Source organism: Zobellella denitrificans (genome assembly GCF_002407485.1).
GTDB classification, from domain to species: domain Bacteria; phylum Pseudomonadota; class Gammaproteobacteria; order Enterobacterales; family Aeromonadaceae; genus Oceanimonas; species Oceanimonas denitrificans.
The window spans coordinates 2328028-2384986 of sequence record NZ_CP012621.1 but is presented as its reverse complement, the minus strand read 5'-3'; the positions used below and the strand labels follow the sequence as shown (position 1 = coordinate 2384986).

49 protein-coding genes and 1 tRNA gene (2 of these 50 running past the window's edge) are annotated in these 56959 nt (G+C 65.8%); 34 read left to right on the top strand and 16 right to left on the bottom strand.

Translation table 11 applies throughout. From position 1 onward, the window contains the following. The 11 genes from AN401_RS11200 to AN401_RS11150 all read left to right on the top strand — a co-directional run. Nucleotides 1–217: the 3' portion of a phage tail tube protein gene (locus AN401_RS11200; protein WP_096779404.1), read on the top strand. It extends 131 nt beyond the left edge of the window; only the last 217 of its 348 coding nucleotides appear in the window; its start codon lies beyond the left edge, outside the window; the stop codon is at nt 215–217. Then, nucleotides 218–583 (top strand): phage tail assembly protein, encoded by a 366-nt coding sequence (locus AN401_RS11195; protein WP_096779403.1) that lies wholly within the window; start codon nt 218–220, stop codon nt 581–583. A gap of 102 nt (nt 584–685) precedes the next feature. Then, nucleotides 686–2419, top strand: coding sequence for a tape measure protein (locus tag AN401_RS11190; protein ID WP_096779402.1), 1734 nt, complete (start codon nt 686–688; stop codon nt 2417–2419). After that, nucleotides 2416–3657, top strand: coding sequence for a DNA circularization protein (locus AN401_RS20295; protein ID WP_096779401.1), 1242 nt, complete (start codon nt 2416–2418; stop codon nt 3655–3657). Before AN401_RS11190 ends, AN401_RS20295 begins: the two co-directional genes overlap by 4 nt. Beyond that, nucleotides 3644–4717, top strand: a complete 1074-nt coding sequence (locus AN401_RS11180) for a phage baseplate assembly protein (protein WP_198401720.1) — start codon at nt 3644–3646, stop codon at nt 4715–4717. Before AN401_RS20295 ends, AN401_RS11180 begins: the two co-directional genes overlap by 14 nt. Beyond that, complete coding sequence (locus AN401_RS11175; protein ID WP_096779400.1) at nt 4714–5268, top strand: phage baseplate assembly protein V; 555 nt, start codon at nt 4714–4716, stop codon at nt 5266–5268. The genes AN401_RS11180 and AN401_RS11175 overlap by 4 nt, the downstream gene beginning before the upstream one ends. Next, on the top strand, nt 5265–5699 hold the full coding sequence (locus AN401_RS11170) for a phage GP46 family protein (protein ID WP_096779399.1): 435 nt from the start codon (nt 5265–5267) through the stop codon (nt 5697–5699). The genes AN401_RS11175 and AN401_RS11170 overlap by 4 nt, the downstream gene beginning before the upstream one ends. Further along, nucleotides 5700–6782 (top strand): baseplate J/gp47 family protein, encoded by a 1083-nt coding sequence (locus AN401_RS11165; protein ID WP_096779398.1) that lies wholly within the window; start codon nt 5700–5702, stop codon nt 6780–6782. Next, nucleotides 6773–7354: a YmfQ family protein gene (locus AN401_RS11160; protein ID WP_096779397.1), complete on the top strand. Its 582-nt coding sequence runs from the start codon at nt 6773–6775 to the stop codon at nt 7352–7354. Before AN401_RS11165 ends, AN401_RS11160 begins: the two co-directional genes overlap by 10 nt. A 2-nt stretch (nt 7355–7356) precedes the next feature. Further along, nucleotides 7357–8232, top strand: coding sequence for a hypothetical protein (locus AN401_RS11155; protein WP_096779396.1), 876 nt, complete (start codon nt 7357–7359; stop codon nt 8230–8232). Nucleotides 8233–8242: 10 nt separating this feature from the next. After that, nucleotides 8243–8914, top strand: coding sequence for a DUF4376 domain-containing protein (locus AN401_RS11150; protein ID WP_096779395.1), 672 nt, complete (start codon nt 8243–8245; stop codon nt 8912–8914). A gap of 558 nt (nt 8915–9472) precedes the next feature. On the opposite strand, the gene AN401_RS11145 is transcribed toward AN401_RS11150, so the two are convergent. Further along, a tRNA-Asn gene (locus tag AN401_RS11145) sits at nt 9473–9548 on the bottom strand. A 154-nt stretch (nt 9549–9702) separates the two neighbouring features. Here AN401_RS11145 and uvrB point away from each other — a divergent pair. Beyond that, on the top strand, nt 9703–11703 hold the full coding sequence (gene uvrB / locus AN401_RS11140; protein WP_096779394.1) for an excinuclease ABC subunit UvrB: 2001 nt from the start codon (nt 9703–9705) through the stop codon (nt 11701–11703). Between the two features lie 29 nt (nt 11704–11732). Here uvrB and AN401_RS11135 read toward each other — a convergent pair whose 3' ends face one another. After that, nucleotides 11733–12194 (bottom strand): CreA family protein, encoded by a 462-nt coding sequence (locus AN401_RS11135; protein ID WP_094040251.1) that lies wholly within the window; start codon nt 12192–12194, stop codon nt 11733–11735. Nucleotides 12195–12415: 221 nt separating this feature from the next. On the opposite strand from AN401_RS11135, the gene nrdG reads away from it, so the two are divergent. After that, a complete protein-coding gene (gene nrdG / locus AN401_RS11130) occupies nt 12416–12871 on the top strand; it encodes an anaerobic ribonucleoside-triphosphate reductase activating protein (RefSeq protein ID WP_094040252.1) in 456 nt (151 codons plus the stop codon). Continuing rightward, a complete protein-coding gene (nrdD, locus tag AN401_RS11125) occupies nt 12868–14643 on the top strand; it encodes an anaerobic ribonucleoside-triphosphate reductase (RefSeq protein WP_096779393.1) in 1776 nt (591 codons plus the stop codon). Before nrdG ends, nrdD begins: the two co-directional genes overlap by 4 nt. 282 nt (nt 14644–14925) lie before the next feature. Here the strand turns inward: nrdD and corA are convergent, their stop codons facing one another. Continuing rightward, on the bottom strand, nt 14926–15873 hold the full coding sequence (gene corA / locus AN401_RS11120; protein WP_094040254.1) for a magnesium/cobalt transporter CorA: 948 nt from the start codon (nt 15871–15873) through the stop codon (nt 14926–14928). A 194-nt stretch (nt 15874–16067) separates the two neighbouring features. Between corA and AN401_RS11115 the strand changes: the two genes are divergently transcribed. Next, complete coding sequence (locus AN401_RS11115; protein WP_232513288.1) at nt 16068–16562, top strand: DUF922 domain-containing protein; 495 nt, start codon at nt 16068–16070, stop codon at nt 16560–16562. A gap of 1 nt (nt 16563) precedes the next feature. Here the strand turns inward: AN401_RS11115 and mnmC are convergent, their stop codons facing one another. Continuing rightward, nucleotides 16564–18555, bottom strand: coding sequence for a bifunctional tRNA (5-methylaminomethyl-2-thiouridine)(34)-methyltransferase MnmD/FAD-dependent 5-carboxymethylaminomethyl-2-thiouridine(34) oxidoreductase MnmC (mnmC, locus tag AN401_RS11110; RefSeq protein WP_096779392.1), 1992 nt, complete (start codon nt 18553–18555; stop codon nt 16564–16566). 105 nt (nt 18556–18660) lie between these two features. Here mnmC and fabB point away from each other — a divergent pair, with 105 nt between their 5' ends. After that, nucleotides 18661–19875 (top strand): beta-ketoacyl-ACP synthase I, encoded by a 1215-nt coding sequence (fabB, locus tag AN401_RS11105; RefSeq protein ID WP_096779391.1) that lies wholly within the window; start codon nt 18661–18663, stop codon nt 19873–19875. A 124-nt stretch (nt 19876–19999) separates the two neighbouring features. Here the strand turns inward: fabB and AN401_RS11100 are convergent, their stop codons facing one another. Further along, complete coding sequence (locus tag AN401_RS11100; RefSeq protein WP_094041401.1) at nt 20000–20734, bottom strand: phosphatase PAP2 family protein; 735 nt, start codon at nt 20732–20734, stop codon at nt 20000–20002. 114 nt (nt 20735–20848) lie between these two features. Between AN401_RS11100 and AN401_RS11095 the strand changes: the two genes are divergently transcribed. The 7 genes from AN401_RS11095 (at nt 20849) to solA (ending at nt 29160) form a co-directional block, all read left to right on the top strand. Continuing rightward, nucleotides 20849–21952 carry a 4-phosphoerythronate dehydrogenase gene (locus AN401_RS11095; protein WP_094041400.1) on the top strand — a complete coding sequence of 368 codons (1104 nt, stop codon included), beginning with the start codon at nt 20849–20851 and terminating at the stop codon, nt 21950–21952. A gap of 144 nt (nt 21953–22096) precedes the next feature. Beyond that, complete coding sequence (locus tag AN401_RS11090) at nt 22097–23950, top strand: FimV/HubP family polar landmark protein (protein WP_096779390.1); 1854 nt, start codon at nt 22097–22099, stop codon at nt 23948–23950. Nucleotides 23951–24043: 93 nt separating this feature from the next. Next, complete coding sequence (truA, locus tag AN401_RS11085; RefSeq protein WP_094041406.1) at nt 24044–24841, top strand: tRNA pseudouridine(38-40) synthase TruA; 798 nt, start codon at nt 24044–24046, stop codon at nt 24839–24841. A 218-nt stretch (nt 24842–25059) separates the two neighbouring features. Continuing rightward, on the top strand, nt 25060–25923 hold the full coding sequence (accD, locus tag AN401_RS11080) for an acetyl-CoA carboxylase, carboxyltransferase subunit beta (RefSeq protein WP_094041407.1): 864 nt from the start codon (nt 25060–25062) through the stop codon (nt 25921–25923). Next, the gene (folC, locus tag AN401_RS11075; protein WP_096779389.1) at nt 25923–27182 is read left to right on the top strand and encodes a bifunctional tetrahydrofolate synthase/dihydrofolate synthase; all 1260 of its coding nucleotides are present in this window, start codon (nt 25923–25925) and stop codon (nt 27180–27182) included. The genes accD and folC overlap by 1 nt, the downstream gene beginning before the upstream one ends. Before the next feature lie 9 nt (nt 27183–27191). Beyond that, the gene (gene dedD / locus AN401_RS11070; RefSeq protein ID WP_096779388.1) at nt 27192–27947 is read left to right on the top strand and encodes a cell division protein DedD; all 756 of its coding nucleotides are present in this window, start codon (nt 27192–27194) and stop codon (nt 27945–27947) included. A gap of 82 nt (nt 27948–28029) precedes the next feature. Beyond that, nucleotides 28030–29160, top strand: coding sequence for an N-methyl-L-tryptophan oxidase (gene solA, locus AN401_RS11065; RefSeq protein WP_096779387.1), 1131 nt, complete (start codon nt 28030–28032; stop codon nt 29158–29160). A 255-nt stretch (nt 29161–29415) separates the two neighbouring features. Here the strand turns inward: solA and aguA are convergent, their stop codons facing one another. Both aguA and aguB read right to left on the bottom strand, forming a co-directional pair. Beyond that, the gene (gene aguA, locus AN401_RS11060; protein WP_096779386.1) at nt 29416–30486 is read right to left on the bottom strand and encodes an agmatine deiminase; all 1071 of its coding nucleotides are present in this window, start codon (nt 30484–30486) and stop codon (nt 29416–29418) included. Then, nucleotides 30486–31376, bottom strand: a complete 891-nt coding sequence (gene aguB, locus AN401_RS11055) for an N-carbamoylputrescine amidase (protein ID WP_096779385.1) — start codon at nt 31374–31376, stop codon at nt 30486–30488. Before aguB ends, aguA begins: the two co-directional genes overlap by 1 nt. A 304-nt stretch (nt 31377–31680) precedes the next feature. Between aguB and AN401_RS11050 the strand changes: the two genes are divergently transcribed. Next, nucleotides 31681–32583, top strand: coding sequence for a LysR family transcriptional regulator (locus AN401_RS11050; protein WP_096779384.1), 903 nt, complete (start codon nt 31681–31683; stop codon nt 32581–32583). 113 nt (nt 32584–32696) lie between these two features. On the opposite strand, the gene AN401_RS11045 is transcribed toward AN401_RS11050, so the two are convergent. The 6 genes from AN401_RS11045 to AN401_RS11020 form a co-directional block, all read right to left on the bottom strand. After that, nucleotides 32697–34058 carry a DEAD/DEAH box helicase gene (locus AN401_RS11045; RefSeq protein WP_198401719.1) on the bottom strand — a complete coding sequence of 454 codons (1362 nt, stop codon included), beginning with the start codon at nt 34056–34058 and terminating at the stop codon, nt 32697–32699. 117 nt (nt 34059–34175) lie between these two features. After that, entirely contained in the window at nt 34176–35033 is an 858-nt protein-coding gene (locus AN401_RS11040) for a LysR substrate-binding domain-containing protein (protein WP_094041013.1), read from the bottom strand. Between the two features lie 108 nt (nt 35034–35141). Then, on the bottom strand, nt 35142–36368 hold the full coding sequence (locus AN401_RS11035; protein ID WP_096779382.1) for an MFS transporter: 1227 nt from the start codon (nt 36366–36368) through the stop codon (nt 35142–35144). A 219-nt stretch (nt 36369–36587) separates the two neighbouring features. Further along, nucleotides 36588–37373, bottom strand: a complete 786-nt coding sequence (locus AN401_RS11030) for an ABC transporter ATP-binding protein (RefSeq protein WP_096779381.1) — start codon at nt 37371–37373, stop codon at nt 36588–36590. Then, nucleotides 37367–38413, bottom strand: coding sequence for a FecCD family ABC transporter permease (locus tag AN401_RS11025; RefSeq protein WP_198401718.1), 1047 nt, complete (start codon nt 38411–38413; stop codon nt 37367–37369). Before AN401_RS11025 ends, AN401_RS11030 begins: the two co-directional genes overlap by 7 nt. 4 nt (nt 38414–38417) lie before the next feature. Then, complete coding sequence (locus AN401_RS11020) at nt 38418–39551, bottom strand: ABC transporter substrate-binding protein (RefSeq protein WP_096779380.1); 1134 nt, start codon at nt 39549–39551, stop codon at nt 38418–38420. Between the two features lie 393 nt (nt 39552–39944). On the opposite strand from AN401_RS11020, the gene AN401_RS11015 reads away from it, so the two are divergent. Together AN401_RS11015 and AN401_RS11010 are read left to right on the top strand one after the other, a co-directional pair. Further along, on the top strand, nt 39945–41129 hold the full coding sequence (locus AN401_RS11015) for a cyanate transporter (RefSeq protein WP_096779379.1): 1185 nt from the start codon (nt 39945–39947) through the stop codon (nt 41127–41129). 335 nt (nt 41130–41464) lie between these two features. Beyond that, nucleotides 41465–43285: a gamma-glutamyltransferase family protein gene (locus AN401_RS11010; protein ID WP_096779378.1), complete on the top strand. Its 1821-nt coding sequence runs from the start codon at nt 41465–41467 to the stop codon at nt 43283–43285. A gap of 204 nt (nt 43286–43489) precedes the next feature. Here the strand turns inward: AN401_RS11010 and AN401_RS11005 are convergent, their stop codons facing one another. Then, a complete protein-coding gene (locus AN401_RS11005) occupies nt 43490–43897 on the bottom strand; it encodes a GFA family protein (RefSeq protein WP_094040534.1) in 408 nt (135 codons plus the stop codon). 212 nt (nt 43898–44109) lie between these two features. On the opposite strand from AN401_RS11005, the gene AN401_RS11000 reads away from it, so the two are divergent. Further along, the gene (locus tag AN401_RS11000; RefSeq protein WP_094040533.1) at nt 44110–45036 is read left to right on the top strand and encodes a LysR substrate-binding domain-containing protein; all 927 of its coding nucleotides are present in this window, start codon (nt 44110–44112) and stop codon (nt 45034–45036) included. 51 nt (nt 45037–45087) lie between these two features. Here AN401_RS11000 and AN401_RS10995 read toward each other — a convergent pair whose 3' ends face one another. Beyond that, nucleotides 45088–46776: a BCCT family transporter gene (locus tag AN401_RS10995; protein WP_096779377.1), complete on the bottom strand. Its 1689-nt coding sequence runs from the start codon at nt 46774–46776 to the stop codon at nt 45088–45090. Between the two features lie 318 nt (nt 46777–47094). Here AN401_RS10995 and AN401_RS10990 point away from each other — a divergent pair, with 318 nt between their 5' ends. The 5 genes from AN401_RS10990 to AN401_RS10970 are packed head-to-tail and all read left to right on the top strand — an operon-like array spanning nt 47095 to nt 52788. Beyond that, nucleotides 47095–48282: an aromatic ring-hydroxylating oxygenase subunit alpha gene (locus AN401_RS10990; protein WP_096779376.1), complete on the top strand. Its 1188-nt coding sequence runs from the start codon at nt 47095–47097 to the stop codon at nt 48280–48282. Nucleotides 48283–48284: 2 nt separating this feature from the next. Continuing rightward, nucleotides 48285–49712: an aldehyde dehydrogenase family protein gene (locus AN401_RS10985; protein WP_096779375.1), complete on the top strand. Its 1428-nt coding sequence runs from the start codon at nt 48285–48287 to the stop codon at nt 49710–49712. Between the two features lie 28 nt (nt 49713–49740). Further along, the gene (locus tag AN401_RS10980; RefSeq protein WP_096779374.1) at nt 49741–51114 is read left to right on the top strand and encodes an FAD-dependent oxidoreductase; all 1374 of its coding nucleotides are present in this window, start codon (nt 49741–49743) and stop codon (nt 51112–51114) included. 7 nt (nt 51115–51121) lie between these two features. Beyond that, entirely contained in the window at nt 51122–52441 is a 1320-nt protein-coding gene (locus tag AN401_RS10975; protein WP_232513287.1) for an NAD(P)/FAD-dependent oxidoreductase, read from the top strand. Continuing rightward, nucleotides 52438–52788 carry a cupin domain-containing protein gene (locus tag AN401_RS10970; protein ID WP_094040527.1) on the top strand — a complete coding sequence of 117 codons (351 nt, stop codon included), beginning with the start codon at nt 52438–52440 and terminating at the stop codon, nt 52786–52788. The genes AN401_RS10975 and AN401_RS10970 overlap by 4 nt, the downstream gene beginning before the upstream one ends. An 87-nt stretch (nt 52789–52875) precedes the next feature. On the opposite strand, the gene AN401_RS10965 is transcribed toward AN401_RS10970, so the two are convergent. Beyond that, on the bottom strand, nt 52876–53922 hold the full coding sequence (locus tag AN401_RS10965; protein WP_096779372.1) for a GlxA family transcriptional regulator: 1047 nt from the start codon (nt 53920–53922) through the stop codon (nt 52876–52878). Between the two features lie 582 nt (nt 53923–54504). On the opposite strand from AN401_RS10965, the gene glyA reads away from it, so the two are divergent. After that, a complete protein-coding gene (gene glyA, locus AN401_RS10960; RefSeq protein ID WP_096779371.1) occupies nt 54505–55758 on the top strand; it encodes a serine hydroxymethyltransferase in 1254 nt (417 codons plus the stop codon). Nucleotides 55759–55946: 188 nt separating this feature from the next. Beyond that, nucleotides 55947–56959, top strand: the 5' portion of a protein-coding gene (locus AN401_RS10955; protein ID WP_096779370.1) for a sarcosine oxidase subunit beta family protein. 241 nt of this gene lie beyond the right edge of the window; the window shows 1013 of its 1254 coding nt (coding positions 1–1013); its start codon is at nt 55947–55949; its stop codon lies beyond the right edge, outside the window.

Here is a 56959-nt window from a genome sequence, read left to right as displayed (position 1 = left end):
AGAACCGGTGGAGGCCACCCTGGAGTGCAAGCTGGCCTATGGCCAGGAGCTGAACCTGCTGGAGCTGCGCGACCTGGTGGATGCGACCGTGGAGTTCGAGGCCGACACCGGCCAGGTGTTTATGCTGGCCAATGCCTGGACCACGGAGCCGCCCACCCTGACCGACAAGGGTGAAGTGGACATGAAAATGGCGGCGGTGGAATGCAAGGAGGCGTAAATGGAGTTTGAACTGAAGCACGGCCTGCCGTTCGGCAAGGACGCTGATGCGGAAATGCAGTACCGGGTGGAGCTGCGCGAGCTGACCGCCGGCGACATTATCGAGGCCGAGGAGGCCAGCGAGAAGCTGATGCTGGGGCCGAACGGCCCGGTGCTGGTGTCGAGCCCGGCGCGTATGGGTACCGAGTTGTTGCGCCGCCAGGTGAAACGGGTGGGCAAACTGCAGGGGTTGTCGTTGGGTCAGTTGAAGAGTCTGCACCCGGATGACCTGGAATTGCTGAACGCCCAGGTGGTGGCCCGCGATGCGTTGCTTGCCCGGGAGATCGCCGACCGGGGGCGAGCTGATGGCGCACCGGGAGACCATTGAGCAGGCCGCCCTGATCTTGGGGGTGCAATGTGGCGGCGGGCCCGAGTGGGCCTTTCGCCAGACGCTTTCCCGCCTTGTGCGCTATCAACGGGTGTTTAAGTCATGACCCAACTGAAAGCCAGCATTTATGTGGATCTGGCGGGCAATATCTCCCGCCGGGCCCAGGCCTATAGTCAGTCCATCCAGCAGATGGCCAGCAGTTCCCGCCGCTCCCTGGGCAGCCTGGGAGCTTCGGCCACCCGGGCGTCGGACGGCATCGACCGGATCGGCAACCGGGCGGCGCTGGCGGGGGTGGGCCTGGCCTATGGTTTTAACCGCACCTTTGTGGCCACGGCCGCGACCTTCGAACGCTACCAGATCATGCTCAATGAGCTGACCGGCGGCGCGGAGAACGGCGCCCGGGCCATGGACTGGATCACCGACTTCGTCTCCGATACCCCCTACTCGGTGGAGCAGGTGACGAAATCCTTCGTGAAGATGAGAGCCATGGGCCTGGATCCGATGGATGGCTCCATGCAGGCCATTGTCGACCAGACCGCCAAACTGGCCGGCGGCCAGCAGGAGCTGGAAGGCATCGTGCTGGCGATTGGTCAGGCCTGGACCAAACAGAAGCTGCAAACGGAGGAAGCCAATCAGCTGATTGAACGTGGGGTGCCGGTGTGGGATCTGCTGTCTCAGGCAACGGGATTGACCGCCGCCAAACTGCAGGAGATGGCAACTCAGGGCCGGCTGGGCCGGCGAGCCATCCGCGCCCTGTTGGACGAGATGGGCAAGCAGTCGGCGGGGGCGGCCGCCCGGCAGATGGAGACCTGGGACGGCCTGACTTCCAACCTGGGGGACCAGTGGACCCTGCTGCAGAAGCAGGTGATGGACGGCGGCGCCTTTGATGCGCTCAAGGTCGAGCTGGCGGGGGTGTTGGCCGCCATGACCGAGCTGCGGGAGTCGGGCAACCTGGACGAGATGGCCAAAACGGTGTCGGAAGAGCTGGTGGTGGGTCTGCGTGCCGCCAAGGACGCGGGCCAGGGCCTGTGGCAGGTGCTGCAACAGGTGGGCAGTGGCGTGGGTGCGGTGGCCGACATGGCCGGCGGCTATGCCAATTTGGCCAAGATCCTGGCGGCGGTATACCTGGGCAATAAGGCGCTGCGCATGGCTACCTGGGGGGTGAGCAAGGGGGTGGGTGCGGTGCAGGCGGGCCGCTCGGCCTGGGGCTGGGCCCGGGGCCGTCGCTCGGGAGAGGGGGCGGCCGTGGGGCCGGCGGCGACCCTGGCGACGGGGGCGGTAACGAGCGCCATTCCGGTAGTGGTGACCAATTGGCCGGTGGCCATGGGCGGTGGCGGTGGCACTGGCCGGAAAGGCCGAGGCGGCAAACGGGGACGCAAGGGGCGGGGCGGCGTTCGACCGCCCGTGCCGGCGGTGACCAATGGCATGACCACCGGGGCCAGGGGCGCGCGCTGGCTGGGCCGGCTTGGCCGTTTTGGCGGCCTGCCCGGGGCGGCCGTGGGGTTGGTGGCCACGGGATCGGTGCTGGCCTCCGACGCCAGCAAAACCGACAAAGGCGGCATTCTGGGCGGCATGGGCGGCAGTGCCTTGGGAGCGGCCATTGGCACCGTGATTGCGCCGGGCATCGGCACCGCCGTGGGCTCGGTGCTGGGCGGCCTGGTGGGTGACTGGCTGGGCGCCAGGGCCGGAGCGGCGCTGGAGAAACAGGAAGGTGAAGTCACGGTGAAGATTGAGGCGGATCCGGGCATGCGGGTGCGACCGGTGCGGGCCCAGGGCAGTGGCGGGATGGAGGTGAACGTGGACACGGGCATGACCTATTTGCGGGGGCGCGGATGAGCTGGCATGAAAAAGTGGGGGCGGGACAGGGCCGTTTTCGGGGGGTGCCGTTCTGGCTGCAGAGCGATGACCTGGAAGGGGGGCGCCGGGTGGTGCGCCACCAGTATCCGCACAAGGATGACGGCAGGACGGAAGATCTGGGTCGGGCCATGCGCCAGTGGAGCTTTGAGGCGGTGGTGCTGGGGCCGGATTACCTGGAACAGCGCGATGCCCTGCTGGAGGCATTGGAAGCCGCCGGGCCCGGCGAGCTGGAGCACCCGTATTGGGGCATGTTGCAGGTGCAGGTGGATCAGTTTCGGCTGCGTCAGTCTAGCCGCGCCGGGGGCAGTGCGACCTTTTCCATTACCGTGCTGCCGGCCGAGGCACAGCCGGCACCGAAGGTGGAAACCGATGGCAACCAGGTGGTGGCCGAGGCGGGCGCGGCCAGCCATGAGGCCATGGCCGCCGACTTTGCCGATGATTTTGACGTGGAGGGCGACGTCGCGCTGGAAGGGCTGGCCATGGATGACGTGACTCAGGTGCTGGATAGTCTGAGCCAGGGCATCCGCAGCCTGGGTGGTGTGGCCGGGGTGGGGGAACTGCTGCGTCAGGGCGGCCGGTTGAAAAATTCGGTGTTGGCCCTGGTGCGTGCACCGGCCGACTTGGCCGGTGGCTTGCTGGGACAGTTGGACGGGCTGAAGGCACTGGCCCGACCGGCTGATTTGTTTGGGGTATATCGTAGCCTGTTTGCGCGCCTGGGCGGCGGTGGGGGGCACCATGTGCGGCCCCGGGCCGAGCACAACCGACAGGCCCTGCACCGGCTGGTGCGCCAGGCGGCACTGGCGGGCCAGGCCGAGGCGGCCAGCAATGCCTTGGTGGAGGCATTGCGACCGGGGCGGGCCGAGTCTGAGGCGGTTCTGGTGCTGGAGGCCCGGCAGGATGTGGAGCGGCTGGAGCGGGAGTTGGCCGCCACCCTGGAGTCGGCGGCGATGGACAGTGCGGATGCGGGATGGATCCGCAGTTGGCGGAGCCTGCGCGCCTTGCGCTTGGCGTTGGTAACCGACCTGCAGCAACGGGGTACTCGCTTGCCGGGCGCGGCCAGCCTGACGTTGCCCCAGACCATGCCGGCCCTGGTGCTGGCCTACCGGGAGGGGGGGGACGCCCGCTTGTGGCAGCAGTTGGTGCGCCGTAACGGGGTGCGTCATCCGTCGTTTTTGCCGAGCGGGGTGGTGTTGGAGGTGATCCGTGGAGGCCGTTGAGCTGTTTTTGGGCGGGCGCATTTTCAGTGGCTGGGAGTCGGTGCGGCTGAGCCGCTCGCTGGAGGCCATGGCCGGCCAGTTTTCGCTGGGGGTGTCGTTGCGCCCCGGTGATCAGGCGGGCCAACTGGGGGCCGGGCGCCCCATGCGGTTGACCATTGGCGGCGAGACGGTCATCACCGGCTATGTGGATGAGATTGAGCGCCTGACCGAGGCCAAGGCCCGTACCATTCGCCTGAGCGGCCGCGACAAGACCGGCGATCTGGTGGACTGCGCCGCCATCCATGCCAGCGGCCAGTGGCGGAGCCGGCCGCTGGCGGCCATTGCCGCCGATCTGTGCCGGCCATTTGGCGTGGCGGTGCGCTGGGAGGTGTCGGATCCGGCGGCGGCCAAGGCCTTCGCCCAGTGGCAATTGGAGCCGGGCGAAACCGTATATGAGAACCTGGCCCGGGCGGCCAGGCACCGGGGCGTGCTGGTGACCAGTACGCCGACTGGCGAGTTGCTGTTTACCCAGGCGGGGAGCGAGGTGCTGGAAACGGCCCTGGTGTTGGGGGACAACCTGTTGCGCATCGAAGCCAAGGATAGCTGGAAAGACCGCTTCAGCCTGTGGCGTCTGCTTGGTGACAGCGCCGCTGGGGGCGGCGAGTGGGGCGAGGAGCTGGATGCCGAGCAGACCACGGCGGTGCGGGTGGACCTGACCGACCCGGCCATTGACCGCTACCGCCCGACCGTGCTGCTGGCGGACGACAATCTGGACGGTGGCGGAGGTCAGGCGCGGGTGCGTTTTGAGCAGCGCCGGGCCATGGCCCACGGCCAGCCGGTGCGGGCCCGGGTGCAGGGCTGGCGCCACGGCCAGGGTCTGTGGCTGCCCAATGTGCAGGTGCGGGTGCAGGCGCCGGAGGCCGGTCACCCGGACAGCACCTTGCTGGTGACGGCGGTGGAGTTGGGGCTGGATGATGAGGAGGGCACGGTGGCTGATTTGACCCTGATGCCCCGCGCCGGCTTCGATGTACTGGCTCAGCCGGAACGGGTGGCCCAGCGCGAGGAGGAATTGTGGTTATGAGTGAACGGGTGTTGAACAGGGTGTTGGGGCCGCTCCAGCGCCGGCTGCGGCTGATGGTGAGCCGGGCCGTGGTGCGGCTGGTGGACGACGCCTTTGCCCGGCAGAACCTGCAGCTTTCTTTGCTGGCGGGCGAAGGCGCCGACGGGGTGGAGCGGTTCCAGAATTATGGCCACAGCTCGGTGCCGCTGGCCGGCGCTGAGGCAGTGGTGGTAGCGGTGGGCGGCAAGCGGCAGCACCTGGTGGCGCTGGCGGTGGAGCACAAGGGCCACAGGCCCACCGGCCTGGAGGCGGGCGACTCGGTGCTGTATCACCATGAGGGGCACATGCTGCGGTTGACCAAAGAGGGCGTGGCGATACTGAGCTGCCGCCGGTTTGAGGTGCAGGCCGAGCAGGAGGTGTTCTTTGACACGCCACAAACCCGCTTCGGTGGTGATGTGGAGATACTGGGCGTTAGCGCCGCCGCCGATCATGTGTCGGACGGCGTGAGTGGCAAAAACCATACCCATGACCAGGTGCAGCCTGGTGATGGCAGTTCGGGAGGCCCCCAATGACGGATATTGCCCTGGTCTGGCAGGACGGCAGTGGCGCCATAGTACAACAGGGCGCCGACTTGCTGACCGACGACAGCCTGGCCACGGCGGTGGTGATCAGCCTGTTTACCGACCGCCGGGCGCTGTTGTCCGATCCCTTGGCCGAGGGAGAAGAGCGGCGCGGCTGGTGGGCCGATAGCTACCGGGCCCGCCCTATTGGCTCCCGCCTGTGGCTGTTGGGGCGGGAGAAGCAAATGCGCGAGGTGCGGCAAAGAGCCGAGCAGTATGCGGCCGAGGCACTGGCCTGGTTGCGGGAGGATGGACTGGTGCGGGCGGTGGATGTAGTCGCCAGCAACCCCGTAGAGGGCGTTTTGCGATTGACCATCCGTCTGACCCTGCCCGATGGCAGCCCGCTGCCATTTAGCTTTACCACCCGTTTAAGGAGCCTGTAAATGGCCTATGCCGCCCCCAAGCTGAGCGAGTTGCTGACCCGTACCCAGGCTGATATCGAGAGCCGGTTGCCGCGCTCCTACGCTCGTATCCAGGAAAAGGTGCTCTATGCCATTGCCGCCGCTCAGGCGGGTAATACCAAGGCCCTGCATGAGCACCTGGCCTGGGTGGCGCGGCAGGTGGTGCCGCACCTCTCGGATGAAGAGTTCCTGCTTGAGCATTGCCGGTTCTGGGGCCTGTGGCGCAAAGAGGCGCAGGTGTCCGAAGGGAGTGCAGTGGCCCTGGCCGACCAGGGTGGCGAACTGGCCGAAGGCACGCCGCTACAACGGCCCGATGGGGGGCAGTTTGTGGTTGCCGAGGCCACCCTGCTGTCGCCGGGACAGCCGGTAACGGTACCGCTGCTGGCGGTGGAACCGGGCGTGGCCGGCAATACCCCGGCCGGCGTGGTGTTGCAACTGGTGTCGCCAGTGCCCGGGGTGCGCAGCACCCTGACCGTGGATGCCGCCGGCCTGACCGGCGGCACCGATATTGAACCCCTGGGGGAATTGGTGGAACGGCTGCTGTTTCGTGTGCAATACCCGCCCCATGGTGGTGCCAAACATGACTATGAACGTTGGGCGCGGGAAGTGCCCGGCATTACCCGCGCCTGGTGTTATCCCCTGTATCAGGGCGGCGGCACCGTGGGCCTGACCTGCGTGCTCGACGGCCAGGCCGACATTCTGCCCACCCAGGCCGATCTGGACCGGGTGGGGGCGCACATTGACGGCCACCAGAACCCGGTGACCAACCAGTGGCAGGGCAAGCCGGCTGAGGCCGAACTTGTGTTGTTTGCGCCCAAGGCGTTACCGATGAATCCGCAAATCGGCCTGACGCCGGATACCCCCGAGGTGCGTGCCGAGGTGACGGCGGCACTGCAGGCGCTGGTGCTGGATACAGAGCCCGGCGGACAGCTTTATCTGACCCAGATCAGAGGCGCCATCGCCAACGCTCGGGGCGAGCGCAACCACACGTTGACTTGGCCGACCGGCGATGTGCTGGCCGCCCATGATGAGATCATCACCCTGGGGACTATCACATGGCTATGACGGCGGTTGACTACCAGCGTGCCGCCCTGGCGTTGTTGCCGCCGGGAGCGGCCTGGTCCAGGGATGAAGAGGGCACCCTGGGGTTGCTGCTGCTGGGCCTGAACGAGGGGTTGGCCCGGGTCGATGCTGATGCCGCCCGGCTGGTGGCGGAACTGGTGCCCGAGCGGGCCTTTATGCTGCTGGAGGAGTGGGAAGCCTTTGCCGGCCTGCCCGAGTGTGATTTGGGCACCGAACTGGTGCGGGACCGCCAGGCGGCGGTGGCCGCCAAGTTGACCATGACCGGCTCGCTCAATGCCAACTATTACCGGGCGCTGGCGGCGGGTTACGGCTACGACATTAGCCTGAGCGCGAACCTGGCCCATCATTGCCTGCGCGACTGTCTGCATCCGCTGTACCCGGATGCAGACCGCCACCGGGTGTACGTGAACATCGGCCCCAGTGAATCGCGCCCGGCAACCTGCCTGGACCACTGCCTGGTGCCGTTGCAGGTGTACGAGGCAGGCGAACTGCCCTGCCTGCTGGACCGCTATAAGCCGGCCCACAAGGAATTCATTTACGTTTACGAGGAGTAAGCATGTTTCAGGTGGATAACAATTCGGCCGTGGCCACCATGCCACCCCTGGCCGCCGCCGGCAGCCCCGGCTGGTTTACCGCCGGCGCCCCCGGCGTGCCGCCAACCTACCCGGGCCCGGAGTGGTTCAACATCATCCAGGCCGAGCTGCTGTCGGTGCTCACCGCCGCCGGCGTAGCGCCGGACAAGACCAAGCTGAACCAGTTGGCGACCGCCATTCAGGCCATCGCCGGCGCCACCGGCCAGTTCGCGCCTTACAGTGCCACCCGCACCTACAGCACCGGTGAAACCTGCACCACCCTGGTCGACGGTGAGTTGCGCATTTGGGAGATGTATGCCGGCCCGGATATGACCTGCGTCGGCAAAGACCCGAACGACCCCGCTAATCGGCACGACGGCTGGTTGTTGGACAGTGCGCCGTGGTGGTGGATACCCTATGGCAACGTGCCTGGTCGCCCGTCCTGGTGGCTGGCGGAAACCGCGCCAGAGCGGGCGGTGATGGAAATGGGCCAGGATCTGCCGACCGCTGTCTATTGGCGGTTGGCCCGTCAGTACCCGCACTTGGTCACCGGTGCAAACATCAATACCGGCGACATCCGTGGCGAATTTTTGCGGGTGTGGGATAACGGGCGCGGGGTAGACCCGAGTCGCGCAATAAACAGTTATCAGGAGGGGACGCACATCACTGGAGATAACGGAGTAGCTCCAGCAGCGCAAGGGATCGGAAATCTGTCCCAATGCCACGTCGACAGTCCCGACGGCAGCGTCAGAACTATCTACTACGTCGGTAGCCCCACGACGTCAAACAGCGCTAGCCCGGACATGTGGGGGAGAGTACGCCCCCGCTCCATCGCCCGCGCCATGATCATCGAAATCTAAGGACTGCAACATGACCACCCAGTATTGGACTTACGACCCCTCCACCCGCGAGATCATCAGCGGCCCCCACGCTGCGCTTTTTCGGGGCGGTGTCTGGCATATCCCGCGCAACGCCATCACCGCCCAGCCGCTGCCGCCCCAGCCCGACCAGGCGGTGCTGGCCCTGCCCGACGGCAGCGGCACCGATTACATCGAAGACCACAGAGGCAAGACTGTCTACAGCAAGCTGACAGGGGAAAGCCGGGAGGTGACCGAGTTGGGGCCTCTACCGGACACTGACACCGAGTTGAAGCCGGGCGAGGACGATATCTGGATCGACAGCGGCTGGCAGCTCGATCCCGAGGCCATCCACCGCCACCGGGCGGCCAAACACACCGAAATCAACCAGTGGCGTGACCAACAGGAGCACGCCACGGTCGAGCACCTCGGCGCCCAGTGGGACGCCGATCCCATCAGCCGGCGGCGCATCGAGGCCGTGCTGCTGGCCGATACCATGCCACTGGGCTACTGGACCGACGCCGACAACCTCGATCAGCCCATGACCCTGGCGCAACTGCGCGAACTCTACGCCGTCATCGTGCACCAGGGCGGGCTGATCCACGCCCGCCAGCGGCAGATGAAAGCCGAGGTCGACGCCCTGGCCGATATCGAGGCGGTCAAGGCCTACCCCGTCGGCTGGTAAACATCAAAACAACAAAAGCTGTTTAAGGCGCCCGGCACAAAACCGGCCTTAAACAGCTTTGGTGTAATCAAGCATCCGTAACGCTTATTTTGATAAATTTATCATTCCCCGCGACACCCAAACCCCGCCGATATTCTTTCACTTTCAGCGACGCATTTTTTCAAAAATCGCGGCGGGCGACAGAATGCGAGGGCCGGTCTTTTCCGGTTGTCAAGAGGGGGGATTTCCGTGGACCAGACTCAAAAGGTTATGCACAACGGGCGCAGCCCTTGTGCCCGAAGGGCTTGGCTCAGTTATCCACCATTTCTGTGGATAAGGCTGTGGACTGGATGGAAGCAACCGGTGCAAAGCCAGGCGGGGCGGGCTTCCCGGATAAGTCGACAAAAAAGTAGGCAAAAAATAATTATTTTAAAAACAAACACTTAAAAAAATACATGCGAAATTTCCGCGCGGTATATCGACACCGTCGGAGAATAGAGTAAAGGCACGATAATGTGGGTTTTTCGAGGAAGGCAACAGCCGTTTTGGTGGATAAGTCAAGTAGTGCGGAGCAAAATTTGGCTCCCCCTGCTGGACTCGAACCAGCGACATACGGATTAACAGTCCGCCGTTCTACCGACTGAACTAAGGGGGAATCTCGTGAAGAGGCCGCAGATGATACGCAGCCCCGAGAGCCGGGTCAAGGGTAAAATCGGTTTTTTCGGAGTCAGGGGCCGGGGACCAGTTTTCACTTAAAATTACCGGTCCGGCGGGGGTAAACTGGGCCCTGGCGCAAGAGGAGAAAGGTAATGAGCAAAGCGTTCCAACTGGTCAGCGACTATCAAGCCAGCGGCGATCAGCCCAGGGCCATTGCCCAGTTGCTGGAGGGCATAGCGGCGGGCCTGGCGCACCAGACCCTGCTGGGGGTGACCGGTTCGGGCAAGACCTTTACCATGGCCAACGTTATCGCCGCCCTCAACCGGCCCACCATGATACTGGCGCCCAACAAGACGCTGGCGGCCCAGCTCTACGGCGAGATGAAGGAGTTCTTTCCCCACAACGCGGTGGAGTACTTCGTCTCCTACTACGATTACTACCAGCCCGAGGCCTATGTGCCGAGCACCGACACCTTTATCGAAAAGGACGCCTCCATCAACGACCATATCGAGCAGATGCGGCTGTCGGCCACCAAGGCGCTGATGGAGCGGCGGGACGTGATCATCGTCGCCTCGGTGTCCGCCATTTACGGCCTGGGCGATCCCCAGTCCTACCTGAGCATGATGCTGCACCTGCGCACCGGCGACCGGCTGGAGCAACGCGACATGCTGCGCCGGCTGGCGGAGCTGCAGTACAGCCGCAACGATGCCGCTTTCCAGCGGGGTACCTTCCGGGTGCGGGGGGAGGTGATCGATATCTTCCCGGCGGAATCCGACAGCGAGGCGGTGCGGGTGGAACTGTTCGACGACGAAATCGAGCGCATCAGCCTGTTCGACCCGCTCACCGGCGCCGTGCAGCAGACCCTGGCGCGCTTCACCATCTACCCCAAGACCCACTACGTGACCCCGCGCGAGACCCTGCTGGCGGCCATCGAACAGATCAAGGTGGAGTTGCAGGCGCGCAAGAGCCAGTTGCTGGCGGCCAACAAGCTCCTGGAAGAGCAGCGCATCAGCCAGCGCACCCAGTTCGACATCGAGATGATCCAGGAGCTGGGCTACTGCTCGGGGATAGAAAACTATTCCCGCTACCTGTCGGGGCGGGCCGAGGGTGAGCCGCCACCCACCCTGTTCGACTACCTGCCCGGCGACGGCCTGCTGATCATCGACGAGTCCCACGTCACCGTGCCCCAGATCGGCGGCATGTACAAGGGCGACCGCTCGCGCAAGGAGACCCTGGTGGAATACGGCTTCCGCCTGCCCTCGGCGCTGGACAACAGGCCCCTGCGCTTCGAGGAGTTCGAGTCGCTGATGCCGCAGACGGTGTTCGTGTCCGCCACCCCCGGCCCCTACGAGCTGGACAAGTCCGGCGACGACATCGCCGAGCAGGTGGTGCGCCCCACCGGCCTGCTCGACCCCGAGCTGGAAGTGCGGCCGGTGGCGACCCAGGTGGACGATCTGTTGTCGGAGGCGAAGCTGCGTGCCGAGCGGGACGAGCGGGTGCTGGTCACCACCCTCACCAAGCGGATGGCGGAGGATCTCACCGAATACCTGAACGATCACGGGGTGCGGGTGCGCTACCTGCATTCCGATATCGACACCGTGGAGCGGATGGAGATCATCCGCGACCTGCGCCTGGGCCAGTTCGACGTGCTGGTGGGCATCAACCTGCTGCGGGAAGGGCTGGACATGCCGGAGGTGTCGCTGGTGGCTATCCTGGACGCGGATAAAGAGGGCTTTTTGCGCTCCGAGCGCTCCCTTATCCAGACCATAGGGCGGGCGGCGCGCAACCTGAACGGCAAGGCCATCCTCTATGCGGACAGCATCACCCGCTCCATGGCCGCCGCCATCGGAGAAACCGAGCGTCGCCGGGCCAAGCAGCAGGCATTCAATGAAGAGCACGGCATAGTGCCGAAGGGGCTCAACAAGCGCATCACCGATGTGATGGATCTGGACGGCACCAAGCGGGTCGGCTCCAAGCGCGCCAAGGAAAAGACCCCGGTGCCGACGCACCTGCCCAGCGCCAAGGAGCTTAGCCACCAGATCGACGAGCTGGAGAAGGTCATGCTCAACCATGCCCGCAACCTGGAGTTCGAGCAGGCGGCCGCGGTGCGCGATCGCATCCACCTGTTGCGGGAGCAGCTAATCCGCAGCTGAACCAGAAGCTGGAGGCTTCCGGCTTCCGGCTAGGGCTTCGCCTGATACGCCGCGGTATCCCACAGGGGCACGGTCGACAGGGAGTGCTTGAAGCTGCCTTCGGTTTCCTTGGTGCTGTAGGCCACGTACAGCAGGGTCTGGCTGGTCTCGTCGTAGATCCGACGGATCTTCAGGCTTTTCAGGAAGATGCTCTTCGACTTTTTGAACAGGATCTCGCCGCTTTTGGACTTGTCCACCGCCGCTATCATCGCGGGGGTGATCTCGCCGGTCTGGCGGCAGCTGATCGACATGTCGGACGGATCCGCCAGGCTCAGATCCGCCACCACGTTGGAGATATGGCAGGTCACCCCGGTGACCGCCGGGTCGGTCAGCACCTCTATCTTGATGTCCTTGGTGGTGAACACGCCAAGGGAGACATCGCCCACTTCATTATTGTCGCAACCGCTCAGGGCAAGGGCGACGAGCCCCGCCACGGTGATCCTGCTCCGCATCCCGAGCTCCTTATCACGCTGTCTGTTATCGCGTGTGATAACACAAAGCCCCGTCCGGCGCCATCTCAGGCTCCTGCCTATTAATATGTATTTGATATGACTGTTAGTATTCAAAGCCTGATCCAGATCAGGGAAAGGCGAGATCGATAAATCGCCCTGTTCCAATATATGGTGTTTATATCTAGCATTAATACACAACATATAGTGTTTGGTGCCGAGTGATGCTCAATGCCTTCGAACCCAGGGTGGTACTGCAGGAAGTGCCCGGCGAGGTCAGCCTGGCCTGGCTGGTGACCGGCTGCCCCCTGGCCTGTCCGGGCTGCCACAGTCGTGACAGCTGGGACCCGCAAGCGGGCAGCCCGCTCACCGGCGAGCGGCTGCAGGACTGGCTCGAGCGTTACCGGGGGCTGCTGACCTGTGTGTTGTTTTTCGGTGGAGAATGGGACCGGGAGGCGCTGCTGGCGTTGCTGCGCCAGGTGCGGCGGCAGGGGCTCAAAACCTGCCTTTACACCGGTCGGGAACGGGTGGGCCGATCGCTGCTGGCCGAACTCGACTACCTCAAGACGGGCCCCTGGCGGGCCGATCTCGGCGGTCTCGACTCCAGAGACACTAACCAACGGCTGATTTGCCTGAGCACGGGTGAATCGCTCAATCACACTTTTTGGAGAAGGTCATGATACGTCTGCACCCGGAGCAGTTGCGCGCCAAGGTAGACAGCTTCAACGCTTACATGAAGGCGCCCAACGCGGCGGATGGCTCCAAGATGGATCCCAATGCCAACGTGACCCAGAAAAACATCGCCACCGCCGAGGCGGAGCTGATGAAGGACTTTTTCGTGCAGGTAAACCGCGGGCTGGTGAAGAACAAGATTGCCGAGCTGTTCGGCGCCGATCTCGCCACCGAGTACGAGCGGCAAATAGAAAACCACGAAATTTACGTGCACGATGAAACCAGTCTCAAGCCCTACTGCGTGTCCATCACCATGTATCCCTTCCTGCTCGACGGCCTGACCCGGCTCGGTGGCGAGAGCAAGGCGCCCCGGCACCTGGAGTCCTTCTGCGGCGCCTTCGTCAACCTGGTGTTCGCCATCAGCGCCCAGTTCGCCGGCGCCGTGGCCACGGTGGAGTTTTTGACCTACTTCGATTATTTCGCCCGCAAGGACTACGGCGACGACTACCTCACCGAGCATGCCCACGCCATCAACAACCATCTGCAGCACGTGGTCTACGCCATCAACCAGCCGGCGGCGGCCAGGGGCTACCAGAGCGTGTTCTGGAATATTTCCCTGTTCGATCGCGACTATTTCAACACCATGTTCGAGTTTTTCGTCTTCCCCGACGGCAGCCGGCCCGAGGCCGAGTCGGTGTTCCGGCTGCAGGCTCATTTCCTCGACTGGTTCAACGAAGAGCGGCGCAAGGCGGTGCTGACCTTCCCGGTGGTGACCGCCGCCATGCTGACCCGGGACGGCGCCCCCGCCGATGAGGCCTTCGCCGAGCTGTGCGCCGGACAGATGAGCCGGGGCAACAGCTTCTTCATCTACATGTCGGACAGCGCCGACTCCCTGGCCTCCTGCTGCCGGCTGCGCAACGAGGTGAGCGATCATACCTTCTCCTACACCCTGGGGGCGGGCGGGGTGGCCACCGGCTCGATCAACGTCATCACCCTCAACATGAACCGGCTGGAGCAGGACGACCGCGATTTGCTGACCGAGATCCACAAGATCCAGCGCTATCAGGTGGCCTACCGCAAGCTGATGGAAGACTTCCTGGAAAACGGCATTCTCACCGTTTACGACGCCGGCTTTATCAGCCTGGACAAGCAGTTCCTCACCATCGGCATCAACGGCATGGTGGAGGCGGCGGAGTACCGGGGCATCAAGGTCGGCAACAACCCCGATTACCAGCGCTTTGTCAGCGAGCGGCTCAAGATCATCTACGACGCCAACCGGGTGGCGCGGCAGGAGTACGGCTACCTGTTCAACACCGAGTTCGTGCCGGCGGAAAACCTGGGGGTGAAGAACGCCAAGTGGGACAGGGCCGACGGCTATGCAGTGCCGCGGGACTGCTACAACTCCTACTTCTATGTGGTGGAGGACGAGGAGGGGACCCAGGTGCTCGACAAGTTCGTGCTGCACGGCCGGGATCTGGTGCAGTACCTGGACGGCGGCTCGGCGCTGCACCTCAACCTGGACGAGCACCTGAGCCAGGCCGGCTACCTGCAGCTCTACCGCATCGCCGCCAGCACCGGCTGCCATTATTTCACCGTCAACGTGCGCAGCACCCTGTGCAACGACTGCGGCCATATCAGCAAGCATACCGACTGGGCGTGCGGGCAGTGCGGCAGCGAGAACATCGATCACGCCACCCGGGTGATCGGCTACCTGAAGCGGGTGTCCGCCTTCAGCGCCGGCCGCCGGGCCGAGCACGGTCGGCGCTTCTATCACCGGTAATCCTCTTGCCTCTTTCCAGCTCCGGTGCCGTCTGATGGTTGTGCCGGCAGGCAACACCGGCGCGGATGGGGAGGGCAAAAGGAGCTGCTCTGCCGACCTTCTGTTTCAGGGATGAAACAGAGAGCGTACATGGGGCGAGCTCGCTCGCCGTGACGAGCCATTGCGGCCTGACCGAACATCCAGTGAATGTTCGCAGCAGGCCGCAACGGCGAGTGCCCTATTTTATAGCGTGTCGGCAGAGTAGTACACTTTGGCCGACTTCAGCAGATCTCAAACAGGCAGTTACAGCCAGCCCTTGCGCTTGAAGAAGTAGTAGGTGCCGCAGGCGGACATCAGCATCATCACCAGCGACATCAGGTAACCGTATTCGAAACCCAGCTCCGGCATGATCTCGAAGTTCATGCCGTAGATGCTGGCGATCAGCGTCGGCGGCAGGAACACCACCGCGGCCACCGAGAAGATCTTGATCACCTTACTCTGTTCCAGGCTGGTAAAGCCCATGGCCGCCTCCAGCTGGAAGTTGATCTTGTCAAACAGGAACTGGGTGTGGGGCAGCAGGGATTCGATGTCGTAGAGCATCTCGTCTATCCAGTTGCGCTGCTCGTCGCTGGCGCCCCGGCGCAGGGAACGCTTGAGGAAGCGCAGGGCGCGGCGGGTGTCGTACAGCGCCAGGCGTACATGGCCGTTGCCGTCTTCCAGGTGCATCAGATCCGACATGGTCCTGTGCAGGTCGTCCACCTGCAGCACCTCCTTGCCGGTGTCCTCCAGGGTCTTGTATCCATCCTCGATCAGGTCCGATATGTACTCTATCTTGAGCTGGAAGATCTCCAGCAGCAGATCCGGGGCGTCCTCCACTTCCAGCCGGTCCTGGCGCATGTAGTGGCGCAGCAGCCGCATCAGCCCCAGATCATCCTCCCGCAGGCTGATCACCATGTCGTTGCGCAGGGTGAAGAGCACGTTGATGCCGTCGATTTCCTTGCCCAGGCGCTGGGGGAACAGGGAATGGATGTGCAGGCCGTCCTTGTCCCGGTAGAAACGGGCCGAGGCCTCGATGTCGTCCAGTTCGTCCAGCTCGGGCGCCTCCTCGACGAACAGCTGCTTCATCCAGCTCTGTTCTTCCTCATCGGGTTTGAAGATGTCCAGCCACAGGGTCTTGGGCGGCAGGCTGTCTGCCACGGTCAGTGGCTGGATGTCGAGGGACTTTCCGTTCAGGGTATAGGCGGTGATCATGCAGCTCTCCAGCCAATAAACAGTTAGTTGCACTATATAGGGGCGGGCTGCGGATGTCAGGTCATCCCGGTCCGGGCGCGAGGCGACTGCGTTAATTTTCACCTGCTCGAGGCTAGACTCAAATGACTTGAGGCCCCTCGCCGTCCTATAATGAGGCAGAAGCTGCCCCAAGGGATGCTCCAGGGAGAAACACAGTGACACGATTAAGTTGTGCCTTGATGCTGCTGTTGGCCATGCCTGCCAGTGCCGAAATGGTGCTCAAGGCCCGGCAGACGGTGGACGTATACGGCTCCAGCGCCCTGGAGCCGAGCCTGGCGGATGTGGATTACCGGATGTCCTGGCAGTTGTCGGGGCAGGAGGTCGAGCAGGGCTGCCTGCCGGCCCAGGTGCTGGTGTCGCTTACCGCCACCGTGACCGAGCCCCTGGAGTGGCCGCAAACGCCGGAATGGCAAAATTACCGCCTGGCTCTCACCGCCTACGAGCGGCTGGTGCGGGAACGGGCCCTGCTGGCGGCGGAGTGGCTGGAGCGCTCCCTGTTCGAGATAGCCCCCCAGCCGAGCTGCGATCAGCTGCGGCGGGTGGCGGACAACGTGGGCTATCATCAGTTGGAGATCGCCCAGACTCTGCTGCGGGATTTCCAGCAGCAGAACGATTACGGCCGCAACCTGGGGTTGATCCGCCCGCAATGACTCAGTCCACCGCCTTGCCCTTTTGCAGCTTGCGCAGCCAGTGCCGGTTGGGATTGAGCGCCGCCAGCTGCTCCCGCGCCAGCGGGTAGGGCTCGTCCAGCAACTGGGCGGCCATCAATTCCGCCAGCAGCGGCGCCGAGCACATGCCCCTGGAGCCCAGTCCCGACAGCACATAGAGACCGGCATGATCCGCCGCCAGCGGCAGGATCTCGTCGGGTTTGCGGTGCATGCCGCCGTACTGCGCCAGCTGGGACTGCTTGTCCGGAGCGGCACCGGCCAGCGGCAGGTGGTCCCGGCAGGCGGCGCGGATGCCCACCCGGCCGGCGCCGGCCATGGCTTGGAGCCCCTGCAGGGCGGGCAGGGTGCGCACCAGCTTGTCCAGGTTGTCCTGCTCGTCCCCGGCGCGGTAGTCCAGGCCGGTCTGCTGGCGGCCGTAGCTGGCGCCCACGCAGTGTTGTCCCTGCCAGGCCGGGGTCAGGTAGCCCTCGTAGCAGACCACGGTTCTGAGCGGCGCCAGTTGCGGTGCCGTGGGCTGGTGGTTGACCTGGCCCCGCACCGGATAGAGGGCGAGTTCTTCGGTCTGGTGCAGGGAGGTGACTTCATGGCCGTTGGCCAGCACCACGTTGTCGGCGTAAAGATCGTCGCCGCTGGTGTTCAGGTGCCAGCGCCCGCCGTCCTGGCTCAGTACGGTGACCCGGGTATTGAAGCGGCAGTCGAGCAGGCCGCTCGCCCGGGCCTCGGCCAGCAGCGCCCGGGTCAGCTCGAAGGGGCAGACCCAGCCGCCCAGGGGGTAGAGCACGCCGGCAAGCCCGGCGTCGATGCCGGTGGTGTCCCGGACGGCGTTCGCATCGAGCGGGCGCACCACTTCATCGGGAAAGTGTCCCTCGAGCAGCTTGGCTACCTTGGCGCCGCTCTTGTCGTCGTGGGCCAGTTGTACCACGCCGCACCAGTCGTGGCTGAAGGGCCGGCGTCCGGCCAGGGCCGGCAGCGCCCGCCGGCCGTACAGGAAGGCCTGCAGGTAGAAGCGGCTCAGAGTGTCGTGATCGCCGTTCAGCAGTGGATAGACGGCGCCCTGGCGGTTGCCGGAGGCGCCGGCTGCTGGCTCGGCGGCCTGCTCCAGCAGCGTCACCCGGTGGCCGCGCCGGGTCAGGGCATGGGCCAGGGCGGCCCCGGCCACGCCGGCGCCGACGATGGCGGTATGGGTGCCCCGGCCGGGGCGGCGCCAGTACCAGGGGGTTGGGTAGGGGGCGCGGATGTCGGGACGGCGGTGCCCGGCCAGCATTTCCCGCTTGCGGCCGAAGCCCTTGACCCGGGCCACCTCGAAGCCGGCCTCCCGCAGCCCCCGGCGAACGAAACCGGCGGCGGTAAAGGTGGCCAGGGTGGCGCCGTTCCTGGCCAGCCGGGCCAGCTCCCGGAACAGCTCGGGGGTCCACATCTCGGGGTTCTTGCTGGGGGCGAAGCCGTCCAGGTACCAGGCGTCGACCTTGCCGAGCAGGCCCGCTTCCATCTGGGGCAGCAGTTCGGCCACGTCGCCCAGCCACAAGTCCAGGCAGACGTCTTCCGCCAGCCACAGCCGGTGACAGCCGCTCACGGCCAGCGGATATTCAGCTAACAAATGTTCGCTTAAAGTGCTAAGCTCTGGCCACTGGCCCAGGGCCTGTCGCAGATCGGTGTGGGAAAGCGGGTATTTTTCCACGCTGATAAAGTGCAGGCGCCGGGCGTTACCTTGCGGATGCTGCCGACGATAGTCGATAAAGGCCTGCCAGGTGGCCAGAAAGTTGAGGCCGGTGCCAAAGCCGGTTTCGGCCACCACGAACAGGGCACGGTCGTGATCGACGAAGCGTCCGGGCAGGCCGTTCTGGCCCAGGAACACATAACGGGTTTCGGCCAGGCCGTTGTCGTTGGAAAAGTAGACATCGTCGAACGCGGCGGCGACCGGCGTGCCCTGGTCATTCCAGTCCAGGCGAGCGGTCGTGATGATGTGGGGTGACACTGAACCTCCGGGGCCGTAAAAGCGGTCATTTTATGTGAAAGCAGACCAGTTTGACCATGTTTTGTGGTTAGAATTGGCGCCAAATCAAGACAGTAGGAAAGATAGATGAGAAGAGCAGTCATTACCGGTATCGGTGTGGTGTCCAGCATAGGCAACAACAAGGAAGAGGTCCTGGCTTCCCTCAAGGCGGGCCGCTCCGGTATCAGCTTCTCCCAGCAGTTCGCGGACTACAAGCTGCGCAGCCAGGTATGGGGGAACATCAAACTGAACCCGGCCGAGCATATCGATCGCAAGGTCATGCGCTTTATGGGCGATGCCGCCGCCTTCGCCTATCTTTCCATGGAGCAGGCCATTGCCGACGCCGGACTCGACGAGTCCATGGTGTCCAACGAGCGCACCGGCCTGGTGGTGGGCTCCGGCGGTGCTTCTTCCAAGAACCAGATCGAGGCCTGCGACACCCTGCGCGAGAAAGGCGTGCGTCGGGTCGGCCCCTACATGGTGCCGCGCACCATGTCGTCCACCACCTCCGCCTGCCTGGCCACTCCCTTCAAGATCAAGGGCATCAACTACTCCATCAGCTCCGCCTGCGCCACCTCGGCCCACTGCATCGGCCACGCCCTGGAACAAATCCAGATGGGCAAGCAGGACATCGTCTTCGCCGGCGGCGGTGAAGAAGTGGACTGGACCCTGGCGCTGCAGTTCGACGCCATGGGCGCCCTGTCCAGCAAGTACAACGAGACCCCGGAGCTGGCCTCCCGCACCTACGACGCCGGCCGCGACGGCTTCGTCATCTCCGGTGGCGGCGGCATCCTGGTGGTGGAAGAGCTGGAGCACGCCTTGAAGCGCGGCGCCAAGATCTACGCCGAGATCACCGGTTACGGCGCCACCTCCGACGGCTACGACATGGTGGCTCCCTCCGGCGAGGGCGCGGTACGCTGCATGAAGCAGGCCATGGCCACGGCGCCGGCGCCGGTGCAGTACATCAACACCCACGGCACCTCCACCCCGGTGGGCGACGTCAAGGAGCTGGAGGCCATCCACGGCCTGTTCGGCGACCAGGCGCCCTACATCTCCGCCACCAAGGCGATGACCGGCCACGCCCTGGGTGCCGCCGGCGTGCACGAGGCGGTGTATTCGCTGCTGATGCTGGAGCACGGCTTTATCGCCCCCAGCATCAACATCACCGAGCTGGACGAGAAGGCCCAGGGCCTGCCCATCGTCACCGAATATCAAGAAGCCGAGCTGGACACCGTGATGTCCAACAGCTTCGGTTTCGGCGGCACCAACGCCAGCCTGGTGTTCAGCAAGTACAAGGGCTGAAGGCTCTGATAACACAAGTAAAAAAGCGCCCGCGGGCGCTTTTTTGTTGCGTCGGGATCGGAAGCATCTCCACTGTTGCTCACGCTTCACGCTTCACGCTTCACGCTTCACGCTTCACGCCTCGCTATAGTTTCCGTCGATCCCAGCGGATAAAGCCCCAGGCGCCCAGGGCGCCGAACAGAAAGCCGAGCAGGCTGCTGGCCAGGATATCGGCGGGCCAGTGCAGGCCCAGCAGCAGGCGGGAGTAACACACCGCCACCGCCCAGCCGGCCAGGGCGGTGACCAGCCAGGGCGAGGCACGGCGGTAGGCCAGCAGCAGGCAGAAGAAGGCCGCGATGGTCATGGCCGCGATGGAGTGGCCGGAAGGGAAGGAATAGTTCACCTCTTCCTGCCAGTGCAGCTTGAGCCAGCGGGGGATCTGCTGCTCGGACACCCGGCTCAGGCCCTCGGCCAGCCATTGCTCGCGGATCGCCTCCCGCTGGGCATAGAAACTGCTGCTGTCGATCTTGCCCTGCTCCTCCAGCCAGAGCACATAGGGCCTGGGCTCCTTGAAGTACTGCTTGGCCAGGGTCTTGGTGACGAAGGCGCCGCCCAGGGCGGTCATCAGGCAGAGAAAGAACACCAGAAACTGGCCGGGGCGGCGCCGCCAGCGATGCAGGGTGAGGGCGCTCAGCAGCACCAGGGTGATAAGAATGCCGGTTTCCCCGACCGACAGGGTCAGGCCGTAGGCCAGCAGGGCGGGCAGTTCGTCCAGATCCAGCAGGGGAAACCAGTGCCAGTGCCAGTGGTAGCCCAGGCTGGCGATGGCGACGGGCAGGACCAGCAAGGCCAGCACGCCAAGGAATAGCTTCAAAGTCATAGGTGAGGGAGTGAATGGCGACAAAGTCGCGAGTCTAGCAAAAGCGCGGGCGGATTACAGCTGAAGCCCGGGGCGACTCGGGGTACAATGCCTGGCCGTTCAAGGAGGTAACCGATGAAATTGCTGGCCGATGAAAACATGCCCTTCGTGCAGGAGTTGTTTGGCGACTGGGCCGAGGTGACGACCTGCCCCGGCCGGGAGATCAGTCCCGGGCAGCTGCGGGACGTGGACGTGCTGCTGGTACGCTCCATCACCCGGGTGGACGAGGCCCTGCTGGCCCAGGCCGGGCGCCTGGCCTTCGTGGGCACGGCCACCATCGGCTGTGACCACGTGGACACCGGCCTGCTGGCCCGCCGCGGCATCGGTTTTGCCAGTGCGCCGGGCTGCAACAAGGTGGCGGTGGGCGACTATCTGCTGGCGGCCCTGCTGCGGGTAGCGGTCCACAAGGGCTGGCAACTCGCCGGCAAGACCCTGGCGGTGATCGGGGCCGGCAATACCGGATCCGAGGTGGCCGGCCGGGCCCGGGCGCTGGGCATGGAGGTACTGTTGTGCGACCCCTTGCTGGCCGAACGGGATCCGACGGCTTTTGTCGAGTTTGACCAGGCCTTGCGCGCGGATATCGTCAGTTTCCACGTGCCCCTGGTCCGGGATGGCGAACATCCCACCTGGCACCTGCTGGACGAGGCCCGCATTGCCGGTCTGGATGGGGAGCAGGTGCTGATCAACGCCTGCCGGGGGGACGTATGGGACAACCGGGCCCTGTTGCAGCGCCAACAGGGACCTGAGCCCCTGACCCTGGTGATGGACGTGTGGGAGCACGAGCCCGAGGTGCTGGCGCCCCTGGTACCCCATGTGCTGCTCGCCACGCCCCATATCGCCGGCTACAGCCTGGAGGGCAAGGTCAGGGGCACCTTCGCCCTCTACCAGGCCCTGTGCACCCAGCAGGGGCGGGCGGTGGCAGTCACCCCCGGGCAACTGCTGCCGTCTCCCCCGGTGGCGGCCGTGACCCTGGCCGAGGTGCCGGAGCAAGCGCTGCTCGAACGCCTGGTGCGGCTGGTTTACGATATCGAGCGGGACGATCTCGCCTTTCGCCGGGCCCTGGGCCAGCCCGGTTTCTTCGACCGGCTGCGCAAGGACTATCCCCAGCGCCGGGAGCTGGGCTCCCTGCGTCTGCTGGGGGTTGACAACGACCTCGCCGCCCTGGGGTTTAAAGCTTGAGGCACCGCGGCCGATAAGGCTAAGACAGCATAACCTGGACAGATAAGTTCCTATTGGCACTGTTTTTTTCTACACTTGTGCCATGGCGAGCCAAGCCCGCCGGTTGCCCCGGTGAAGCGTCAGGAAAAGGATACTGGATACATAATGAGACGACTCAGACCACACCTTAGCTCCGGTCTGGCCCTGTGGCTGGCCTGCTCCGCGCCGTCCTTCGCCCAGGGCGAGTTTTATATCGAGCTGCGCGGGCCGGAAACGGAAGCGCCGGCCCCGGCAACATCTCCGGCCGCCGTGCCGTCCGTCCAGCCGCAGCCGGCCCCCGCGCCGGCCCCGGGACGCTACGGCCCCATCCGCAGTACCGATACCCTCTGGGCCATCGCCGCCCGCCATACCCGTGCCCCGGTCACGGTACAGCAGACCATGGTGGCGCTCTATCATCTTAACCCCAACGCTTTCGTGCGTGGCAATATCAACTACCTGCAGCGGGGAGCCACCCTGCGGTTGCCGACTCAGTCCCAGGCCCAGCAGCGATCGCCACGCGAAGCGGAGGCCGAATTCCGGCGGCTGAGCCAGCAGGGCAACCGCACCGCCACCCGGGCGGCCACGGCGCCCAGGCAGGAAACCGCTGCGACTCCCCGGCCCGCCGCCGCGCCACGCCCGGCACCGGCGTCTCCGGCACCGGCGTCCACGGTTGCAGCGGCCAAGCCGGCGGAGCCGGCCCGCCCGGCCGGCACCGTGCTGAGCGAGCCCAGGCCGGCCACCGCGCCGGCGGTGGCCACGCCACCCCCGGCGGCTGTCCCGACCGTGGCCGCGCCTGTGGTGGCCGCCACTCCCCAGGCTCCCGCGGACGCCACGCCGTCCACTCGGCCTGCGGTTGTGCCAGCGCCGGAGCAGGCCGAGGAAATGGCCCTGGCCCGGCTGCAGGTTCGGCTGATGGACGAGCTGCGCGAACAGGTGGCCATGTCCAACGAACAACTGGCGGCCCTGGCCGACAACAACCAGGCGTTGCGCCAGCGCCTGAGTCAGCTGACGGCGGAAGTGAACGAACTGAAGATGGCGCGGGAAGGGGCCGCGCCCGCGGCGGCTTCTCCCGGCATCGGCCGCTGGCTGGATGAACTGCTGCGCAATCCGCTCAACCTGGCCCTGGTGCTGACCCTGCCGGCCCTGCTGTTGCTGGCGCTCTTCACCCTGTGGTGGCGCAACAGGGTCAGGCGGGAGCTGGCCGAGCAGGAGCGGGAGCTGGCCGAAAGCACCTCGGCCATGATGGACGAGCGCAACGAATTTGACGATCTGTTCGCCACCACCGAGCCCGAGCCGACTCCCCGGTTCGAGTCCTCTGCCGAGCCCGACCTCGAGCCTGCGCCCGAGGTCCGGGAGAGCGAGCGGGATATCGACGAGGACACCTTTGCCCGCTTCCTCGAGGAGCAGCAACTGCAGGAAGAGCAGGAAGCCCTGCGCCAGCAGACGGTGGCCGAGCAGGAACCCGAGCCCGAGCCGGATCTGTCGCAGATGCTGTTCGATGACGAGTCGACCCTGGGGGGAGACACCAAGAACAAGGTTTCGAACGACGATATCGATGATCTGCTGTTCGATGCCGGCGAACCGGCCGAGCCGCCGCGGGAACCCCGGGAGGTGGCCATGGAAGCCGTGGCGCCGGCGCAGGAGGAGATCAGACAGGCCCAAGCACCCGTTCGCGAACCCTATGTATCGGTGGACAAGCTGATGGAAGAGGCGGATCTCGGCGAGGGGCCTGAGCGCGACTACGAGCGCAAGCTGGAGCTCGAACTGGACGACTATGCCGATGTGCTGGGCCGCGGCCGGGATATTGATATCGATCTGGACGAGGGTGGCCTGGGGGCCAAGCTGGATCTGGCCCGGGCCTATATCGAAATCGAGGACATCGACAGCGCCCGCGAACTGCTCAACGAGGTGATCGAGCAGGGCAATGCCGAGCAACAGGCCGACGCCCGCAAGCTGCTGCAGCGGCTGGCCAAACGATAACCCGCCCACCACCGGCCTCACCCGGAGGCCGGTTCTTCAATTTACCGCGTCAACGGGTATAATTGCCGTCCTTTTTTGACCTTGGAACTGATTATGCGCATTGCCCTTGGCATAGAGTATGACGGCAGCCGCTATTACGGCTGGCAGCGGCAACGGGAAGTCCCCAGCATCCAGGAAGAGGTGGAAAAAGCCCTTTCAAAAATCGCCGATCATCCGGTAGAGGTGCAGTGCGCCGGGCGTACCGATGCCGGTGTGCACGGCACCAACCAGGTGGTGCACTTCGACACCCAGGCCGAACGTCCGGCCGGGGCCTGGACCCTGGGCATGAACGCCAACCTGCCGCCGGACATCGCGGTGCGTTGGGTCAAGCCGGTGGGGGAGGCGTTCCACGCCCGCTTCAGCGCCACCGCCCGACGCTACCGTTACATCATCTTCAACCACAATATGCGGCCCGCCATCCACGGTCGCGGCGTCAGCCACTATGTCGGCTCCATCGATGCCGACAAGATGCACGAAGCGGGGCAGTGCCTGCTGGGTGAGCGGGATTTCAGTGCCTTCCGGGCGGTGCAGTGCCAGTCGAACAGCCCCTATCGCAACGTCATGCACCTGAATGTCCGGCGCCACGGCCACTATGTGGTGCTGGACATCAAGGCCAACGCCTTCCTGCACCATATGGTGCGCAACATCACCGGCACCCTGCTGCAGGTGGGCATGGGCCAGGCCGAGGCAGGCTGGGTGAAAGCGGTGCTGGAGGGGCGGGACCGCAACCTGGCCGGGGTGACCGCCAAGGCGGGCGGCCTTTACCTGGTGGAAGTGGACTACCCGGAGGAATTCGGTCTGCCCAAGGCGCCTCCGGGCCCCCTCTGGCTGCCCGACACCCTGGTCGAATAGCGGTAAGACCAGTGCCGCCACTACCAGTTTTTTATCAACCTGCATGCAGTTATATGGTTTAATGCCAGCCAGAAAAATGGCCCGTCCCCGCTCGGGGATCCCATGGCCATCGAGGTTGTCGGGCCGGCCCGCTGCCGGACCCCGGGCGCCATGCCGTTGACAGCGGTGCCCAACCTGATCAAACTGCGTGATAACTATGCAATACGCTAAGGATTTCCATGAGTTGGCTTGAGAAAATTCTCCCCAAGAACAAGAACATCGGTGTGCGTCGGCACAATATTCCGGAAGGGGTCTGGACCAAGTGCACCAATTGCGAACAGGTGCTGTACCGTGCCGAGCTGGATCGCAACCTGGAAGTCTGCCCCAAGTGCGACCACCACATGCGCATCGGTGCCCGGGTACGGCTGGACAAGTTCCTGGATCAGGACGGCCGCGAGGAGCTGGGCGCCGAGCTGGAGCCCCAGGACGTGCTCAAGTTCAAGGACTCCAAGAAGTACAAGGACAGGATCAGCGCGGCCCAGAAGGCCAGCAACGAAAAGGACGCCATGGTGGTGCTCAAGGGCACCCTCAAGGGGCTGCCGGTGGTGGCCTGCGCCTTCGAGTTCTCCTTTATGGGCGGCTCCATGGCCTCGGTGGTGGGCGCGCGCTTCGTCAGGGCGGTGGAGACCTGCCTGGCGGAAAACCGCGCCCTGGTGTGTTTCTCCGCCTCCGGCGGCGCCCGCATGCAGGAAGCCCTGTTCTCCCTGATGCAGATGGCCAAGACCAGCGCCGCCCTCAACCGCCTGTCCCAGGCCGGCCTGCCCTTTATTTCGGTGCTGACCGACCCGACCATGGGCGGTGTGTCCGCCAGCCTGGCGATGCTGGGCGACGTCAACGTGGGTGAGCCCAAGGCCCTGATCGGCTTCGCCGGCCCCCGCGTCATCGAGCAGACGGTGCGCGAAAAACTGCCCGAAGGCTTCCAGCGCAGCGAGTTCCTGCTGGAGCACGGCGCCATCGACATGATCATCGATCGCCGCGAGATGCGCGATCGCCTGGCGGGCCTGATCGGCAAGCTGATGAACCAGGAGCCGGCCGAGTTCTGATGAACCGCACCACCGATGCCATCACAAGCCGGTCCTTCCAGGACTGGCTTGCCTTTTTGGAAGGCCTGAACATCGCCCATATCGAGCTGGGGCTCGAACGGATGGGCCTGGTGGCCGGACGGCTCGGCCTGCTCCGGCTGCCGAGCCATGTGATCACCCTGGGCGGCACCAACGGCAAGGGCACCACCTGTGCCCTGCTCGAGGCCATGCTGAGCGCCGCCGGCCACAGCGTGGGGGTTTATTCCTCGCCCCACCTGCTCGACTACCGGGAGCGGGTGCGCATCAATGGCGAGAGCCCGTCCGAAGAGGCCTTTTGTGCCGCCTTCTCCGCGGTCGAGCAAGCCCGGGGCGACACGGCACTGACCTATTTCGAGTTCACCACCCTGGCCGCGCTCTGGCTGTTCCGGGCGACGGCGCCGGAGGTGGTGCTGCTGGAGGTGGGCCTGGGCGGGCGGCTGGACGCCACCAATGTGGTGGACTCGGAGCAGACCGTCATCACCACCATCGCCCTCGATCATACCGACTGGCTGGGGCCGGATCGGGAAGCCATCGGCTTTGAAAAGGCCGGCATCTTCCGCACCGGCAAGGCGGCGGTGTGCGGCGATCCCATGCCGCCCGCCAGCCTGCTGGCCCAGGCCGAGCGGCTCGGCACGCCGCTTTCCTGCGTCGGCCGGGACTACCGCTGGGCGCAGCAGGACGGAAGCTGGTCCTTCGACGGGCTGGGCTGGCGGCTCGAGGGGTTGCCGCTGCCGGCGCTGCCGGTGATGAACGCGGCCACCGCCCTGGCCGTGCTGGCGCTGTCCCCCTTTCGTATCGGCGAAGAGGCGGTGCGCACCGGCCTGCGTCAGGCCCGCCTGAGCGGGCGCATGCAGCAACTGGAGCCCCGGCTGTGGGTGGACGTGGCTCACAACCCCGAGTCGGCGGCCTATCTCGCCGGGCGGCTGGCGGCACTGCCGGTGTCCGGCCGGCGGCTGGCGGTGGTGGGCATGCTCAAGGACAAGGACATCGCCGCCAGCCTGGCGCCGCTGTCGCCCCTGGTGGATGCCTGGTATCTGGCCGGTCTGGGTGGCCCGCGCGGCGCCAGCGCCGACGAGCTGGCCCGGCTGCAGCCGGGCGGGCGCTGCTTCGATTCGGTGGCGGCGGCCCTGCAGGCGGCCCAGGCGGACTGCGGTGAACAGGATGTCGTCATCGCCTTCGGCTCCTTCTACACGGTGGCCGAGGTGCTGGCGAGCAAGGCACAACAACCGGCAAGCGAATAAGAGGCTTCTTTGGCAACACAATTTCAGCATCGTTTGGTAGGCACCGTGCTCCTGGTGGCGCTCGGCGTGATCTTTCTGCCCGATCTGCTTGACGGCAAGCAGCAAACGGCCCCCGATGAAGCGGTGAGTATTCCCCTGCGGCCCGAGCTCGAACCGGCCCGCCCGGCCATCACGGCGCCGCCGGTCGCGGAAGCCGAGCTGGCGGCCCGGCCGCCGGAGCCCACGGTGGAACCCAAACCCGAGGTCTGGACCCTGGAAGAAATGAAAGAAGCCCCGCCGGTGGCGCCCAGGGCGGAGCCCCAGGTCGCGGCCCAGCCAGCGCCGACGCCACAACCGGCGGTTCAGCCTGAGCCCAGGCCCGCGCCGCAACCGGCCCCGGCTCCCCAGCCGGCACCGCAACCCGCGCCCCAGGTAGCCGCCCAGCCGACGCCCCGGCCGGCGCCGGTGATCAAGCCGGCCCCCATCATTCAGCCGGCGCCCATTATCCAGCCGGCACCGGCGCCCCAGCCCGCGCCCCAGCCGGTGCAGTCCCAGGGTGGCAGCTATATCGTCCAACTGGGGGCTTTCCGCAACGCGGACAACGTCAATGCCCTGGTCGCCAAGTTGCGCGCCGCCGGCTATCGGGCCCAGACCACCCCGGCGGTGCCGCGCCAGGGCGAGCTGAACCGGGTCTGGGTCGGTCCCGACAGCAAGGCCAGCCTGGAGCAGCAGCTGGGCGCCCTGGAGCGGCTGACCGGACTCAAGGGCTCGGTGCGGCCCCAGTAAGCACCGGATCGGGGCCCCGCCTGTGGATGCAGGCGGGGCCTTGTTATTTGGGTGACCTCAAGATCCGACCAAGGGAGCAAAGATGCAGGCGGATATCATGGTGATAGGGGCGGGCTCGGTGGGCCTGGCCGCGGGTTATCAACTGGCCCGGCGCGGGGCCCGGGTAGTGCTGCTCGACGAGGGTGCGCCGCCCCATGCCCTGGGTTCGCATCACGGCAGCACCCGGCTGATCCGTTACGCCTACGGCGAGGGCGCCCGCTATGTGCCCCTGCTGCTGCGCGCCCGCCGGCTCTGGCAGGAACTGGAAGCCGAGAGCGGCGAGCCGCTGCTGCTGCCTTGTGGCGTGCTGAACCTGGGACGCGCCGACAGCCCCTTTATCCATCAGGTGGCGGCCAGCGCCCGGGAATACGGCCTGGCGCTGGAGCAAGTGGCAAGGGACGAGATCGCCCGTCGCTGGCCTGCCTGGCAATTGCCGGCGGGGCTGGCCGGCGCCTTCGAGCCGGAGGCCGGGGTGCTGTATTGCGAGCGGGCACTGCTGGCCTGGCGCCGTCTGGCCGAACGGGCGGGTGCCCGGTTGCTCGAACACAGCGCCGTGCGGGCACTGAGCATGGATAGCAAAGGCGGGGTCACGGCCAGCACCGCCCAGGGGGAAATCCGTGCGAGCAAGGCGCTGCTCTGCGCCGGCCAGCATACGGTCACCCTGCTCGCCGGCCTGGGACTGAGCCTGCCGCTCACCCGGGTGCGCAAGACCTTCGCCTGGTACCGGGCCGACGAGAAAGCCATGGGCCCCGGCTGCTTTCCGGGCTTTTCCGCCGATCTGGCCGAAGGCATCTACTACGGCTTCCCGACCCTGGACGGCGCCGGTTTCAAGCTGGGCCGCCACGATGGTGGCCAGCCCCTGGCTCCGGGCGAGCCGCTGGCGCCGTTTGGTGCTTTTGAAGAGGACAGGGCGGAGCTGGATGCCGTTGTGCGGGCCTATCTGCCCGGGGTGGGGGAGCTTATCGAGGGCAAGGCCTGCCACTATATCCGCACCCCGGATGAGGACTTTATCCTGGACCGGCATCCGGAACACGAGCGGCTGTTTTTCGCCAGCGCCTGCTCGGGCCACGGTTTCAAGTTCGCCGCTGTGCTGGGCGAGCTGTTCGCCCACTGGATGCTGGACGGCGACCCCGGCTTCGATCTGGCGCCCTTCCGCCTGGCCCGGTTCGGGTAAGGGCCCCGTCGAATGTATTCGACCGTCCATAGCCTAGAGCACCGATCAATTTAAGACGTGAGCAGTGCGATATCTCACCTGTAGGCGCCCGTTCACGTGGCGCAAACCGGCAAAGGGCGGGGAATGCGGAAATTGGGCGCCGGTTTGTGCTAAAGCGGCACCTACAGCGGCAAACGATGTTTGCAGCTTGGCTCCTGACCGGTGGAGCGCGGGCGGGCCGCCTGCGCTCCAGCCATATCGGCCAATCCCCGGGGGTTACACCGCCGGGATCTGCTGGGTGATGCAGTGGATATTGCCGCCGCCGAGCAGGATCTCCCGCGCCGGCACCCCCACCACGTCCAGCTCCGGGAAGATGGTTTCCAGCAGCTGCCGGGCCTCGTCGTCGGTGCGCTCGTCCAGCAGCGGGAACACCAGCCGCCGGTTGCTGATCAGGAAGTTCACGTAGGAGCCCGCCAGCCGCTCACCGGCCACCCGGGGTACGGCGGCACCGCTTTGCACCCCGGCGGCTTCCTCCTCGGTCACATACAGCGGGCCGGGCTGGGGCAGCTTCCACACCTTGAGCTTGCGGCCCCTAGCGTCCTCCGCCTGCTCCAGCACCGCCAGCGCCGCCCGGCTGCGGGCGTACTGGGGATCGCTTTCATCCTCGCACCAGTGCAGCACCACCTCGCCGGGGCGGGCGAAACAGGCCATGTTGTCGATATGCCCGTCGGTCTCGTCCATATAGACCCCTTCCGGCAGCCAGATAAAGTGGCTGACGCCCAGGGTTTCCCTCAGGTGCTGCTCTATGTCCGCCTGGCTCAGGTGGGGGTTGCGGTTGGGGTTGAGCAGGCACTCGGCGGTGGTGAGCAGGGTGCCTTCGCCGTCCACGTGGATGGAACCGCCTTCGAGCACCAGCGGGCTGGCCACCGCCGGCAGCCCGTGCACCGCCAGCATGGCCCGGGCCATGGCCTGATCCTGGTCCCAGGGGTGGTAGAGGCCGCCCTCATGGCCGCCCCAGGCGTTGAAGCGCCAGTCGATGCCGACGGCCTCTCCCTTGCCGTTCACCACCACGGTCGGCCCCGTGTCCCGGGCCCAGGCGTCGTCGCTTTCGATGGCCACCAGCGTGACCTGGGGCGGCATCACCGTCCGGGCCTTGTCCATTTCCTTTGCCGGCACCGCCATGTAGACGGGGGTGGCGGCGGCGATGGCCTCGGCCACCCGGGCGAAGGTGGCCTGGGCCGGGGCGCCCTGCTCGCGCCAGTTGTCGGGCCGGTGCGGCCAGATCATCCACACCGCCTGCTGGGGCGCCCATTCGGCGGGCATATAAAAGCCGTTCAGCTGTTCCATCAGCGGCCTCCCGGGGTCTTGCCGTCGGAGGTCATCAGCGCCTGGTACATGGCCGGGCGGCGGTCGCGGAACAGGCCCCAGCTGATGCGGGTCTTGGCGATGGCGTCGAGATCGAAGCTGTGCACCAGCACGCACTCGGAGGTCTTGTCCGCCTGCTGCACCAGCTCGCCGAACTGGTCGGCGATAAAGGAAGAGCCGTAGAAGGTCATCTCCAGGCCGTCGATGTACTTGCTCTGCTCGGTGCCGATGCGGTTGGAGGCGATCACCGGCACCAGGTTGGCGGCGGCGTGGCCCTGCTGGGTTCGGGTCCAGTGGGGCTGGCTGTCGATCTCCGGGTAGGCGGGCTCGGAGCCGATGGCGGTGGGGAAGAAAATGAGTTCGGCGCCCATCAGCGCCAGGCTGCGGGCGGTTTCCGGGAACCACTGATCCCAGCAGATGCCCACGCCGATCTTGGCGTAGCGGGTCTGCCACACCTTGAAGCCGGTGTCGCCGGGGGTGAAGAACTGCTTCTCCTGATAGGCCGGGCCGTTGGGGATATGGGTCTTGCGATACAGGTCCAGCAGGCTGCCGTCGGCGTCGATCACCACCAGGGAGTTGTAGTGGGCGTTGCCGGCGCGTTCGAAGAAGCTGAGCGGCAGCACCACCTCCAGCTCCTGGGCCAGGGCCTGGAAGTGGCGGATCAGCGGGCTGTTGTCCACTTCCTGGGCCAGGGCGAAGTGCTCGGGGCTCTGGTCGATGCAGAAATAGGGAGTTTCAAACAGTTCCTGGATCAGAATGATCTGGGCACCCTGAGCGGCGGCCTGGCGCACCAGCTGCTCGGCGCGGGCGATGTTCTCTTCTTTGTTCCAGCTGCAGGCCATCTGGGTGGCGGCCACGGTAACCATTGCCATGGTGAACTCCTTATACAAGTGAATTGTCACTGGGTTGTTGGGGTGGAATGACCCCAGGCAGACAGCCTCGTAATGGAAGAGGAGGTCAAAGGGCCTGCACCGACGACCGTCACATGCCAGGGATGGCATGTGCGAGCGTACAGGGAGGTATTTACAGCGTGTCGGCGGTGCAGGCCCTTTGGCCGACCGGCAACCAGGCTACCTCTTTGTCAACAACCCGAATCTTCAGGCTTCAGTGTGACCCTTGCATTACCATCCATCAAATGAATAGTATTAATCACTTTATTCTTATGGTGAATATTTGATGAAGCTGCACCAGCTCGATCTCAACCTGTTGCTCGCCTTCGATGCCCTGATGATCCAGCGCAACGTCACCCGGGCGGCGGAGCAGTGCTTTATCAGCCAGCCGGCCATGAGCCATGCCCTCAACCGGTTGCGTCAGTTCTTCGAAGACCCCCTGCTGGTGCGCAGCGCCACCGGCATGGTGCCCACCGCCCGGGCCGAGGCCCTGCACCGGGCTGTGCGCCAGGCCCTGGGGCTGCTGGAACAGGAACTGGGACGGGAGGAACGCTTCGACCCCGCCACCTCCGGCCGGCGCTTCGTGCTCAGCACCACCGACTATGTGGAGTGCGTGCTGGTGCCGCCGCTCATCCGCCGGCTGAAGACGCAGGCGCCCGGGGTGCGCATCGAGATAGAAATATTGCGCGATCGCCTGCCCGAGGGGGCTCTGGCCAACGGCGAGGTGGATCTGGTGCTGGGGTTCGACGAGTACATGCAGGTGCCCGGCTCGCTGCGTACCGAAACCTGGCTGACCGAGCCGCTGGCCGGGGTGGTCAGCCGGGAGCACCCCACGGTGGGGGAGCGGCTCAGCCTGGAACAGCTCACCGGCTTGCCCCATGTGTTCCACTCGCCGCTCGGCACCCGCGAGTCCATCGTCGACCGCTGGTTGGCGGGGCAGGGGCGCAAGCGCACTATCTCGGTCAACAGCCAGAGCTACATGTCGGCGGCGGCCATCGTCGGCCAGAGCGATCACCTGCTGGTGCTGCCCCGCAAGGTGGCGATGATGCTGGCCGAGGCCTGGCCACTGCGGATGGTGGCGCTGCCGGAAGACGCGCCCACCTACCACCTCAACTGCGTCTGGCACCCGCTGCACGACCGCCAGCCGGCGCTGCAGTGGCTGCGCGATCTGATCCGCAGCCTGATCTGAGCGACCCGCGGAGGCTTGCCAATGAACCACGTTGGCAACGTGGCCCGGCTGTGTGGTCGGTCAAGCCAACGAACCAAGTCACTCCAATCGACCAGGCAAGTTCCCCGCCTGCCTTATTCGCCGCCGGGCTTCTTGCGCCGCATGGGGGCCATGCCGTCGTCGGTGCCCAGGCCCGGGCCGCTAAAGCGTTCGGCGCGGCTGTGCGCCGGCTTGGCGGGTTTGTTCACCGGCGTATGGCCGGGTTTGCCCTTGCCGGCCGGGCGCGGTTTGGCCTTGCCCTTGGCGTCGGCCTTGGCCGCCCTGGGCCTGATGCCCTTGAACTTGCCTTCCAGCCCTTCTATGGCGGCAAAGGCGATGTCCTGCTGCAGAAAACGCTCGATCCGCTTGAAGGCGTCCCAGTCTTTGGGGCCCACCAGCGACACCGCCGCGCCGCTGGCGCCGGCGCGGCCGGTGCGGCCGATGCGGTGTACATATTCTTCCGCCTGCTTGGGCAGATCGAAATTCACCACCAGCGACACCTGCAACAGGTCCAGCCCGCGCGAGGCCAGATCGGTGGTGATCAGCAGCCGCTGCTGGCCCCGGGCGAAGGCGTCCATGATCCGGTTGCGCTCGGCCTGGCTCATGTCGCCGTGCAGGGCGGCGGCGGTTTGCCCCTGCTCCTGCAACAGGGCCGCCAACCGCTCGGTGTCGGCGCGGGTGGCGGTGAAGATGATGGCCTGCTGGTAGTCCTCGTGGCCGAGCAGGTGCATCAGCTGCGCCTGCTTGTGATCCAGGTGGTCGCACAGCAAAAAGCGCTGCGCTATGTCCTGGTGCTCGGCGTTGGCGGCGCCCACGGCCACCCGCTTGGGCGTCTTGAGCAGGCGCGCGGCCATGTCGTCCGCCTCGGCGTGATCCAGGGTGGCGGAAAACATCAGGGTCTGGCGGCGGCGATGGTCGGCGGCCTGGTGGATCTGCTCCAGCTGGGGCGCGAAGCCCAGATCCAGCATGCGATCGGCCTCGTCCAGGATCAGCAGCTCCAGGCCGTTCAGCATCAGTGAGCGACTATCCAGGTGGTTGGCCAGCCGGCCCGGGGTGGCCACGATCACGTCCGGCGACTTGCGCAGCGCCTTGAGCTGATCGTTGAAGTTTTCGCCGCCCAGCAGCAGGGCGATGTCGAGCCCGCTACCGCTGGTGAGCGAGCGCAACTGGCCGAACACCTGCTTGGCCAGCTCCCGGGTGGGGGCCAGGATCAGGGCGCGCGGATCCCGCTTGCTCAGCGCCCGGGTCTTCAGCAGCCGGTGCAGGGCCGGCAGCAGAAAGGCCAGGGTCTTGCCGGAGCCGGTCTGGGACGAGGCCATCAGATCATGGCCGGCCAGCACCACCGGAATGGCCTTTTGCTGGATCTCGGTGGGGGTGTCGAAGCCCAGATGGCCGAGGGCCCTGATAAGACGGGAGTCCAGTCCAAAATCGTTGAAATGCGGGGATTGTTGCGCCAAGTCACTGCTCCGGGAGTAGGGGAAGTCGGCCGGCCCGGACCGGGCCACCATGGAAAAAGGGGCATATTGTAGCGAAACTCGGGGCGGATGTAATGATCCTGCGTGATTCGGGGCCCGCTACAACCGGTGCAGGGCATTCCTGAGGTAATCCAGCAGCATGCGGCTGGCGGCGTTCAGCTCGTTGCCGTTGTAGCAAAAGCCCACCGACACGCTGCCCAGCGCCGGGCAGGGGGCATACTCGGGGGAATGTTCCAGATCGTCCGGCACCGTGCTCTTGGCCAGCACGCTGATGCCGAGCCCCGCCTTGATGGCGGCGTGGATGCCGAGCAGGCTGGAGGTGCTGTACACGATGCGCCAGGGCAGGTTGGCCTGGGTGAGGGCGTTGATGATCGACTTGCGGTACAGGCAGCCCTTGGGGTAGAGGATCAGCGGCAGCGGTGCCCCCGGCTCCAGCATCAGGTTGCTGCTGCGCACCCACACCAGGGGGTCGAGGATAAAGTCGGTCAGGCGCGGATGGGGCTGGTTGCTCTCCTCGATGGCCATCACCAGATCGTAGGCGCCCTTCTTGTAGTCGTGCAGCAGGTTGGCGCTGATGTCGCTGCTCACGTCCAGGGTCACATTGGGATAGGACTGGGAAAAACGCCCCAGGGTGGTGGCGAGGAAGGACACCTCGAAGTCGTTGGGAATGCCCAGCCGTACCGAGCCGCTTACCTTGGGCGAGCCCAGGCGGGAGACGAGGGCGTCGTTCAGCTCCAGCATCTTGCGGGCACAGCTCATCAGCATCTGCCCTTCCTCGGTGAGCTGCAAGCCCTGGCCGCGGTCGAACAGCTTCACGCCCAGCAGCTCCTCCAGCCGCTTCACCTGCAGGCTCACCGCCGGCTGGGAACGCCCCAGCACTTCCCCCGCCTGGGTAAAGCCCCCCAACTGGTTGATGGTGACAAAGGTGCGCAGCAAATCCGTGGGCAGGTTCTTCATCCTGAATGCTCAATATTTCCAAAGTTAATGACGCTGTCATTGTCATTAACTTCGGCAATGAAAGCCAGCGCCGAGGTGCAGATCTGCCGGGTAGGGCCGCGCGCGGCGTCAGCCGCCTGCGGAACCCTCCAGTTCTTCCCGCCGCAGTTGCCGGTACAGGGCCCAGCCCGCGACCAGGCCGCACAGCGCCAGGCCGTACCAGATGGCGGCGGGCGGGGTCGCCGCCGCCTCGCCCAGCAGAGCGCCGATCAGCACGTTGCCGAGCAGGGCCACGCAGCCGCCCAGGCTTGCGTAAAAGCCGTAATAGCCGCCCAGCGCCCGGTCGCCGGCGTAGTGGGGCAGATGGGCGGCAAAGAGCGGAAAGCAGAGGATGGAGCCCAGCGACAGGCAGGCCGCCTGCATCAGGCTGGCGGCCACCGGCCAGGGCTGCAGCCAGGGCAGGGCGAGGTAGCTCACCCCCATCAGCCCCAGGCCCAGCCCCATGCCCCGGGCCACGCCCAGGCGGCGCTGCACCAGCTGGCTGGCGGGCAGTTGCAGTACCACGCCGATGATGGCGGTGAGGGTGAACACGCCGCCGAGCAGCCCGGTGGCCTGCTGCTGGCTGTTGATGTAGGCGGGCACGGCCAGGTACAGCTGGTGGAACAGCAGCTGGTAGGCGGCGGCCATCAGGGTAAAGCGCAGGAAGGGGCCGTTGCCGATCAAGTCCCGCCATTGTTCGCCCCAGGCGGGCGGCCGCTCCCGCACATGGCGGGGGCTGGGGGGCAGCAGTCGCCACTGCAGGGCGGTCAGCAGCAGGAAGATGCCGCCGGACACCAGGCCGGTCACCATAAAGTCGATGCCGGTGAGCAGCATGCCGGCCAGGGGGCCCAGCAACAGCCCGAGCTGGCTGGCCAGGTTGTGCAGGGCAAAGGCCTGCTGGCGCTGGCGGCCGTCCAGGCATTCCGACGCCAGGTAGGCCTGGGCGCAGGGGGTGAAGAGGGCGCCGGCAAAGCCGGTGAGAAAGGCGGCCAGCAGCAGCAGCGGCAGATCCCCGGCCCAGCCGAGCAGGGCAAAGCCCAGGCTGCGGACCAGGCAGCCCAGCACGATGGCGGGCCGGTAACCCAGCCGGTCGCCCAGGGCACCGCCCAGCAGGAACAGGCCCTGCTGGCTGAACACCCGCATGCCCATCACCAGGCCGCTGGCCCAGCCGGTCAGCCCCAGGGTGCCGCCCAGGTGAAAGGCCAGGTAGGGCAGGGTCATGTAGAAGGCGAGGTTGAAGAACAGGCCGTTGCACACCAGCAGGCGGGCCGCCGGGCTCAGCATCCGCCAGCTCTGGCGGTAGTGGGTCGTGGTCACGTTATGGTCCGTGCGGTGCCTTTCGGGCACCGATCAGTTTAAAACAAGCGGCGCGCGGCCAAGCCGCTGTCCGTCGTAGGGTCGAATTTATTCGACCAAACCACAGCGCCGTTGATGGGTGGTCCACTGAAGTGGACCCTACGGCCAAGCCGCTGTCCGTCGGGTGGTCCACTGAAGTGGACCCTACAACACACCCTACGACACCCGGTGCAACGTGCCCTAACCGGCCGCCAATGCGAAGGTGCGGCCCTGGCTGGCGATATCGTCCACGATCACATGGCCGAAGCCGCGGGAGCAGGACTCCACCCGCGCCTCCACCTGGTAAGTGTCGCGCAGCAGCGCCGGGGTGACGATGTCGGCGGTGGGGCCGCAGGCCACCTGGCGGCCGCCGGCGATCACCAGCGCCTGATCGCAAAAGCGCAGCACATGGTTGAGATCGTGCAGCGTCACCAGCACCAGCATGCCCTTTTCCCGCGCCAGGTCTTTCATGTGGCCGAGCACCTCCACCTGGCGCGACAGATCCAGCGCCGAGGTGGGCTCGTCCATCAGCACGATGTCCGGCTCGCGCACCAGCACCTGGGCCAGGCTGACCAGCTGGCGCTGGCCGCCCGAGAGCTCGCCGAGGTGGCGAAAGGCGAGGGAGGAAATACCCAGCGCCGCCAGGGTCTGGTCGATGCGGGCCAGCTCCGCCTCGCTCACGCGCCAGCCGCCGCCCTGCTTGCAGGCCAGCAGCACCGACTCGTACACGCTGAGCGCGGCGCTGGCGGCGCTGTCCTGCGGCATGTAGCTGATGCCGCCGCCTTCCGGCCGCAGGCCCTCCACATGCACCCGGCCGGGGCCGTCGATCAGGCCGCTGATGCGCTTGAACAGGGTGGACTTGCCGGCGGCGTTGGGGCCGATGATGGCCACCACCTCGCCCGCCTGGAAGGTGGGGGTGGAAATGCCCTGCAGCAGCAGTTGTTTGCCGTAGCGGGCACCGAGTGCCTCGAGCCGGATGCTTACCATGAGCGCCTCGTCTGGGACAGGATAAGGGAAACGAAGAAGGGAATGCCGATAAGCGAGGTCACCACGCCGATGGGGAAGATGGTGCCGCTGATCAGCGACTTGCTCACCACCGAGCTGACCGAGAGGATCAGCGCCCCGGCCAGGGCCGAGGCCGGCAGGAAGAAGCGCTGATCCTCGCCGATGATCATGCGCGCGATATGGGGGCCGACCAGGCCGATAAAGCCGATGGTGCCGACGAAGGACACCGGAATGGCCGCCAGCAGGCTTACCAGCAGCAGGGTCTCCAGCCGCAGCCGGCCGACCCTGACGCCGAAGCTCGCCGCCTTGTCTTCGCCCAGGCGCAGGGCGGTCAGGGCCCAGGCGCGGCGGACGAACACCGGCAGCACCAGCGCCAGCGCCAGGGTGGTGATGGCCAGCTTGGGCCAGGTGGCCTTGCTGAGGCTGCCCATGGTCCAGAACACCACCGCCGACAGGGCCTCGGTCGAGGCGAAAAACTGCACCAGCGCCAGCAGGGCATTGAAGGTGAACACCAGGGCGATGCCGAGCAGCACTATGCTGTTGACCGTCATGCCGCGCCGGGCGCTGAGCAGGTGGATGAGCAGGGCCGCCAGCATGGCCATGACGAAGGCGTTGAGCGGCACCATCCAGGCGATGGCCGCCGGGATAAAGGCCACCCCGAAGGCCAGGGCCAGGGCCGCGCCGAAGCTGGCGGCGGCGGAAATGCCCAGGGTGAAGGGGCTGGCCAGCGGGTTGTTGAGGATGGTCTGCATCTGGGCGCCGGCCACCGCCAGCGCCGCGCCCACCACCACCGCCATCAGTGCGATCGGCATGCGGATCTCCCACAGCACCACCCGCACCTGCAGCGGCACCGACTCGGGCAGGAACAGCGCCCGCACCACTTCGCCCAGGCTGTAGCGGGCCGGACCCAGGGCCAGGTCGGCGCACAGGCTGAGCAGCAGCGCGGCGGCCAGGCCCAGCAGGAGCAACTGCCGCCGCCAGACGATGGTCTTGTAACGGCCGCTGCCGGCGGCCGGGGTCATGGCGTTACTCTGCATCGGTCAGCGACACCCAATAGCCGGGACGGTAGTCGACGGGCAGGAAGCGCTCATGCAGCTCCTTGAAGGTGGCCTCCGGGTCGAGTTCGACGAACAGCTCGGGGTGCAGCCACTTGGCCATCTGCTGGATGCCCACGAACTGGTAGGGGCTGTTGTAGAACTGGTGCCAGATGGCGTGCATCTGCCGGTTTTGTACCGCCGCGATGCCGGTCATGGCCGGACGCTGGGTCAGTGCCTCGAGCTTGCGCCGGGCTTCAGCCCGGTCCTGGCCCGGGCCCACCCCCACCCAGCCGCCGCCGGGCACATAGGCTTCCCACATGCCGCCGGTCACGATGACGTGGTCGGGGTTGGAGGCGATGATCTGCTCCGGGTTGAGGTTGCCGAAGGTGGCGGGAATGATGTTCCTGGCGATGTTCTCGCCGCCGGCCAGGGTCACGAACTTGCCGAAGTTGTCATCGCCGAAGCTCATGCAGCACTCTTCCGAGTAGCCGCCGGCCCGGTCGATGAACACCTGGGGCCGAGTGGGTTGATGCTGCTCGAGCACCTCGGTCACCCTGGCGATTTCGGCGGCGCGCCAGGCGATGAATTCCTCGGCCTTTTCCTCCTCGCCGAACAGCTGGCCGTACAGGCGCAGGCTGGGCTCGGTGTGGGTGAAGGGGTGCTCACGAAAATCCACATACACCAGGGGGATGCCGGCGGCGGCCAGCTTCTCGATGTACTTGGCGTCCTCGGTGGCCTGCTTGGACTCGATGTTCATGATGATGACATCGGGCTTGAGCGACACCGCCTGCTCCACGTCGAAGGTGCCGTCCTTGAAGCCGCCGAAGGCGGGGATCTCGGCCATCTCGGGGAATTTTTCCAGGTAGGCGGCATGGTTGTCCGGATCGGCGCTGGCGAAATCGTCCCGCCAGCCGACGATGCGCTGGAAGGGGTTTTCCCGGTCGAGCACGGCGGTGAGGTAAACCTGGCGGCCTTCGCCCAGGATGACGCGTTGCACCGGCACCTCGACCTCCACCTGGCGGTTGGCGATGTCGGTGACGGTAATGGTTTCGGCGGACAAGGCCAGCGACCAGAGGGCCGCGGCGGCGGTGAACGCCTTGGTCAGGAGGGGGCTGCGCTGCATGGTGTTTTTCTCCGTTATTGGAATGGCAAGCGATATTACAAATAATTCTTATTTTGTAAATGGGGCGCGCCGGTTTTAGCGGAACTTTTTGTGGCTGGGGATGGAAAAGAAGGCGCTATCTGTAGTTATACCTGGACTTTTCGAAACATGGCTGAGGTGTCATGGTCGGCGAGATCCCGTTTTTTATCCGGAGCCGGCGGCTGGTTGAAGCCCCGCGCCCGGTCGGGGCTCCCATCCGCCGCAGCCGCTCCCGGTCGCATAAGAGCATTATTCAGTTTGGCACTGATGCATATTCGAATATTTAATTTTCAAATGACCTGTCCGGCTCCTACCATGCCCCAAGCGACGGTGACAAGCCCGCTCCCTTTTTCCCCCTTCCCGAGAGACGATGCGATGACGACAGCAAGCAGGCCGGTTGAGCAGGGGGCCATGCTGCTCCTGGTGGTGTTGATTGGCCTGAACCTGCGGCCCTTTCTTACCGGGCCCGGGCCCATCATAGAGCCGATCCGGGCCGGCACCGGCCTGGGCTACGTGGGCATGGCGATGCTGACCCTGCTGCCCACCCTGCTGATGGGAGTGGGCGCCTTTGCCTCACCGCGGCTCCAGGCCCGCTGGGGCACCCGCCGGGGCATGCTCACGGCGCTGGTGCTGCTGATGCTGGGCTCGGGGCTCCGGCTGCTGGTGCCCGACGGCACCACCCTGATCCTGACCGCCCTGCTGTGCGGGCTGGGGGTGGCCTTCGTCCAGTCCGCCTTTCCCGGCATCATCAAGCAGTATTTTCCCGGCCGGGTGGCCATGGTCACCGGCCTGTATTCGGCCATGATCATGGGCGGCGGCGCCATCGGCGCCCAGCTCACCCCGTTGCTGGCCGGCGGCGGCCACGACTGGCGCGCGGCCCTGGCCTGGCTGGCGTTGCCGGCGGCCATCGCCCTGGCCTGCGCCTGGCGGACCCTGTCGGACCGGCAGAGCCGACCGCCCGAGCCGGGCCTGGCCCGGCGCTTGCTGGGGCGGCCGCGCACCTGGCAGTTGATGCTCTGTTTCGGCCTGGTCAACGCCGGCTATTCGACCATGGTCACCTGGCTGGCGCCCTACTACCAGCAGCAGGGCTGGAGCGCCGCCGACAGCGCCGGCCTGGTGGCGGTGATGGCCCTGGCCCAGGCGCTGTTCGCGGTGGGCATCACCCTGCTGGCGCGGGGACGGGACCGTCGCCCCTGGCTGTGGCTGACCCTGCTGCTGCAGGCCACCGGTTACGCCGGCCTGCTGTTCTGGCCCGGCCAGTGCCCGCTGCTGTGGGCCGCGGTGTGCGGCATGGGGCTGGGCGGCAACTTCTCCCTGTCGCTGGTGACCGCCCTGGATCACCTGCCCGCGGCGCAACAGGCGGGCGCGCTCACCGCCCTGATGCAGGGCGGCGGTTTCCTGATCGCGGCCATGGGGCCCCTGGCGGTGTCGCTGGTGCGGGAGGCGAGCGGCAGCTTCGCCGGCGGCTGGGCGCTGCACCTGGGGCTGGTCGGCGTGGTGATGCTGATCTGCCTGCGCTTCGATCCCCGGCGCTACCCCCAGGCCATGGCGACGGCCTGAGGGGGCGAGGGCCTGTTTTCGGCCGATGCCGCCGCCCCCCATCGTCAGCACCAGGCGGAATTTGACCTCGCCGGATTTCATCTTCCGGTAGGTCTCGTTGGCCTGCTCCCACTTGTTTGATTTGTTGAATACGCCATTTCCAGGGTCGCTCCTGCCGACCTGAGATCGTCTGCAAGTACCCGATGGACGGGAAATGATCGACCATGGCGGGTCCATGGTGCATGCTTGTTATTCAATCGGGTCTCCAGGAGGCGTGGTTTGGGTGGTACCTCCATTCCCATTGGCAACGCTGAAACTATTCGGCCGTTAAGGGGCCCATTCGACAGGAGTCGTCCATGAAGCTATCCGTTCACGCGCTCGCCTTATCCCTGCTGCTCGCCGGCTGCACCGGCCTGCCCCCGTCATTCAGCTACCAGGCCCCGCCGCCCCAGCCCGAAGCCGCCTCCGGCTACCAGGAGAAACCCGGCTGGGCGCTGCGGGACTATGCGGTGGCGGCCGCCAATCCGCTCGCCACCGACGCCGGCCGCCAGGTACTGGCCGCGGGGGGCTCGGCGCTGGACGCGGCCATAGCAGTGCAGATGGTGCTGGGGCTGGTCGAGCCGCAAAGCAGCGGCATTGGCGGGGGCGCCTTCCTGATGTATTACGACGGCAAGCAGGTCCGCGCCTACGACGGGCGCGAGACGGCGCCGGCCGCCGCCGATGAAACCCTGTTCCTCGATGCCGACGGCACGCCGCTGCCGTTCAACCAGGCCGTGGTGGGCGGCCGCTCGGTCGGCGTGCCGGGCGCGGTGGCGATGCTTGAACTCGCCCACCGCGAGCACGGCACCCTGCCCTGGGCCGATCTGTTCCAGCCGGCGATCCGGCTCGCCGAACAGGGCTTTGCGATCAGCCCGCGCCTGTACACCCAGCTCGAGTCCGATGCCTTCCTCAGGCAGGATCCGGTGGCGGCGGCTTACTTCTACCAGCCCGACGGCAGCCCCTACCCGGTCGGCCATGTGCTGCAGAACCGGCCCTATGCGGTGGTGCTCCGGCACATCGCCGCCCAGGGCAGCGCGGCCTTGCACCGTGGCGAGATAGCCGAGGCCATCGTCGCGAAAGTCCGGGGCCATGCGACCAATCCCGGCCAGATGACGCTGGCCGATCTTGCCGGTTATCGGCCGAAACAGCGCGAGCCGTTGTGCAGCGACTATGACGCGCGTGGCCGGGAGTATGTGCTGTGTGGCTTTCCCCCGCCCAGCAGCGGCGCCATCGCCGTCGGCCAGATCCTCGGCATTCTGGGCCATACCGGGGCCGCAGGGCTGCCGTTGCAGCGCACCGACGACGGCGAGCCGCTGCCCTCGCCGCAGTGGCTGCACCTGTACACCGAAGCCTCGCGGCTCGCCTTCGCCGACCGCGCCAAGTACATCGGCGATCCCGACTTCGTCAGTCCGCCCGGCGGCCACTGGTCGAGCATGCTGGCGCCCGACTACCTCGCCGCCCGGGCTGGCTTGATCGGCGAACGCAGCATGAAGACCGCCGAGCCCGGCCGGCCCGGCGCGATGCAGGTATCCTTGGGGGTGCCCGTAGCGCAACCCGAATACGGCACCAGCCACATCAGCATCATCGACCGCGAGGGCAGGGCGCTGAGCATGACCACGACCATCGAGGCCCAGTTCGGCTCCCGCCAGATGGTGAACCCCTACGGTACGGACACCGGCGGTTTTCTGCTCAACAATGAGCTGACCGACTTCAACTTTGCGCCCAACGACGCCGCCGGCCTGCCCACCGCCAACCGGGTGCAACCGGGCAAACGCCCGCGCAGCTCGATGAGCCCGACGCTGGTCTTCGACAAGCCGAGTGGCCAGGTGCTGGTCAGTGGCGGCAGCCCCGGCGGCGCACTGATCATCCACTACACCGCCAAGACGCTGTACGGCATGCTCAACTGGGGCATGAACGCCCAGACCGCGATTAACCTGCCGAACTTCGGCGCCCTCGGCGCCCCGACCTTGCTCGAGGACAACCGTTTCCCGGCCGAGACCCTGGACTGGCTCAGGGCGCGCGATCACGAGTTGACCGAAATGGACATGACCAGCGGCCTGCAGGCGATCGGACGCACTGACCAGGGCTGGTTCGGCGGCGCCGATCCGCGCCGTGAAGGCGTGGTGATGGGTGAGTAGTCCGCTCTTCCCGGCAACCCCTGCGCGGATGGCATGTCCTCGGCTCAGGGGTTCGCCGGCGATTGACACAGGTATTCGCTTCTTCCGCCAGCCTGAACCCACCCTCTATCGCCGATATGACCAGGCGATGTGCTTGAATGCTGCTTGTCTGTACCATCACGGGCACGGCATTGCTCTCGAACATAACGAAGGCAGGAATATGGGCTAGGGTTGCTTGTCGAACACCTTGACGCCTTCGGGGATCGGGAACCAGTCCTGTTTCTGGCTTACCCACACATGGGCGCTGGGCTGGATCAGGCGGGTGTCGGCCAGGTTGGAGGGCTTGAGCTTGATGACGTCCGGTTCATCGGGATTGAAGTGGTAGAGGCGGTTGCCGCAGACCGGGCAGAAGCTGGCGCCGTTGATGTTGCCGCTCTCGGCCACCCGGCGCCACTCGGCCATCTCCCCCTCGAATTGCACCGCTTCGGCGCGTACCACGGCGGTGATGCTGAAGGCGCTGGTAGAGAGCTTCTGGCACTCCTTGCAGTGGCAGGCCACCACCATCAGCGGCGGTTCTTTCAGTTCGTAGGTCACGCCGCCGCACTGGCAGGAGCCCTTGATGGGGTAGTTCATCGTTGTTACTCCGCATGGGTGATAGAGGGAACAAGGAGTGGTTCTTTGGGAACCATCCTTGACTGTGCCTCATATGAGACCACAAGTGCGGCGAGCCGGGAAGTGACTCACCGCCGCAACTGCAGCCGACGAAGCTGCAAGCCAGCTAAAAGCGGGTTTAAATGTTAAAGTAAGCGAAAACGGACTGTTACCGGACTGTATCCAGGATGACCATGAAGCTTAAACCGCTGCCGCCCATGAACAGCCTGATCGTGTTTGAGGCGGCGGCGCGCCATCTGAGTTTTACCCTCGCCGCCAGCGAACTGAACGTGACCCAGGGGGCGATCAGCCGCCAGATCCGCCAGCTGGAGGACTACCTCGGCAAGGCGCTGTTCGTGCGGGCCAGTCGCAGCATTACCCTGACACCCACCGGGCTGCAGTATTACCAGACCGTGTACCGTGCCCTGCTGGACGTGGCCCAGGCCACCGGCGAAATCAAGAAGTGGCAGGGGGAGCAGCAGGTGACCGTGGCCACCACCAATGCCATGGCGGCGCTCTGGTTGCTGCCCAAGGTCGCCTCCTTTCAACAACAGCACGAAGAGATAGACCTGCGCATACTGGCGACCGACAGCATCATGGATCTGCGCCGGCTCGACTGCGATCTCGCGCTGTTCTACTGCCGGGTGCCGCCGGCGGAGATGAAGGTCACTCCCCTGTTCCCGGAGGAGGTGTTCCCGGTGTGCAGCCCGGACTACCTGGCGCGGTTGAATGAATGCCACAGCCCGGAGGAGATCTTCGGCAAGACCCTGCTCTATCTGGATGACTCCCAGCGGGACTGGGTCAACTGGCCGGAATGGTTCGAGTCGGTGGGGCTGCCGGTGATGGTGCCGCGCAACAGGGTCAACATCAACAACTACCCCATGCTGCTGCAGGCGGCGATCAACGGCCAGGGCATCGCCCTGGCCTGGGGCTCGCTGGTGGACGACTACCTGAAGAGTGGGGCCCTGGTGCGGCCGGTGGACACGGTACTGCGCACCCAGGCCAGTTTTTCCATGCTGGAGCCGCAGGGGCGGGGCCTGGTGCCGGCCAGTGTCAAGCTGTTCCGCAGCTGGCTGCTGGAGCAGTTGCCAGGGCAGGTGGGGGATAAGGGCCTGGCCTGAGGCCAGTCCCCGGATAGTAAAACGCCGGGACAGTGCCCGGCGTTTTTTTGCTCACTTGCCGAACTGGGGCTCGGCCAGCCATGGTTCTTCCGGCGCGGGCTCCGGCACCGGGCCGTCCAGCCGGGCGGGCTCGGGGCGCACATGATCCGGCAGCATGGCCCAGGGCTTGGGCTCGCGGCGGATGCTGTGGAACAGGGTCAGACTCATCACCGCGATAAAGATGGCGATGGGGAAGCCGGCGATGATGGAGGCGGTCTGCATCGCCTTCAGCCCGCCGGCGTACAGCAGCACGGCGGCGATGGCGGCGATGATCACCCCCCACAGCACCCGTATCATGGTCGGCGGCTCGCTGGCGCCGGCGGCGTCCAGGGTGCAGAGCACCAGGGTGCCGGAGTCGGCCGAGGTGATGAAATAGGTACCCAGCAGCACGCAGGCCAGCACGCTCAACAGCTTGCCCAGGGCGCCGGCGTCCAGGTTGTCGAACAGGGTGAACAGCGCCCGGGTGGTATCGGCCTTGGTGGCCGCCAGTATGGGGCCGCCGGCGAAGGGCTCCTGGGCCGGCTCGCCGGCCTCGGCCAGCACCACCGCCTGTTGCTCGTAGGCGGTGCGCGCATCCTGCTCCACCTTGAGCGCGGCACCGCCGAACACCGACATCCACAGGAAGGTGATCAGGGTGGGCACGATCAGGGCGCCGCCGATCAGCTCGCGGATGGTGCGCCCCTTGGAGATGCGGGCCACGAACATGCCGACGAAGGGCGCCCAGGTCATCCACCAGGGCCAGTAGTAGGCGGTCCACCAGTTCTGCCAGCCGGAATCATGCTGGGCATCGCTCCACAGGCTCATGCCGACGATGTTCTGGGCATAGCTGCCGGTGCTTTCCAGCAGGGTATTGAGCATGTAGCGGGTGGGGCCGACGTAGAGCACTATCATTACCAGCAGCAGCGACAGCAGCATGTTCCACTCGGACAGCCGGCGGATGCCCCGGCCCACGCCCGACAGCACCGAGGCCACGGCGCAGGTGCACAGCACTACTATGATCAGCAGTTGCACGCCGAGGCCGATCCCCACCCCGAACACCTGGTTCAGGCCGGAGTTGATCTGGATGACGCCCATCCCCAGCGTCTGGGAAATGCCGAAGGCGGTGATGGCCACGGTGAGGATGTCCACCGCGTGGCCGATGGGGCCGTAGATGCGGTTGCCGATCAGCGGATAGAGGATGGATCTCAGGGTAAAGGGCAGGTTCTTGCGGTAGGAAAAATAGGCCAGCGCCAGGGCGACGATGATAAACACCGACCAGGGATGCAGACCCCAGTGGAAGAAGGCCAGTTGCATGGCGGTGCTGGCGGACTCATTGCTTAAGCCCGCGGTAAAGGGATTGTCGGCGTAATGCCACATGGGCTCGGCCACCGACCAGAAGATAAGGCCGATGCCCATGCCGCCCGAAAACAGCATGGCCACCCACGACAGGTAGCTGAACTCGGGCTTTTCATCGTCCTTGCCCAGGCGGATATGGCCGTAACGGCTGATCATCAGATACAGCAAAAAGCCGACCACCAGGGTGACCAGCCCCAGATAAAACCACTTCATGTTCTGCAGCAGAACGCCGGAAACGGTTTCGAAATATTGCCCGGCCTGGTTGGCCAGAATGGCACAGAACAACACGAAACCGATCACCAGCACCTTGGATGCAATGGTCACGGTCGGGTTCAGTCCCTTCAGGATCCCGGATGTCGCACGCATAACTCCTCCCTCTGCGTTACTCGTTGTCAGTTAACCAGCTGTTAACATGGTGGGGAGGTTAGGGGGAGGCGGGGTTCCGCTCAACCGATTTATTCTCATCCATCGGTGAGTTTTGGTCATGGATAACCGCTACCGCGGAAACTTTTCCGGGCAGGAAGGGCAGGACCATGGATGGATGACAAAAGCTCATCCATACCCGGCCAAAAAGTCGTTTGTTTGTTGCCGCCATGTTAACGACACTCTCTCCCCATCGGTACCCCAGGGTGCCAATGACAACAAACAGCGCAGGAAGCACTGCACCATTGTGGAGAGAACAGCATGAGCAACGTCAGCCAAACCCTTATTCCGGTACAGCAGGTGGAAAGCGTACTGAACCCGATCGTCGAAGCCAACGGCATGCCGAATGCCTGTTATACCAGCCAGGAATATTTCGCCTTTGAGCGAGATCAAGTAATCGGCAAAACCTGGGCCTGCATCGGTTTCGCCTCCGACCTGCTGAAAAACGGCTACGTCAAGCCGGTGAGCTTTATGAATCTGCCGCTGCTGATGATGCGCAACCGCCAGGGCGAAGTGCAGGTGTTCCACAACGTGTGCAGCCACCGGGGCATGCAGCTGGTGCATGAGGCGGGCGAGGTGCAGGGCATGATCCGTTGCCCCTACCATTCCTGGACCTACGATCTGGACGGCAACCTCAAGGGCACCCCCCATATCGGCGGCACCGGCCAGCACAAGGACGAGCGCTTCAAGTGCGAAAAGCACGGCCTTAAAGCCCTGCGCTCCGAGGTGTGGATGGACATGGTGTTCGTCAACCTGTCCGGCGACGCCGCCTCCTTCGAGGAGCACATCGCCCCCCTGGTCGAGCGCTGGCAGCCGTTCTGGGGCGACGAGGGCCTGAGCCTGCTGCGCCGGGTCAACATGGGCGGCCACCTGGAAATCGAGGTGCAGAGCAACTGGAAGCTGACCGTGGAAAACTACTGCGAAGCCTACCACCTGCCCTGGGTGCACCCGGCCCTGAACACCTATTCCAAGCTGGAAGATCACTACAACATCATGTTCGAGGAGCGTTTCGCGGGGCAGGGCAGCTACAAATACAACCTGTCGGACACCGCCGGCACCCACCTGCCCAAGTTCCCCAGCTGGCCCGCCGACAAGCTGCGCCACGCGGAATACGTGGCCCTGTTCCCCAACGTGCTGCTGGGCATCCAGGCCGACCACGCCTTCGCCATGATGATCGACCCCATCCACGCGGAAAAAACCGTGGAGAACCTGCGCCTCTATTACATAGGCGACGAGTCGCTGAAGGACGAATACGCCGGCTGCCGTACCGCCACCCTGGAGTCCTGGCGGGTGGTGTTCGGTGAAGACATCGGCGCGGTGGAAGGCATGCAGAAGGGCCGCCATTCCCCCGGCTTCGGCGGCGGCGTGTTCTCGCCCGAGATGGATCTGCCGACCCACTACTTCCAGAAATGGCTGGCCACCCAGACCAAGGCCGCGTTGGAGGGCTGAACATGCAACATTACCTGAACTATATCGATGGCCAGTGGCGGGATGCTTCCCGCCAACTCACGGTGATGAACCCGGGCACCGGCGAGCCTTACGCCACCATTGCCCAGGCCGGCATCGAGGATGCGGATCTGGCCATGGCCGCCGCCCGCCGCTGCGTGGACTGCGGCGCCCTGACCGAGGTGCGCCCGGCCATTCGCACCGGCTGGCTGCTGAAGGCGGCCGAGGCCATTCGCGCCATCGCCGACGACGGCGCCCTGGTGGCCTGCCGGGAAAACGGCAAGAGCCTGAACGACGCCCGCGACGAGTTTCTCGAGGCGGCCCGCTACTTCGAATATTACGCCGGCATGGCCGACAAGATTGAAGGCATCTCGGTGCCGCTCGGCAAGGACTACGTGGATTTCACCCAGTACGTGCCCTTCGGCGTGTCGGTGCAGATCGTGCCCTGGAACTTCCCGGTGTCCATCTGCGCCCGCTCCCTGGCCCCGGCCCTGGCGGCCGGCAATGCGGTGGTGATCAAGTCGCCGGAGATCTCGCCGCTGGCCATGACCCTGCTGGTCAGGGCCGTCGAGCAGGCCGGTTTCCCCCGGGGGGCGGTCAACCTGTTGTGCGGCAAGGGCTCGGAGGTGGGCAGCCACCTGGTCAAACACCCGGACACCAACCAGATAGTGTTCACCGGCTCGGTGCCCACCGGCCAGCGCATCCTGCGGGACTCGGCCGAGCGGGCCACCCCCTCGGTGATGGAGCTGGGCGGCAAGTCCGCCGCCATCGTCCTGGCGGACGTGGATCTCGACACCCTGCTGGCCAGCGTGAAAGTCGGCATCTTCTTCAACGCCGGCCAGGTGTGCTCGGCCATGTCGCGGCTGCTGGTACACCGCAGCCGCTACGACGAAGTCAAGGCGGCGGTGGTGGCCCTGGCCGAGGGCCTGAGCATCGGCCAGGGCGAAGGCAACCCGGATCTGACCCCGGTGGTGTCGGCGGATCAGCAACAGCGGGTGCTGGCGATGGTCGAGCAGGCCCGGGCCGAAGGCGCCCGCGTGCTCACCGGCGGCGTGGCCCCGGACTTGTCCGGCTACTTCGTGGCGCCCACCGTGATCGAGGCGACGCCCGACATGACCATCGCCCGGGAGGAAGTGTTCGGCCCGGTGCTGGTGCTGATGCCCTTCGACGACGAAGACGAGGCGGTGGCCCTGGCCAACGGCACCGATTTCGGCCTGGTGGCCGGGGTGTTCGGCGAGGGCCTGAGCCAGACCCTGCGGCTGGCCAACCGGCTGCGCGGCGGCCAGGTGTTCATCAACGAATGGTTCGCCGGCGGCATCGAAACGCCCTTCGGCGGGGTGGGACTGTCGGGCTTCGGCCGCGAGAAAGGACAGGAAGCGATCTACAGCTATGTCCAGACCCGCAATATCGGCATCCGCCTGAGCAACCGTTAAGCAGTAACAGGGTAGTGGGGAGGACAAGATGAAAAAGTGGTTATGCATCATCTGCGGATTGATCTACGACGAAGCCAAGGGCTGGCCGGCGGACGGCATTGCCCCGGGCACCGCCTGGGAAGACGTGCCGGATGACTGGGTCTGCCCCGACTGCCTGGTCACCAAGGCGGATTTCGAGATGCTCGAGATCACCGACGAGGAGCCGGCCCCCCTGGCGGCGGTGGCCGAGGCCGTTACCCCGGTAACCGGGCCGGCGCTCGAGCCGGTGGTGATCATCGGCACCGGCCACGGCGGCTACCAGCTGGCGGCGGCGCTGCGGGCCCGCTCGCCGGAACTGCCCATCACCCTGTTTACCGCCGATGACGGCGCCCTCTACAGCAAGCCGGCCCTGTCCAACGCCCTGGCGCTGGGCAAGGACGGCGACAGCCTGGTGAGCGAGCCGGCGCTGGCCTGGGAGCGGCGGCTCGGGGTGCGGGTGTATCCCCATACCCGGGTCGAGCGTATCGATCGGGAAAACAAACGGCTGCACACCAGCATCGGCGAATGCCCCTATGGCCGGCTGGTGCTGGCCACCGGCGCCTCGCCCATCGTGATCCCGGTTGAGGGCGAACAGACGGCCATGCTGAGCGTCAACGATCTCGCCGATTACCGCCGCTTCCGCCAACAGCTGGCCGGCAAAAAGCACGTGACCATACTCGGCGACGGCCTGATCGGCTGCGAGTTCGCCAACGATCTGGCGGCCCAGAGCATAGGGGTGACCGTGGTCGGCCTGGGCCAGTGGCCGATGGAGCGGCTGATCCCGCAGCCCCTGGGCCTGGCCCTGCAACAGGCCCTGAGCGGCCTGGGGGTGGAATGGGCGCTGCAGGACAGCATTGCCCGCATCGACGCCTTGGGCGAGGGCTATCGCCTGCAGCTGCAGGGCGGTCGGCAGCTGGACACCGATCTGGTACTGAGCGCGGTGGGCCTGCGGCCCAACACCGCCCTGGCCCAGGCCGCCGGGCTGAGCACCGGCCGGGGCATCAGTGTCGACCTGGAGCACAGAACCAGCGATCCGGCCATCTTCGCCCTGGGCGACTGTGCCGAGGTAGACCGCCAGTGGGCTCCCTATATCGCGCCCATCAACCAGGCCATACCGACCCTGGTGGACGGCCTGCTGGGCCAGCCCGCCCGGGCGGCGCTCAAGGCCACCCCGGTGCTGGTAAAAACCCCGGTGCTGCCGCTGTCCGTGCTGCCGGCCCCCGCACCCGGCGAGTGGAAGGTGGAGTCGCACGGCAACGAACTGGCCGCCGGCTGTTACGGGCCGGACGGCACCCTGACCGGCTTCGCGCTGTTGGGCCATGGCCTGCAAGGCCAGCGCAGCCGCTGGCTGGAACAACTGAACCCGACCCGAACCGCAGCCTGAGGAAGAGATGATGATTGCCTTACCCAATGACGACAACAGCTGCGGCTGGTACCAGGCGCTGCCGCCGGCGGCCCCGGCCACCCGGCTCAGGGGCCAGCAACAGGCCGACTATGCGGTGCTGGGCGCGGGCTTTGCCGGCCTGGCCGCCGCCCGGCGGCTGGCCGAGCTGAAACCCGATGCCCGCATCCTGCTGGTGGATGCCCAGCGGGTGGCGGAGGGCGCCTCCGGGCGCAACTCCGGTTTTGTCATAGACCTGCCCCACAAGTTTGCGCTGGAGCACCCGGATCCGGTCCACAAGCAGAAACTGCTGGGCCTGAACCGGGCCGCCATCGCCCAGTTGCAGGGGCTGGTGGAGCGCCACGGCATCGACTGCCAGTGGTCCGCCGTGGGCAAGTACCAGGGCGCGGTGGGCGAGCGTGGCGAGGCCTTCCTCGAGCACTTCGAACACCTGATGCAGGATCTGGGCGAGCCCTACCACTGGGTGGAAAAGGGCGAACTGAGCAAGGTGCTCGGCACCCCTTACTACAGTCGGGCCATCTTCACCCCCGGCTGCTACCTGATGCAGCCGGCGGCCCTGGTGCGCGGCATGGCCGACCACCTTCCGGGCAACGTGGAACTGCTGGAGCAGTCGCCCATCCGCGGCCTGCAACGGGAGCGGGGCCAGTGGCGGTTGCAGGGGGACGAGGGCAGCATCACCACGCCCAGGCTGCTGCTGGGCACCAGCATCTTTACCCGCGAGTTCGGTTACCTGAAGAACCGGCTGCTGCCGGTGATGACCTTCGCCAGCTGGACCCGGCCGCTGACCGACGAGGAGCTGGCCCGCTACGGCGGCGAGCTGAACTGGGGGCTGACCCCGGCGGATCACGCCGGCACCACCCTGCGCATGACCGCCGACCGCCGCATCCTGATCCGCAACAGCTACAAGCACGTCTCCAAATACGGCGCCAGCGTCAGCGAGGGCATGCGCCAGCGCATCCGGGCCGACCATCGCAAGGCGTTCCTGGCCCGTTATCCGGCCCTGGCCGAGGTGCCCTTCACCCATACCTGGGGCGGGGTTTATGCCATCTCCCGCAACTTCACCAACTTCTTCGGCCAGCTCGAGGAGGGGGTGTTCGCCAGCGCCTGCGACAACGGCGTGGGCGCGGCCTGGGGCACCATTTCCGGCACCCTGCTGGCGGATCTGGCGGTGGGCGCCGACTCCCAGGCGCTGCGGGACATCCGGCAGGTGACCGGCATGCCCAGCCTGAACCCGCCCGAGCCTTTCCTCGGCCTGGGCGTGAAGAGCCGCATCCGGCTCGCCAAGTGGCAGAGCAGGAGCGAACTGTGAAAGAGGTGCAACTGATCGACAGCCGGCAACTGGATTTCAGCGTGCGCGGCGGGCCGCCGGGCATGGCCTATGTGGCCCGCGCCCTGAGCGCCGAGGTGTCGCCCCATATCGGGGTCGGTTTCGCCCGATGGGAAGGCGCCGAGGTGGCCTGGACGGTGCTCTATGACGAAGTGATCTTCGTGATCGAGGGCTGTTTCGAACTCACCGCCAACGGCCGCAAGCATGAAGTCCGCCCCGGCCAACTGCTGTGGATCCCGGAAGGCACCGAGCTGGTCTACGGCGGCCATGCCCTGTTCGGCTATGTGGTTCATCCGGGCAACTGGAAGGAACTGCACGGCCTGGTCTGAGCGAAGACCGTCTCCAGGCACTACCTTGCCGGCCGATTGGCCGGCTTTTTTGGTGGGCTGTTGCGGCAACAAGGGTTGTAAGGGGGTTCAGCCCTTGCGCAGCTGCCGGGCCTGGCTGGGGGAGACGCCGAAGAAGTCCTTGAAGCAGTGGCTGAAGTGGGTGGAACTGACGAAGCCGCAGGCCACGGCGATGTTGGCGATGCTGGCGTCGCTTTGCAGCAGCAGGCGGCGGGCGTGGGTGATGCGCAGCTCCAGGTAGTAGCGGGAAGGGGTGGTTTCCAGGTGGCCCTGGAACAGCCGCTCGATGCGCCGGCGCGACAGGCCCACGTAGGCGGCCAGCTCCTCGATGCCGAGCGGCTCTTCGATGTTGCTGTTCATCAGGTGCAGCAGGTTGCGCAGGGGCTCGGGCAGGCTGGGGTCGTTTTCCGCCAGGGTGAGCCGGGTTTCGTTGCTGTCGGCGATGCGGTCGCTGCTCAGGATCTCGCGGATGGCGCGCACCGTGTCCTTGCCGTGCAGCCGCTCGATCAGCACCAGCATCATCTCCAGGGCGCTGCTGGGGCCGGCGCTGGTCAGCACCCGCTCGGTCACCACCATTACCTGGTGTGACACCTGCACATGGGGGAAGCGTTCCCGGGCGAAGGTGTGGTTGTCCGGGTGGATGGCGCAGGCCAGACGATCGAGCAGGCCGGCGTGGGCCAGGGCCACGGCGCCGTTCCACAGGCCGCCCAGCACCTTCTGGCGCTTGGCGGCCAGTTTCAGCTTGTGGCTGAGCGGCGCCCGCTCGTTCAGGTCGCAGCGAAAGCCGCCGCACACTATCACCACGTCCAGCGCGGCTTCCCCTTCCAGCGGCAACTGCTCCAGGGTGGCGTTGGCGGAGATGTCGATGGCCAGATCGCTGCGCACCGTGGTGCTCTCCAGGCCGTAGGTGGCAAAGGCGAACAGGGGCGTGGCCTGCACCAGGTTGGCGGTGACCAGGGCGTCCACCGCGGCGGTGAAGGCCATCATCGAGAAATGGGGCAGCAGCACAAAGCCCACCCGGGTCGGCCGCTCCTCTTGCTGGCGGGCCGGGAGGAAGGCGCTGTTGGTGTCGCGCAGGCGGTGGCTGAAAAGGCGTTTTTCACTCACTGGGGGCATGGCATCTGTTAACGGGTCCGCAAGGGCAAGTTGCGTGACGGTGACAACCTGGTTGGGATAGTACCCCGCCGGACCTGGCTTTGCATCCTTTTGGGGGGATGGCCGCTCAGAGCACCGGATAGTTTAACGCTTGGGCCGTCACTATTCTTGGGGCGCGGGCGGCCCGCCCGCATGAAAAGAGCACCGAGGCAGGGGAGGATACAACCCAACCCGCGAAGCCTGTTCTGCAAGAAGCCTTTTCAAACCTGTGATGTGGTAGGCCAATCCGGGGGTTCGCGCTACGCGCGAAGGCAGGCGGGCCGCCTGCGCTCCATGCCATTATCTGTTTCCGACCTCTTGCCGGCGTTGGGGCCTTATCCCCCGGCACCGGTGGCTGCGGCCTTCGGCGGCACGGTGGCTTGCCCGCCTGCGCCATCCTTGTCGCAAATACGCAGCTTTAGGCCGCAGCCAGTCATCCCTGCCCCTCGGGCCCTCAGTAGTATGCAAGTCAAAGCAGAACCCGGCAGCCCGCCGAGACGCGGCGCCGAAGGGATGGACAATGTCAGGCTGGGGGAGGCCCGAGCCGAGCAAGGAGGTCACAAGATGTTCAGCAAACACACCCGCATTCAGGATATGGACCCGGCACTGTGGGCCGCCATGGAAGAGGAGGCCGCCCGCCAGGAGCAGCATATCGAGCTGATTGCCTCGGAGAACTACACCAGCCCGGCGGTGATGGAAGCGCAAGGGTCCGTGCTCACCAACAAGTATGCGGAAGGCTACCCCGGCAAGCGCTACTACGGCGGTTGCGAGGCGGTGGACAAGGTGGAGCAGCTGGCCATCGATCGTGCCAAGGAGCTGTTCGGCGCCGACTACGCCAACGTCCAGCCCCACTCCGGCTCCCAGGCCAACGCCGCCGTCTACATGGCCCTGTGCGCCCCCGGCGACACCGTGCTCGGCATGAGCCTGGCCCACGGCGGCCACCTCACCCACGGCGCCAAGGTCAGCTTTTCCGGCAAGATCTACAACGCGGTGCAATACGGCCTGAACGAGGCCACCGGCGAGGTGGACTACGACCAGGTCGAGGCCCTGGCCCTGGAGCACGAGCCCAAGATGATCGTGGCCGGCTTCTCCGCCTATTCCCGGGTGATGGACTGGGCCCGTTTCCGCGCCATCGCCGACAAGGTGGGCGCCTACCTGTTCGTGGACATGGCCCACGTGGCCGGCCTGGTGGCCGCGGGCTGCTATCCCAACCCGCTGCCCTACGCGGACGTGGTCACCACCACCACCCACAAGACCCTGCGCGGTCCCCGTGGTGGCCTGATCCTGGCCAAGGCCAATCCGGAGATCGAGAAAAAACTCAACGCCGCCGTCTTCCCCGGTGGCCAGGGCGGCCCGCTGATGCACGCCATCGCCGCCAAGGCGGTGGCCTTTGCCGAGGCGCTCACCCCGGAATTCCGTGACTACCAGCAGGCGGTGGTGGACAACGCCCGCGCCATGGTGGAGGTGTTCAAGAGCCGCGGCTTCAATGTGGTGTCGAACGGTACCGATAATCACCTGTTCCTGCTCGACTTGTCCGCCAAGGGCATCACCGGCAAGGACGCGGATCGGGTGCTGGGCGAGGCGCACATCACCGTCAACAAGAACGCGGTGCCGAACGATCCCCAGCCGCCCTTCGTGACCTCGGGCCTGCGCATCGGCACCCCGGCGGTGACCAGCCGCGGCTTCAAGGTGGAGCACTGCCGCCAGCTGGCGGGCTGGATCTGCGACATTCTCGACAACATGGACGACCCGGAAGTGATTATCGCGGTGAAGGACCAGGTGGCCAGCCTGTGCAGCTACTTCCCGGTATATCGCTAAACGATTGCTGATGGCCTGCTGCCAGAGTCCGCAGCTTGGGCCATCCTCACGCCGACTCGCCGTAAACCCATCCCTGGGGGCTCGGCGGCGCCATCCCTGGCGCCAACGGTCGGCTTAGAGGACAGCCCAATCTGTACTCTGAATGTCCAGGCAGTCCGGACACTGACTTAAAGATAACAGGTGACACTATGCAAAAATATTCCGGGTTCGGGCTCCTCAAGCATGCCCTGAGCCATCACGAGAACTGGCAGAAGGTGTGGCGCAACCCCACCCCCAAACACGAAGGCTATGAAGTGGTGATCGTCGGCGGCGGTGGCCACGGCCTGGCCACCGCCTACTACCTGGCCAAGGAGCACGGCATCACCAACGTGGCGGTGATCGAGAAGGGTTACCTCGGCGGCGGCAACACCGCCCGCAACACCACCATAGTGCGTTCCAACTACCTGTGGGACGAGGCCGCCTGGCTTTATGAGCACTCCATGAAGCTGTGGGAAGGCCTGGCCCAGGAGCTCAACTACAACCTGATGTTCAGCCAGCGCGGCGTGCTCAACCTGGGCCACACCCTGCAGGACATGCGCGACATCGAGCGCCGGGTCAACGCCAACCGGCTGAACGGCATCGACGGCGAAGTGCTCAACACCAAGCAGGTGCAGGAGCTGGTGCCGATCCTGGACTGCTCCAAGAACGCCCGCTATCCGGTGCTGGGCGCCTCCTGGCAGCCGCGCGGCGGCACCGCCCGCCACGACGCCGTGGCCTGGGGCTTTGCCCGCGCCGCCGACGCCATGGGCGTGCACCTGATCCAGCAGACCGAAGTCACCGGCATCCGCCGGGAGAACGGCGCCGTGGTGGGGGTGGAAACCAATCGTGGCCTGATCAAGGCGCGCAAGGTGGCCTGCGTCACCGCCGGCAACTCCGGCGTCATGGCCAACATGGTGGGCATGAAGCTGCCGCTCGAGTCCCACCCGCTGCAGGCCATGGTGTCCGAACCGGTCAAGCCGATCCTCGACACCGTGGTGATGTCCAACCACGTGCACGGCTATGTGTCCCAGTCCGACAAGGGCGACCTGGTGATCGGCGCCGGCATCGACAGCTACCTGGGCTACGGCCAGCGCGGCTCCTTCCCGGTGGTGGAGCACACCATGGCGGCCATTGTGGAGATGTTCCCCATCTTCAGCCGGGTGCGCCTCAACCGTACCTGGGG

Excerpts from the sequence above, each read along its gene's own strand:
- AN401_RS11195 (WP_096779403.1), top strand. The coding sequence starts at position 218 with ATGGAGTTTGAACTGAAGCACGGCCTGCCGTTCGGCAAGGACGCTGAT.
- AN401_RS11190 (WP_096779402.1), top strand. The coding sequence starts at position 686 with ATGACCCAACTGAAAGCCAGCATTTATGTGGATCTGGCGGGCAATATC.
- AN401_RS20295 (WP_096779401.1), top strand. The coding sequence starts at position 2,416 with ATGAGCTGGCATGAAAAAGTGGGGGCGGGACAGGGCCGTTTTCGGGGG.
- AN401_RS11175 (WP_096779400.1), top strand. The coding sequence starts at position 4,714 with ATGAGTGAACGGGTGTTGAACAGGGTGTTGGGGCCGCTCCAGCGCCGG.
- AN401_RS11170 (WP_096779399.1), top strand. The coding sequence starts at position 5,265 with ATGACGGATATTGCCCTGGTCTGGCAGGACGGCAGTGGCGCCATAGTA.
- AN401_RS11165 (WP_096779398.1), top strand. The coding sequence starts at position 5,700 with ATGGCCTATGCCGCCCCCAAGCTGAGCGAGTTGCTGACCCGTACCCAG.
- AN401_RS11160 (WP_096779397.1), top strand. The coding sequence starts at position 6,773 with ATGGCTATGACGGCGGTTGACTACCAGCGTGCCGCCCTGGCGTTGTTG.
- AN401_RS11155 (WP_096779396.1), top strand. The coding sequence starts at position 7,357 with ATGTTTCAGGTGGATAACAATTCGGCCGTGGCCACCATGCCACCCCTG.
- AN401_RS11150 (WP_096779395.1), top strand. The coding sequence starts at position 8,243 with ATGACCACCCAGTATTGGACTTACGACCCCTCCACCCGCGAGATCATC.
- uvrB (WP_096779394.1), top strand. The coding sequence starts at position 9,703 with ATGAGCAAAGCGTTCCAACTGGTCAGCGACTATCAAGCCAGCGGCGAT.
- AN401_RS11135 (WP_094040251.1), bottom strand. The coding sequence starts at position 12,194 with ATGCGGAGCAGGATCACCGTGGCGGGGCTCGTCGCCCTTGCCCTGAGC.
- nrdG (WP_094040252.1), top strand. The coding sequence starts at position 12,416 with ATGCTCAATGCCTTCGAACCCAGGGTGGTACTGCAGGAAGTGCCCGGC.
- nrdD (WP_096779393.1), top strand. The coding sequence starts at position 12,868 with ATGATACGTCTGCACCCGGAGCAGTTGCGCGCCAAGGTAGACAGCTTC.
- corA (WP_094040254.1), bottom strand. The coding sequence starts at position 15,873 with ATGATCACCGCCTATACCCTGAACGGAAAGTCCCTCGACATCCAGCCA.
- fabB (WP_096779391.1), top strand. The coding sequence starts at position 18,661 with ATGAGAAGAGCAGTCATTACCGGTATCGGTGTGGTGTCCAGCATAGGC.
- AN401_RS11100 (WP_094041401.1), bottom strand. The coding sequence starts at position 20,734 with ATGACTTTGAAGCTATTCCTTGGCGTGCTGGCCTTGCTGGTCCTGCCC.
- AN401_RS11095 (WP_094041400.1), top strand. The coding sequence starts at position 20,849 with ATGAAATTGCTGGCCGATGAAAACATGCCCTTCGTGCAGGAGTTGTTT.
- AN401_RS11090 (WP_096779390.1), top strand. The coding sequence starts at position 22,097 with ATGAGACGACTCAGACCACACCTTAGCTCCGGTCTGGCCCTGTGGCTG.
- truA (WP_094041406.1), top strand. The coding sequence starts at position 24,044 with ATGCGCATTGCCCTTGGCATAGAGTATGACGGCAGCCGCTATTACGGC.
- accD (WP_094041407.1), top strand. The coding sequence starts at position 25,060 with ATGAGTTGGCTTGAGAAAATTCTCCCCAAGAACAAGAACATCGGTGTG.
- folC (WP_096779389.1), top strand. The coding sequence starts at position 25,923 with ATGAACCGCACCACCGATGCCATCACAAGCCGGTCCTTCCAGGACTGG.
- solA (WP_096779387.1), top strand. The coding sequence starts at position 28,030 with ATGCAGGCGGATATCATGGTGATAGGGGCGGGCTCGGTGGGCCTGGCC.
- aguA (WP_096779386.1), bottom strand. The coding sequence starts at position 30,486 with ATGGAACAGCTGAACGGCTTTTATATGCCCGCCGAATGGGCGCCCCAG.
- aguB (WP_096779385.1), bottom strand. The coding sequence starts at position 31,376 with ATGGCAATGGTTACCGTGGCCGCCACCCAGATGGCCTGCAGCTGGAAC.
- AN401_RS11050 (WP_096779384.1), top strand. The coding sequence starts at position 31,681 with ATGAAGCTGCACCAGCTCGATCTCAACCTGTTGCTCGCCTTCGATGCC.
- AN401_RS11040 (WP_094041013.1), bottom strand. The coding sequence starts at position 35,033 with ATGAAGAACCTGCCCACGGATTTGCTGCGCACCTTTGTCACCATCAAC.
- AN401_RS11030 (WP_096779381.1), bottom strand. The coding sequence starts at position 37,373 with ATGGTAAGCATCCGGCTCGAGGCACTCGGTGCCCGCTACGGCAAACAA.
- AN401_RS11025 (WP_198401718.1), bottom strand. The coding sequence starts at position 38,413 with ATGACCCCGGCCGCCGGCAGCGGCCGTTACAAGACCATCGTCTGGCGG.
- AN401_RS11020 (WP_096779380.1), bottom strand. The coding sequence starts at position 39,551 with ATGCAGCGCAGCCCCCTCCTGACCAAGGCGTTCACCGCCGCCGCGGCC.
- AN401_RS11015 (WP_096779379.1), top strand. The coding sequence starts at position 39,945 with ATGACGACAGCAAGCAGGCCGGTTGAGCAGGGGGCCATGCTGCTCCTG.
- AN401_RS11010 (WP_096779378.1), top strand. The coding sequence starts at position 41,465 with ATGAAGCTATCCGTTCACGCGCTCGCCTTATCCCTGCTGCTCGCCGGC.
- AN401_RS11005 (WP_094040534.1), bottom strand. The coding sequence starts at position 43,897 with ATGAACTACCCCATCAAGGGCTCCTGCCAGTGCGGCGGCGTGACCTAC.
- AN401_RS11000 (WP_094040533.1), top strand. The coding sequence starts at position 44,110 with ATGAAGCTTAAACCGCTGCCGCCCATGAACAGCCTGATCGTGTTTGAG.
- AN401_RS10995 (WP_096779377.1), bottom strand. The coding sequence starts at position 46,776 with ATGCGTGCGACATCCGGGATCCTGAAGGGACTGAACCCGACCGTGACC.
- AN401_RS10990 (WP_096779376.1), top strand. The coding sequence starts at position 47,095 with ATGAGCAACGTCAGCCAAACCCTTATTCCGGTACAGCAGGTGGAAAGC.
- AN401_RS10985 (WP_096779375.1), top strand. The coding sequence starts at position 48,285 with ATGCAACATTACCTGAACTATATCGATGGCCAGTGGCGGGATGCTTCC.
- AN401_RS10980 (WP_096779374.1), top strand. The coding sequence starts at position 49,741 with ATGAAAAAGTGGTTATGCATCATCTGCGGATTGATCTACGACGAAGCC.
- AN401_RS10975 (WP_232513287.1), top strand. The coding sequence starts at position 51,122 with ATGATGATTGCCTTACCCAATGACGACAACAGCTGCGGCTGGTACCAG.
- AN401_RS10965 (WP_096779372.1), bottom strand. The coding sequence starts at position 53,922 with ATGCCCCCAGTGAGTGAAAAACGCCTTTTCAGCCACCGCCTGCGCGAC.
- glyA (WP_096779371.1), top strand. The coding sequence starts at position 54,505 with ATGTTCAGCAAACACACCCGCATTCAGGATATGGACCCGGCACTGTGG.